General features: G+C 67.5%; 55 protein-coding genes (1 of these 55 running past the window's edge). 31 read left to right on the forward strand and 24 right to left on the reverse strand.

All coding sequences use genetic code 11. The features are described 5' to 3' along the window. Positions 1–416 precede the first annotated feature (416 nt). From Psi02_RS26820 to Psi02_RS26905, 18 genes are all read left to right on the forward strand, one after another. Complete coding sequence (locus Psi02_RS26820; RefSeq protein WP_203978437.1) at positions 417–623, forward strand: hypothetical protein; 207 nt, start codon at positions 417–419, stop codon at positions 621–623. A 115-nt stretch (positions 624–738) separates the two neighbouring features. Next, a complete protein-coding gene (locus Psi02_RS26825; protein WP_203978438.1) occupies positions 739–2199 on the forward strand; it encodes a M14 family zinc carboxypeptidase in 1461 nt (486 codons plus the stop codon). 172 nt (positions 2200–2371) lie between these two features. Further along, on the forward strand, positions 2372–3262 hold the full coding sequence (locus tag Psi02_RS26830; RefSeq protein WP_203978439.1) for a MurR/RpiR family transcriptional regulator: 891 nt from the start codon (positions 2372–2374) through the stop codon (positions 3260–3262). Between the two features lie 609 nt (positions 3263–3871). After that, entirely contained in the window at positions 3872–4870 is a 999-nt protein-coding gene (locus Psi02_RS26835) for a cupin domain-containing protein (RefSeq protein WP_203978440.1), read from the forward strand. A 662-nt stretch (positions 4871–5532) separates the two neighbouring features. Continuing rightward, positions 5533–5742 (forward strand): hypothetical protein, encoded by a 210-nt coding sequence (locus tag Psi02_RS26840; RefSeq protein WP_203978441.1) that lies wholly within the window; start codon positions 5533–5535, stop codon positions 5740–5742. Positions 5743–6121: 379 nt separating this feature from the next. Further along, positions 6122–7405 (forward strand): NAD(P)/FAD-dependent oxidoreductase, encoded by a 1284-nt coding sequence (locus tag Psi02_RS26845; RefSeq protein ID WP_203978442.1) that lies wholly within the window; start codon positions 6122–6124, stop codon positions 7403–7405. A gap of 120 nt (positions 7406–7525) precedes the next feature. Further along, positions 7526–7840, forward strand: coding sequence for a 2Fe-2S iron-sulfur cluster-binding protein (locus tag Psi02_RS26850; RefSeq protein ID WP_239095196.1), 315 nt, complete (start codon positions 7526–7528; stop codon positions 7838–7840). Positions 7841–7948: 108 nt separating this feature from the next. Further along, entirely contained in the window at positions 7949–9235 is a 1287-nt protein-coding gene (locus Psi02_RS26855; protein WP_203978444.1) for an aromatic ring-hydroxylating dioxygenase subunit alpha, read from the forward strand. 16 nt (positions 9236–9251) lie between these two features. Further along, the gene (locus tag Psi02_RS26860; protein WP_203978445.1) at positions 9252–9740 is read left to right on the forward strand and encodes a hypothetical protein; all 489 of its coding nucleotides are present in this window, start codon (positions 9252–9254) and stop codon (positions 9738–9740) included. A 52-nt stretch (positions 9741–9792) separates the two neighbouring features. Beyond that, complete coding sequence (locus Psi02_RS26865; protein WP_203978446.1) at positions 9793–10650, forward strand: 3-methyl-2-oxobutanoate hydroxymethyltransferase; 858 nt, start codon at positions 9793–9795, stop codon at positions 10648–10650. Between the two features lie 81 nt (positions 10651–10731). Continuing rightward, positions 10732–11580 carry an alpha/beta fold hydrolase gene (locus Psi02_RS26870; RefSeq protein WP_203978447.1) on the forward strand — a complete coding sequence of 283 codons (849 nt, stop codon included), beginning with the start codon at positions 10732–10734 and terminating at the stop codon, positions 11578–11580. A gap of 117 nt (positions 11581–11697) precedes the next feature. Further along, a complete protein-coding gene (locus Psi02_RS26875) occupies positions 11698–12816 on the forward strand; it encodes a zinc-dependent alcohol dehydrogenase (RefSeq protein WP_203978448.1) in 1119 nt (372 codons plus the stop codon). Further along, complete coding sequence (locus Psi02_RS26880) at positions 12813–13502, forward strand: 4-carboxy-4-hydroxy-2-oxoadipate aldolase/oxaloacetate decarboxylase (RefSeq protein ID WP_239095182.1); 690 nt, start codon at positions 12813–12815, stop codon at positions 13500–13502. The genes Psi02_RS26875 and Psi02_RS26880 overlap by 4 nt, the downstream gene beginning before the upstream one ends. 37 nt (positions 13503–13539) lie before the next feature. Next, entirely contained in the window at positions 13540–14562 is a 1023-nt protein-coding gene (locus Psi02_RS26885) for an amidohydrolase family protein (protein WP_203978449.1), read from the forward strand. A gap of 3 nt (positions 14563–14565) precedes the next feature. Continuing rightward, the gene (locus Psi02_RS26890; RefSeq protein ID WP_203978450.1) at positions 14566–15558 is read left to right on the forward strand and encodes a substrate-binding domain-containing protein; all 993 of its coding nucleotides are present in this window, start codon (positions 14566–14568) and stop codon (positions 15556–15558) included. Positions 15559–15589: 31 nt separating this feature from the next. Continuing rightward, positions 15590–16387 (forward strand): phosphoglyceromutase, encoded by a 798-nt coding sequence (locus Psi02_RS26895; RefSeq protein ID WP_203978451.1) that lies wholly within the window; start codon positions 15590–15592, stop codon positions 16385–16387. A 75-nt stretch (positions 16388–16462) separates the two neighbouring features. Then, positions 16463–17578 carry a cupin domain-containing protein gene (locus Psi02_RS26900; protein ID WP_203978452.1) on the forward strand — a complete coding sequence of 372 codons (1116 nt, stop codon included), beginning with the start codon at positions 16463–16465 and terminating at the stop codon, positions 17576–17578. Between the two features lie 45 nt (positions 17579–17623). After that, positions 17624–19261 carry an ethanolamine ammonia-lyase reactivating factor EutA gene (locus Psi02_RS26905; protein WP_203978453.1) on the forward strand — a complete coding sequence of 546 codons (1638 nt, stop codon included), beginning with the start codon at positions 17624–17626 and terminating at the stop codon, positions 19259–19261. Between the two features lie 70 nt (positions 19262–19331). Here Psi02_RS26905 and Psi02_RS26910 read toward each other — a convergent pair whose 3' ends face one another. Beyond that, positions 19332–20159 (reverse strand): FadR/GntR family transcriptional regulator, encoded by an 828-nt coding sequence (locus Psi02_RS26910; RefSeq protein ID WP_308442274.1) that lies wholly within the window; start codon positions 20157–20159, stop codon positions 19332–19334. Positions 20160–20540: 381 nt separating this feature from the next. On the opposite strand from Psi02_RS26910, the gene Psi02_RS26915 reads away from it, so the two are divergent. Both Psi02_RS26915 and Psi02_RS26920 read left to right on the forward strand, forming a co-directional pair. Further along, the gene (locus Psi02_RS26915) at positions 20541–21353 is read left to right on the forward strand and encodes a substrate-binding domain-containing protein (RefSeq protein ID WP_203978455.1); all 813 of its coding nucleotides are present in this window, start codon (positions 20541–20543) and stop codon (positions 21351–21353) included. Positions 21354–21438: 85 nt separating this feature from the next. Then, entirely contained in the window at positions 21439–21894 is a 456-nt protein-coding gene (locus tag Psi02_RS26920; protein ID WP_203978456.1) for an RpiB/LacA/LacB family sugar-phosphate isomerase, read from the forward strand. A gap of 4 nt (positions 21895–21898) precedes the next feature. Here the strand turns inward: Psi02_RS26920 and Psi02_RS26925 are convergent, their stop codons facing one another. From Psi02_RS26925 to Psi02_RS26950, 6 genes are all read right to left on the reverse strand, one after another. Further along, the gene (locus tag Psi02_RS26925) at positions 21899–23182 is read right to left on the reverse strand and encodes an MFS transporter (RefSeq protein WP_203978457.1); all 1284 of its coding nucleotides are present in this window, start codon (positions 23180–23182) and stop codon (positions 21899–21901) included. A 90-nt stretch (positions 23183–23272) separates the two neighbouring features. Then, entirely contained in the window at positions 23273–24421 is a 1149-nt protein-coding gene (locus tag Psi02_RS26930) for an ABC transporter ATP-binding protein (protein WP_239095183.1), read from the reverse strand. A 27-nt stretch (positions 24422–24448) separates the two neighbouring features. Beyond that, on the reverse strand, positions 24449–26176 hold the full coding sequence (locus Psi02_RS26935) for an ABC transporter permease (protein WP_203978458.1): 1728 nt from the start codon (positions 26174–26176) through the stop codon (positions 24449–24451). A gap of 85 nt (positions 26177–26261) precedes the next feature. Continuing rightward, positions 26262–27335 (reverse strand): ABC transporter substrate-binding protein, encoded by a 1074-nt coding sequence (locus Psi02_RS26940; RefSeq protein ID WP_203978459.1) that lies wholly within the window; start codon positions 27333–27335, stop codon positions 26262–26264. A 74-nt stretch (positions 27336–27409) separates the two neighbouring features. Then, complete coding sequence (locus Psi02_RS26945) at positions 27410–28531, reverse strand: ABC transporter substrate-binding protein (protein ID WP_203978460.1); 1122 nt, start codon at positions 28529–28531, stop codon at positions 27410–27412. 83 nt (positions 28532–28614) lie between these two features. Further along, complete coding sequence (locus Psi02_RS26950; protein WP_203978461.1) at positions 28615–28848, reverse strand: hypothetical protein; 234 nt, start codon at positions 28846–28848, stop codon at positions 28615–28617. Between the two features lie 316 nt (positions 28849–29164). Here Psi02_RS26950 and Psi02_RS26955 point away from each other — a divergent pair, with 316 nt between their 5' ends. Continuing rightward, complete coding sequence (locus Psi02_RS26955) at positions 29165–30418, forward strand: MFS transporter (RefSeq protein ID WP_203978462.1); 1254 nt, start codon at positions 29165–29167, stop codon at positions 30416–30418. Between the two features lie 61 nt (positions 30419–30479). Here the strand turns inward: Psi02_RS26955 and phtC are convergent, their stop codons facing one another. Then, positions 30480–31226, reverse strand: a complete 747-nt coding sequence (phtC, locus tag Psi02_RS26960) for a 3,4-dihydroxyphthalate decarboxylase (RefSeq protein ID WP_239095184.1) — start codon at positions 31224–31226, stop codon at positions 30480–30482. A gap of 240 nt (positions 31227–31466) precedes the next feature. On the opposite strand from phtC, the gene Psi02_RS26965 reads away from it, so the two are divergent. Then, positions 31467–32234: a FadR/GntR family transcriptional regulator gene (locus Psi02_RS26965; RefSeq protein ID WP_203978464.1), complete on the forward strand. Its 768-nt coding sequence runs from the start codon at positions 31467–31469 to the stop codon at positions 32232–32234. 365 nt (positions 32235–32599) lie between these two features. Beyond that, a complete protein-coding gene (locus tag Psi02_RS26970; protein WP_203978465.1) occupies positions 32600–33001 on the forward strand; it encodes a YkvA family protein in 402 nt (133 codons plus the stop codon). Positions 33002–33224: 223 nt separating this feature from the next. On the opposite strand, the gene Psi02_RS26975 is transcribed toward Psi02_RS26970, so the two are convergent. Beyond that, positions 33225–35612 (reverse strand): WD40/YVTN/BNR-like repeat-containing protein, encoded by a 2388-nt coding sequence (locus Psi02_RS26975; protein ID WP_203978466.1) that lies wholly within the window; start codon positions 35610–35612, stop codon positions 33225–33227. A 257-nt stretch (positions 35613–35869) separates the two neighbouring features. Continuing rightward, positions 35870–36358, reverse strand: coding sequence for a hypothetical protein (locus Psi02_RS26980; RefSeq protein WP_203978467.1), 489 nt, complete (start codon positions 36356–36358; stop codon positions 35870–35872). Positions 36359–36395: 37 nt separating this feature from the next. Here Psi02_RS26980 and Psi02_RS26985 point away from each other — a divergent pair, with 37 nt between their 5' ends. Further along, positions 36396–37706: an ABC transporter substrate-binding protein gene (locus tag Psi02_RS26985; protein ID WP_203978468.1), complete on the forward strand. Its 1311-nt coding sequence runs from the start codon at positions 36396–36398 to the stop codon at positions 37704–37706. Between the two features lie 50 nt (positions 37707–37756). On the opposite strand, the gene Psi02_RS26990 is transcribed toward Psi02_RS26985, so the two are convergent. The 4 genes from Psi02_RS26990 to Psi02_RS27005 form a co-directional block, all read right to left on the reverse strand. Further along, positions 37757–38485: an ABC transporter ATP-binding protein gene (locus Psi02_RS26990; RefSeq protein WP_239095185.1), complete on the reverse strand. Its 729-nt coding sequence runs from the start codon at positions 38483–38485 to the stop codon at positions 37757–37759. Positions 38486–38504: 19 nt separating this feature from the next. After that, positions 38505–40235 (reverse strand): branched-chain amino acid ABC transporter ATP-binding protein/permease, encoded by a 1731-nt coding sequence (locus tag Psi02_RS26995; protein ID WP_203978470.1) that lies wholly within the window; start codon positions 40233–40235, stop codon positions 38505–38507. Next, on the reverse strand, positions 40232–41188 hold the full coding sequence (locus Psi02_RS27000) for a branched-chain amino acid ABC transporter permease (protein ID WP_203978471.1): 957 nt from the start codon (positions 41186–41188) through the stop codon (positions 40232–40234). The genes Psi02_RS26995 and Psi02_RS27000 overlap by 4 nt, the downstream gene beginning before the upstream one ends. A 348-nt stretch (positions 41189–41536) precedes the next feature. Beyond that, positions 41537–42523: an NAD(P)-dependent alcohol dehydrogenase gene (locus tag Psi02_RS27005; protein WP_203978472.1), complete on the reverse strand. Its 987-nt coding sequence runs from the start codon at positions 42521–42523 to the stop codon at positions 41537–41539. Between the two features lie 184 nt (positions 42524–42707). On the opposite strand from Psi02_RS27005, the gene Psi02_RS27010 reads away from it, so the two are divergent. Then, positions 42708–43412: a DUF2306 domain-containing protein gene (locus Psi02_RS27010; RefSeq protein ID WP_203978473.1), complete on the forward strand. Its 705-nt coding sequence runs from the start codon at positions 42708–42710 to the stop codon at positions 43410–43412. On the opposite strand, the gene Psi02_RS27015 is transcribed toward Psi02_RS27010, so the two are convergent. Then, positions 43409–44059 carry a response regulator gene (locus Psi02_RS27015; protein WP_203978474.1) on the reverse strand — a complete coding sequence of 217 codons (651 nt, stop codon included), beginning with the start codon at positions 44057–44059 and terminating at the stop codon, positions 43409–43411. The genes Psi02_RS27010 and Psi02_RS27015 overlap by 4 nt on opposite strands. Further along, the gene (locus Psi02_RS27020) at positions 44056–45186 is read right to left on the reverse strand and encodes a sensor histidine kinase (protein ID WP_239095186.1); all 1131 of its coding nucleotides are present in this window, start codon (positions 45184–45186) and stop codon (positions 44056–44058) included. Before Psi02_RS27020 ends, Psi02_RS27015 begins: the two co-directional genes overlap by 4 nt. A 40-nt stretch (positions 45187–45226) precedes the next feature. Here Psi02_RS27020 and Psi02_RS27025 point away from each other — a divergent pair, with 40 nt between their 5' ends. Together Psi02_RS27025 and Psi02_RS27030 are read left to right on the forward strand one after the other, a co-directional pair. Next, positions 45227–45448, forward strand: coding sequence for a hypothetical protein (locus tag Psi02_RS27025; protein WP_203978565.1), 222 nt, complete (start codon positions 45227–45229; stop codon positions 45446–45448). A gap of 259 nt (positions 45449–45707) precedes the next feature. Further along, positions 45708–46139, forward strand: a complete 432-nt coding sequence (locus Psi02_RS27030) for a hypothetical protein (protein WP_203978476.1) — start codon at positions 45708–45710, stop codon at positions 46137–46139. A 381-nt stretch (positions 46140–46520) separates the two neighbouring features. Here the strand turns inward: Psi02_RS27030 and Psi02_RS27035 are convergent, their stop codons facing one another. From Psi02_RS27035 to Psi02_RS27045, 3 genes are all read right to left on the reverse strand, one after another. Then, positions 46521–46964, reverse strand: coding sequence for an ester cyclase (locus Psi02_RS27035; protein WP_203978477.1), 444 nt, complete (start codon positions 46962–46964; stop codon positions 46521–46523). 442 nt (positions 46965–47406) lie between these two features. After that, positions 47407–48027 (reverse strand): alpha/beta hydrolase, encoded by a 621-nt coding sequence (locus Psi02_RS27040; RefSeq protein WP_203978478.1) that lies wholly within the window; start codon positions 48025–48027, stop codon positions 47407–47409. 760 nt (positions 48028–48787) lie between these two features. Then, the gene (locus Psi02_RS27045; protein ID WP_239095187.1) at positions 48788–49246 is read right to left on the reverse strand and encodes a hypothetical protein; all 459 of its coding nucleotides are present in this window, start codon (positions 49244–49246) and stop codon (positions 48788–48790) included. Positions 49247–49570: 324 nt separating this feature from the next. Here Psi02_RS27045 and Psi02_RS27050 point away from each other — a divergent pair, with 324 nt between their 5' ends. Beyond that, the gene (locus Psi02_RS27050; RefSeq protein WP_203978479.1) at positions 49571–50143 is read left to right on the forward strand and encodes a TetR/AcrR family transcriptional regulator; all 573 of its coding nucleotides are present in this window, start codon (positions 49571–49573) and stop codon (positions 50141–50143) included. Between the two features lie 303 nt (positions 50144–50446). Here Psi02_RS27050 and Psi02_RS27055 read toward each other — a convergent pair whose 3' ends face one another. Continuing rightward, the gene (locus tag Psi02_RS27055) at positions 50447–51040 is read right to left on the reverse strand and encodes a TetR/AcrR family transcriptional regulator (RefSeq protein ID WP_203978480.1); all 594 of its coding nucleotides are present in this window, start codon (positions 51038–51040) and stop codon (positions 50447–50449) included. Positions 51041–51134: 94 nt separating this feature from the next. Here Psi02_RS27055 and Psi02_RS27060 point away from each other — a divergent pair, with 94 nt between their 5' ends. Beyond that, positions 51135–52130, forward strand: coding sequence for an alpha/beta hydrolase family protein (locus tag Psi02_RS27060; protein ID WP_203978481.1), 996 nt, complete (start codon positions 51135–51137; stop codon positions 52128–52130). 140 nt (positions 52131–52270) lie between these two features. Here Psi02_RS27060 and Psi02_RS27065 read toward each other — a convergent pair whose 3' ends face one another. Both Psi02_RS27065 and Psi02_RS27070 read right to left on the reverse strand, forming a co-directional pair. Beyond that, on the reverse strand, positions 52271–52555 hold the full coding sequence (locus tag Psi02_RS27065) for a VOC family protein (RefSeq protein ID WP_203978482.1): 285 nt from the start codon (positions 52553–52555) through the stop codon (positions 52271–52273). A gap of 176 nt (positions 52556–52731) precedes the next feature. Then, a complete protein-coding gene (locus Psi02_RS27070) occupies positions 52732–53790 on the reverse strand; it encodes an aldo/keto reductase (protein ID WP_203978483.1) in 1059 nt (352 codons plus the stop codon). Positions 53791–53865: 75 nt separating this feature from the next. Between Psi02_RS27070 and Psi02_RS27075 the strand changes: the two genes are divergently transcribed. Further along, the gene (locus Psi02_RS27075; protein ID WP_203978484.1) at positions 53866–54408 is read left to right on the forward strand and encodes a TetR/AcrR family transcriptional regulator; all 543 of its coding nucleotides are present in this window, start codon (positions 53866–53868) and stop codon (positions 54406–54408) included. Between the two features lie 571 nt (positions 54409–54979). On the opposite strand, the gene Psi02_RS27080 is transcribed toward Psi02_RS27075, so the two are convergent. Continuing rightward, complete coding sequence (locus tag Psi02_RS27080; RefSeq protein ID WP_203978485.1) at positions 54980–55492, reverse strand: DUF3592 domain-containing protein; 513 nt, start codon at positions 55490–55492, stop codon at positions 54980–54982. Between the two features lie 44 nt (positions 55493–55536). Further along, positions 55537–56178 carry a relaxase/mobilization nuclease domain-containing protein gene (locus Psi02_RS41130; RefSeq protein ID WP_373317686.1) on the reverse strand — a complete coding sequence of 214 codons (642 nt, stop codon included), beginning with the start codon at positions 56176–56178 and terminating at the stop codon, positions 55537–55539. Positions 56179–56335: 157 nt separating this feature from the next. Between Psi02_RS41130 and Psi02_RS27085 the strand changes: the two genes are divergently transcribed. After that, a protein-coding gene (locus tag Psi02_RS27085) for a hypothetical protein (protein ID WP_203978486.1) crosses the window boundary here: on the forward strand, positions 56336–56564 show its start. It continues 284 nt past the right edge of the window; only the first 229 of its 513 coding nucleotides appear in the window; it begins with the start codon at positions 56336–56338; the stop codon falls past the right edge of the window.

Below are 56564 nucleotides of genomic sequence, written 5' to 3' on the forward strand. Positions count from 1 at the left end.
TGACCACGATCCCCAAATCGTCCGCATCCTCGACGGCTGCGACGGCCACCGACTCCCCGCCCGCTGCCTCCCCGGCAGCCCCGTAGTGAACGAGTAACCCACAAAGCGCCCGCCCATAAAGGGCGGGCGCTTTTCTCGTTCCACCGGCTGGAGCCCAGTCTGGTTCGGACATCCCAGCCCCGAAACATGGCGGCAGCATGTGGGCTCCGGAATCTGCATGAATGGCAACCCGTCTGCACCCCGATGCAGGCTCCTGAGAGCCGACGGTTTACAGAGCCCTGTCTGCTTAGATCTCCCATCACTACTGACGTGCCAAAACGCCATGGGGACGGGTACCGAAGTTCATCGCGGCGACGTGCATACGACGCGGGGCTCGGCAGTCAAAACATCCCGGTACCGCGAGCCTGATCCCTTCGATGCGAACCCCGGATGTCTTCGTCTCCACCGACCCGATCGCCGGCGAGAAGCACGGCTACTTCGACGGCTGGATGCCCGACGGCCTGTTCCACCGTGTTTACGTGGCGGAGTTGTTTCCGGAAAAGCACCTGTCCCATTCCGCGTACGTGCGGAGAGAGGCCGGCGGCGATGGGGTTGACAGGTTCACATTCACCCAATCAGACTAACTGAAACTTTGCAGTCAGCGGCTGTTCGGGGGGTGTCGCGTACTGCCGAAAAACTGCCCGGAGAAAAGGACGCGTTTCTGTTTCCTGTTCTTCCGTGGCTGAGAAAGGTTTCAGTATGCCCTCAAGAGGCACGTCCCCCCTCCTTGCCTCTCTCGCCAAGAAACGCGCTCTCACGCTGGCGTTGAGCGTCGTTTTACTGGGAGGTCTCGGCATTCCGGCCGCCGGCGCCAGCGTCTCCGGTACGGCGGACACCCAGGCGGTCGTCCAGCAGCAGGTGGTGAGCCTGCCCAGCGGGCGGACCACCTACCGGACGATCACGGACTACAACAACGAGATGCTGGCGCTGAGCACCCAGCACCCCGGCCTCGTCAAGCACATCACACTGCCGCACAAGACCCGCCAGGGGCGGGAGGTGTACGGCATCGAGGTCACCCACGACGTCGACGCCGCCGACGGCAAGCCGGTCCTGTTCATGATGGGTGTCCACCACGGCAACGAGTGGCCCTCCGGTGAGCACACGCTGGAGTTCGCCTACGACCTGATCAACAACGACGGCAAGGACCGGCAGGTCACGCGCCTGCTCGACCAGGCTCGGGTCATCTTCGTCCCGGTCGTCAACGTCGACGGGTTCGTCATCAACCGGCGTACGAGCTGCGGCCTGTCCCCGACGTGCGCCGGCAACGCCGGTGTGGACATCAACCGCAACTACCCCTTCGGCTGGGGCAGCAACGCCGGTTCCAACGCGACGAATCGCGGGCCGGGGCCCGGCTCCGAGCCCGAAGTGCAGAACATCATGGACCTGACCAAGAACAACCAGGTCACGGTCTTGATCACGAACCACACCTCCGGTCACACCGTGCTTCGCCCGCCGCTGGAGATCCGCGCGGGCGACACCCCCGACGAGGCCGTGTACGCCGCCCTGACCGACGCGATCACGGCCAAGAACGGCTACACGGGCATGAAGTCGGGCTTCGACTACGAGACGACCGGTGAGACCCCGGACTGGTCGTACTACGCGACCCGCGGTCTCGGGTTCACCTACGAAATCATGAAGACCCAGTCCACCAACAACACCTACTCCGAGGTGATCGAGGACTATACGGGCACCGGTCGCTACGAGGGCAAGTCGAACCGCGAGGCGTTCATGGTGGCCCTGGAGTACGCGGCCGACCCGGCCGGGCACTCCGTGATCACAGGCAAGGCACCGAAGGGCGCGGTCCTGAAGATCACCAAGGACTTCGACCTGTGGACCGCGCCGATCCAGCAGGCGAACAACGTCCTGGACCCGCCCCAGAAGGTCCCCACCCACCTGGAGTCGACGCTGATCGCCCCGACGAACGGCAAGTTCGCTTGGCACGTCAACCCGTCCGTACGGCCTACCCCGGCGTACACCGCGACCGGCGTCGTCGCCACGGGGCCGGGCAATTTCATCAAGGAGAGCTGGACGCTCACCTGCGCCCGTCCGACCGGTGAGGTCCTCGAGACCGTGCACGTCACCGTCGACCGGGGCGAGCAGGTCGACGTGAGACTGCAGGAGTGCAAGAAACGGTTCAACGGCAACGGCCCGAAGAACTGAACCCCTCATCCCACAGGTAGCGAGCCGGGCGGTCCCCACGGGGGCCGCCCGGCGGCGTTACACCCGTCACGCGCTTCGCGATTCATGAAGTAAGGCGGCCCGAACCCGGCGGCGCCGGAGTGGTGAGTCATCACCGGCTCTGTCACTCCACGGAGAAGGGAAGTGTTCCAGGATGAGGCACGTCCCAGAAAGCGGCCGGCCGCTCGCGGTGCTGAACGCGTCCCGCATCGTCGCAAACCTGCGCGCGCTCTTCGACGGCCATCGGCTTTCGCCTTCACAACGCCGGATCGCGCGCTACCTGCTGGAGAACGCGCAGGAGGCCGTCTTCTTCACCAGCGCGGACCTCGCCGAGCGCGTCGGCGTCAGCCAGCCGTCGGTCACCCGTTTCGCCGCCGCGCTCGGGTTCGGCGGGTTCCCGGAGTTCCGGGACGCGCTGCGTACGTCGGTGTTCGGCGATCCGCGGCCGGTGGCGCGCGACGACCGTTTCAACGAGATCCAGGACCTGGTCAACTCCGAGATCCGCGACCTGGAGCGGCTGCGGGACGGCTTGGGCGACCCCAGCCAGCTTCGACGCGTGGCCGGCCGGTTGGCCGCGTCGCGTCCGCTCGTCGTCGTGGGTCTGCGGATCTCCGCGCCGCTGGCGCACCTGTTCGGCTACCTCGCCGAGAAGGTCCTCCCGGACGTACGCGTACTGGACGTCCCAGGCTCGATCCTGGAGGACCGGCTGAGCAGGGCGGCCGAATCAGGAGCCGAGTGGGTGCTCGCCATCGGCCTGCCGCGCTACCCGCGCGAGCTGGCGCAGGGGCTCCTCTGGGCGCGGCGCGCCGGACTGAGGGTCGCCCTCGTCACAGACCAGCCGGTGAGCCCGCTCACCGACCTCGCGGACGAGGTCATGCTCGCCCCGGTCAGCTCAGACTTCGCGTTCGACTCCCACGCCGGCCCCACAGTCCTGTGCACCGCGCTGCTGCACACCATGCTGGACACCCTCTCCCCCGACGGTCAGGCTCAGCTGGAGTCCTTCGACGACAGGGCGAGGGAACGTCAGGTCTTCTTCTCCAACTGACCGGTGAGAGCGTCGAGCAGTCCTCATCCGGCAGGTGGGCGACACAAAGACGCCAACAGCCGGGAACGACCTTCTGTAGGCCTTCAAGTCCACCGCGACACCACTTCAACGTGCGTCCGCATGCGGCCGTCCGCGAGCTCCGGGCGGATGGGGCCCCACGGTCGGCCATCACCCGGTAGCCGTCCGGCAGCAGCAAGCGAAGCGGCGGGGTGAGCCGGATCCCCTCGGCGGACAACTGCGACCCCCACCGTTGCGGCTGATGGTACGAAGGTAATACCATTGACCTACCAGGGTCGGAGCCCTTTGAGGGGAGCACATGAACACGCAGCCCCGGCACGCGTTGGAGGTCGCCGGCCCGATCATCGGCGCCGGCCCCATGAAAGTGCCCCGTCGACTGCACACACGAAGGTGACAGGAAGCTCCACCCCAACCCGCAGGAGTGCATCGAGCGCGGCGCATGCCACCCGGTCTGGCCGATCACGCGATCGTCGGTGACAAGAAACCGGCGAGCTGCCCGAAAAGGCGCGGGAGCACGACAGGACAACGTGCCCCGGGTACCGGTGGCGCACCGGCGCCCGAGCAGGACGATGACCGAGAATCGGAGGACCAATGGGCAAGAGCGGACGCGTGTTCGTGCGTGGACTGACCTCGCAGACGTACGGCCTCGGTGAGTTCCGGCGCCGCCAACTGGCGGTGGACCGGGTGCGTGACGACAGCGTCGTCGTCGACGACGCGAAGGTCGGACACTCGGGCGACAGCGCGAAGAGCCGGACCTGGTGGCGGATCGGTCCTGGCGACGAGGACTTCCTCACACAGACCGTCCAGGTTCACTTCGTGGAGTTGCCCCCCGAGTCGTCGAATCACGGCCACGGCCACCAGAACGAGGCCGCCTTCTACATCTTGGAGGGCAGGGGCTACGAGATCCACGACGACCAACGCTACGACTGGAACAAGGACGACCTCGTCTTCGTGCACACCGACTCGGTGCACCGGCATTTCAACCCGTACCAGGAGCGGGCCGTCGCCCTCGTGGTGAAGGCGAAGTGCACGTGGATGTTCATGGGGCTCATCCAGCAGGGCCGGTCAGGACCGGTTGAAGAGGAGGAGCGATTCGGATCCCGTGAGGACTGGTCCCGGATCTGGACGCCCGGAGTCCTCGACCGCAAGAAGGTGATCTCCCCCTCGGACACGACCTGGCAGGACACCCCGCTCGGACGGGTCCGCGTCATGTCCTCACCCGAGCGCACGGACGCCCGCATCTTCAGTGTGGACGCCTTCGAACTCGACATCCCCGCGGGTGGTCGCAGCGGCAAGTACTGGAAGATGGCTGACGAGGTCTACTACGTCCTCGACGGTGGCGGGTACGCGCTCCAGTGGGAGGTCGAGGCGGAGATCGCGGAGAAGTACTACGCGAGAATCGCCCTGGAGCCGAAGCGCTACGAGATCAGGCAGGGCGACACCCTCTATGTCCCGCAGAACCACGTCTGCCAGATCTTCGCGGCGGACGGGACCCCGTTGCGGCTGTTCAACGCGCAGAACCGCGTCTTCAAGCACCTCGGCTACGACACCGTCCACTACTTCGAACCCGCCTCGAACACGACGTCGTGACCACGCGGACGACGACCGGAGTCACCCGCTGCGATGCCGGAAGAGTCGGCGCGTCAGGTTCATCGAGGACGGCGGCAGAACCACCGTGACGTCGTCCATATGAAGAGCGCCTCGCTCCGGCACTCGGAGCGAGGCGGTCACGTCGGGCTGAACGGACTGCCACCGGCAGATGAAATGGTCCTGCGTTACGCGCATCACCGCTACGGCGCCAACACACTCACCTCGCTGGACGGCGCGCTGAAGAACGAGCGTCAGCCGAACAAGGTCGACAAGCATCTCGACATGTACTCCCCGAGCGGCGGTTACGACCCAGACGGCTCCGAATACTCCCCCACGTTCGTTCCGGCGCGACTACCTGCTAGCCCAGGCCGAGCGCATGCGGCGGCTCACGAAGAGCGTGCAGGCCGCCATAGACAGGGTTGCCCAAGGCGGCGGACAGTTCCCGGACGCTGAGGAGTCCTTCGTCTTCCACCCAACGCGACGATGTGGCACGACGGACGGCTCATCTCGCATACGAAGGCAAGTACCCCGTGCTGCGCGGTGATGGCACGACCCGGGGGCGAGGTCGCCCGCACCGTACGAGTCCCCAGCTGCTACGCCGAGTCGAATGGTCACGAAGGACTAAGACCTCGTCGAGGCGGGTCCCGGAGCCGCGGTGGCCGATGAGAGGCGGAGGCGCGCTTCAGATCACCTACGCCGACCGGCCCGGAAAAGCGGCAAAGTTCGCACACAAGCCGGCGAACGCCGTGCTTCTGGTGGTTTCGGCCCTCGCCGAGCTCGTCGTCGCGTGGCTCGGCGCCGCCCCGCGTACGGTCAACGCGCTTTCGTCCGCCGGTGATCCTCACATCGGCCGCGCTGGATACGTGTTCTGATCCGCGTCGCGCCGCTGCCAGGCGTCCCCCACCAGGTCGTTCGCCGGGGACTGCCGCTCACGTGCCTCACCTGCGGCCCTGCCGACATCCTGTCCCCGGAACCCCCGCTCGGCCTGATCACTCGTAAGCATGCCTTGCTGCTTGGATCCATGGCGATCGCATCGCATCGCATCAGTGACAGAGCTCCACGATCCGATGATCCGCGCCCAGCACGAAGTCGACGGGGACGTCCGTCGCCTTCAGTGGTTTAATGGTATTACCTAACCGCGGGAGAGGATTCCATGTCACGTATGGACCAGCGGTGTCGCCCATGGCGGGCTCAGAATGCCGGGCCATCTCTACGGAGGCGGCCGTTCCAACCCCACTTTCGGGGGGCCCGATGAGCAACGGGACACTGATCGTCGGCGGCAGCCAGGCCGGCCTGCAGGTGGCCGTGTCCCTCCGGCAACTCGGCGACACCTCACCGATCATCTTGGTCGGCGAGGAGGATCATCCGCCGTACCAGCGGCCGCCCCTTTCCAAGGAGTTCCTCGCCGGCACGGCGGCGCTCGACTCGCTGGCCTTCCGCACGCCCGGCTTCTACGCCGATTCCGGAATCGGCCTGGTATGCGGTGAACGGGTGAGCGAGGTGAGCCTGTCCATGTCGGGCCCGCCGGGCTCAGGAGTCGCGATGACCGCGAGCGGGCGCGAACTGCCCTTCAACCGGCTGGCGTTGACCGTGGGAGCGGGCGCCAGGCGGCTCCCCCTGCCCGGTGCCGACCTCGGCGGGATCTGCTACTTGCGCGAGTACAACGACGCCGCCAACCTGCGGACGCGGCTCTCGACCGCCACGAACGTCGTCGTCGTCGGCGGCGGATTCATCGGCCTGGAGGTGGCTTCGGCGGCCCGCACCCTTGGCCGATCCGTCACGGTGGTCGAGGCCGCGGAACGGCTGATGGCCAGGTCCGTGGGAACCGTGGTCTCCGAGTTCTATCGTCAGGCGCACGTTCGCCGCGGCATCGACGTCCGGCTCTCGTCCGCAGTGTCCGGCTTCCAGGGGGAACGTGGCAGGGTCACCGGCGTCACGTTGTCCGACGGTGCGCGTCTGCCAGCCGATCTGGTCCTGGTCGGAGTCGGCGTTCTCCCCCGCACCGAGCTCGCCGAACAACTGGGACTCGTGTGCGACCAGGGCATCGTCGTCGATGCCCACGCCCGTACCAGCGACCCCTCCGTCGTCGCCGCCGGCGACTGCACCGTGCAGCCGCACCCGATCACCGGCCAGGGACGGGTACGACTCGAGTCGGTTCAGAACGCCGTGGCTCAGGCCCAAGTGGCGGCTGCGACGCTGCTCGGCCGGCTTGACAACGTGATGTCGGTGCCGTGGTTCTGGTCCTACCAGGGCGACCTCAGGTTGCAGATCGCCGGCCTCGCCGCCGGGTACGACACCCAGGTCGTGCGCGGCGACCCGGCTGACGAGCATTTCTCCGTCCTGTACTACCGGCATGACCGGCTGCTGGCCATTGACGCCGTCAACCGCCCGGGCGACTACATGGCCGTACGCAAGACCCTCGGCCAGGGAGCGAGCATCGCTCCGGACCGCGCCGCCGATCCCGATATTTCCCTGAGGTCCCTTGTCGATGGTCCGGCCCCGACGGCGCCGGCTGTTCAGCGAGCGAAGGCGTGAGCGTGCGGGACAAGCCGCTTGTGACAGATGACCGACTCTGGTCTAATGGACATACCATAGCAACTTCATCGGCGCGCCCGGCGGAACGACCGTGAGAGGAACATGGGCACCTTGGCCAAAGTGATCTACATCGACAGCGCCGGTCGCGAGTACGCCGTGGATGCGACGGTCGGTGACACGGTCATGGCGACCGCGGTCAAGAACGGCGTCCCCGGGATCGTCGCGGAGTGCGGCGGGAACTGTTCGTGCGCCACCTGCCACGTGTGGGTGAGCGACGAGTTCGCACCTGTCGTCGGGCCTCCCAATGACATGGAGGAGGACCTGCTCGACATGGGGGTCTCGGAGCGGCGCGGCACCAGTCGTCTCTCGTGCCAGATACGCATCACAGCGGCCCTCGACGGCCTGAGGGTGGAGATCCCTCCGGAGCAGCCATGACGCCCGGACACGGACACACCGTCGGTCGCCCGGTGGGAGCGCGGACCAGCATCGCGGACCTGATACCGCCAGTCCGGCGTCGGTCCATCACATGAAAGGGAAACGGCCGTGCTAAGGCAGGACATCAACGAGCTTTTGACGCAGACCGGTCCCGGGACGCCGATGGGCGACTTGTTCCGGCAGTACTGGATTCCCGCGCTGCTCGCCGAGGAACTCCCGGAAAACGACTCACCGCCGGTGCGCGTGAAGCTCCTGTCCGAACGCTTGATCGCCTTCCGCGACAGCGAGGGGCGATATGGCCTCATCGACGAATTCTGCGCACATCGCGGCGCTTCGCTGTGGTTCGGTCGCAATGAGGGGTCCGGCCTGCGCTGCCCGTACCACGGCTGGAAATACGACGTCACCGGCCAGTGCATCGAGGTGCCGTCGGAAGCGGACAACAGCAGCTTCTGTGAGAACGTGAAGCTGCGCGCGTACCCGCTGGTCAAGGTCGGCGACGTCCTGTGGACCCACATGGGCGACCCGGCCAAGCGGCCGGCCCTGCCGGAGTTCGAGTTCGCGCACGTCCCGCCGGAGCAGACCTACACCTCCAAGCGGTGGCAGCAGTGCAACTGGCTGCAGGCGTTCGAGGGAGGCATCGACTCCAGCCACGTGACGTTCCTGCACTCCGGCGGCCTGCAGTCCGACCCGTTGTTCAAGGGCGCCAAGGGCAACGAGTACAACATGAAGGACACCAAGCCGTTCTTCGAGGTCGCCGACAGCGAGGGCGGACTCTTCGTCGGCGCCCGCCGCAACGCCGAGGAGGGCAGCTACTACTGGCGGATCACGCCGTGGGTGATGCCGGCCTTCACGATGGTGCCGCCGCGCGGTGACCACCCGGTGCACGGCCATTTCTGGGTGCCGATCGACGATGAGAACTGCTGGACGTACTCCTTCGACTACCACCCGGCCCGTCCGCTGACGGCCGCGGAACGCCAGGCCATGATCGACGGCCACGGAGTGCACAGCAAGAACATCCCGGGGACCTACCGGCCCATGGCCAACATGGACAACGACTACCTGATCGACCGCGAGGCGCAGAAGCGTGGGGAGACCTACTCCGGCGTGGCGGGCATCGCCATGCAGGACGCCTCCCTGCAGGAAAGCATGGGGCCGATCGTGGACCGTACGAAGGAGCGGCTGGTCCCGGCCGACAGCGGGATCATCAAGGCCCGTCAGAAGCTGCGCAAGGCCGCGATCGCGCTGCGGGACGAAGGCGTGACGCCTCCCGGGGTGGACACGGCGCACCACCGGGTGCGCTCGGCGGCGGTTGTGCTGCCGCAGGCCGAGTCGTTCCTGGACTCCTGCGGCGACGCGATCAAGGCCACTCCCGGCGTCCCGCACTCGTCGGTCTGAGATGTCGTCGCTGCCGATGTATGCGAGCGAAAGCGCCAAGGCGGCCTCCGCGAGCGAGTCGCGCTACCGAATCACCGTGCCGATCGCACCCGCGAGGAACGCGCGCGTCATCGCACTGGACACGAGAGCCGCGTCGGTCGCCCGGCGCATCTCCGACGGCCCCTGGGCCAACGCCCGGTTCTACACCTGCGAGACCACACCCGACCGCGGGCCGGCGGACGAGTTCCTGCTGTACAGACTCGACGGTGTGCCGGCCGCGCTGGACGACATGCTGAGGGACACCGACGTGGTGGTGATCATGGCGACCGATGACTCGGGAGCGACTCGGGCGGCCGCCATCGGCAGCGCCTGCACCGCGCGCGCCATCACCACGGCGGGGGTGGTGCTCGGCGACGGTTTCGAAGCCGACGACGCCGTCGCCGCGCTGCGGCCGCACGCCCGGGTGCTGCTGCTGTCGGCGGACGAGAGCGATGCCTTCGAGCTGCTCAGGGCCCTGAGGGTCTAGCTCGTGTCCGACACTCCCTAGCGGGCCGGCAGCCGGACCAGGCCACACGATCATGACGGAGGAAGGCGACGGCGAGATGCCGGAGAAGATCACCCTGCGTACCCTGCAGCGGATGAAGGACGACGGCCGCAAGATCGTCGGTGTCGTGGCCTGGGACTACCAGATCGCCCGCATCGTCGACCGGGCCGGCGTGGACATCGTCTCGGTGGGCGACACGGTCGGCGTGAACCTGTGGGGGCACTCCAACCCCTTCGAGGTCACGATGGACCAGATGATCCTGGTGACGCAGGCGGTCCGCCGGGGGGTGAGCAGGGCCCTGCTCAGTGCCGACTTCCCGTTCGGCCCCCTGCAGGAGGGCACGGACAGCGCCGTGCGGGCGGCGATCCGGTTCGTCAAGGAGGCCGGCGTCGACATGGTCAAACTGGACGGGGCCTCGGACTTCCTCGACTCCGTCACGGCGATCACTCGTGCGGGCGTTCCGGTGTTCGCGCAGTTCGGGATCACTCCGCAGACCGCGCTGCGCTACGGGGTCGAATACAACGCGATCCCGTCGAGCGACGACCAGGTGCCGGTGGCGATGAAGGACGCTCTGGTCGCCGAGGCCAGGCGACTGGAGGAGGCAGGCGCCGTACTGCTCAACTTCACCAACTCCGGGCCGATCGTCGGAGCCGCCGTCGCCGAGGCCGTCTCCATTCCTGTCGTCGGAGGGTTCGGCGGCGGCCCGTGGCTCGACGGCCGGATGCGCATGGCGCACGCCGCCATCGGCTATGCCGCGTCGGCCATCGACAATCCTCCGGACACCTACGCGAACGTCGCACGGACGACCCTCGACGCGATCACGGCCTATGCCGAGGACGTGCGCGCCGCACGTCAGGTCGCCGGAGGCATCCCCGTCCTACCCGCCCCCTGACCTCGTCCATCCATCCCACCCCCGGCATCGCCCGCGTCACAAACCGATGCGCCCGGCAGGCGACCAAGAGGAGCACCGTTCATGCCCACCGCCGTTGTCGACGGGATCACCACCCGCTACGAGGTGGCCGGCTCCGGCCCACCGCTGCTGATGTTCTCTCCCGGCGGTTTCGACTCCAGCCTGGAGAGCTGGCGGACGGTGGGGATCTACCGGCGCCTGCGGCTGCTCGATCACCTCAGCGAGAAGTACACCTGCATCGCCTTCGACCGGCGGGAGTCGGGCCGGTCCGGCGGCCGGCTGCAACGGATCTCATGGGCCGACTACGTGGCTCAGGGTGTGGGACTGCTCGATCATCTGGGCATCGCGCAGGCGCATCTGATCGGCGGCTGCGTCGGCTGTTCCAGCGTCGCGGCCGTCGGGGTGGCCCATCGCGAGCGCGTCCTGAGCATGGTGCTGTACTCGCCGGCGGGTGGGGTGAAATACCGCATGAAGCAGCACGCCCGGTTCGGCCGGCACCTGGCCTATGCGGGCGCACACGGCCTGGAACAGGTGGCGGGGCTCGCGAAGATCTCGGACATGGGTTTCTCCGCGGAGCCCCGGCTCGGCCCCTGGGCGAGCGTGCTCCGCGGCGATCCGGAGTTCGCCGAGATGTACGCGCGTACGGACCCGGACCGCTACCAGGTGCTGGTCAGCGGCATGGCCCGGCTGCTGTTCGACCGCGACACGGTTCCCGGACCGGAACCGGAGGACCTCCTGCGGCTCGACGTCCCCGCGCTCGTGATCCCCGGACAGGACGACTCGCACGCGACGTCGGCAGCCCGTTACCTCCAGGAGTGCCTCCCACGCGCGGAGTACTGGGACGTCCCGGTGGCCGAGCAGACGGAGGAGACGGCTCCCGCCCGGATACTGCGGTTCCTGGACGGAGAGTAGGTCGCCGGCGCGAGGCGGCACCGGCGAGAGGCTCCGGAGCCAGAGAAAAAGTCATAGGTCAGTCCGTGAGATCACCGAGCTGGGTGCGTCGGACAGGCCCGAGGATGAGGAGATGGCATGGCTGAGCAGGTGCTGGCAGCGGTCAGGACCGGGCCTGGCACAACCGAATTGCGCGAGTTCGCGATGCCGGACATCCCCGACGACGGCGCCCTGCTCAAGGTCGAGGTCGCCGGGATCTGCGGCACTGACGTGAAGATGTACGCCAAGCCGCCGTTCGCCGATCCGGTGATCATGGGCCACGAGAACGTCGGCGTCATCGCGAGGGCGGGGCGTACGTTCTCCGAGCGCAAGGGCCTGGTGGAAGGCGATCGCGTCTTCGTCGAGCACTACGTCGGCTGCTTCCGGTGCGAGTGGTGCCACCAGGGCGAGTACCGGCACTGCGAGGCGACCGACTGGCGTACCAACCCCGACGCCCGCCGCTACGGCTACACCTCCGCGAGCAACCCCTACCACCTGTGGGGTGGCTTCTCGCAGTACCTCTACCTGCCCTGGAACTCGGTGACGCACCGCGTTCCCGACGGTGTCTCCTTCGAGCTCGCGGGTCTGGTGACGCCGCTTTCCAACGGCATCGAGTGGGCGCTGGTCACCGCAGGCGTCGGCTACGCCTCGACGGTCCTCATCCAGGGCCCCGGGCAGCAGGGGCTCTCCCAGGTCGTCGCGTGCAAGCAGGCCGGCGCCTCCCGCATCATCGTCACCGGAACGACGCGGGACTCCGCGCGGCTCGCTCTGGCGAAGGAACTGGGAGCAGACGACGTCATCGACGTCACGCGGGAGGACGCCCTCCAGCGCGTACTGGAGATCACCGGCGGCAAGGGGGTCGACGTCGTGCTGGACTGCACGGCCGGCGCCGGCACCGCACCCATCCTGCTCGGCATCGACGCGCTCAAACGCCGCGAGGGCACGATGGTGGTCCAGGGCGAGCTCGCCGCCTTCCCCGACTTCCCACTCAAGAAGGTCACAGAGAAGTCCATCAGCATCAAGAGCGCCCGCGGCCACAGCTACCGTTCCTGCGAGCTCGCCCTCGAACAGCTCGCCTCCGGACGCTTCCCGCTGGAAAAACTCAGCACCCACAGCTTCGGCCTGAAGGACGTCGACCGCGCCATCCGGACCGTCGGCGGCGAAGGCGCCACGGACGTCGTCCATGTCTCCCTGCTGCCCTGGGCGGAGGAAGCGTGAGCATCGTCGTCCGCAACCCGCGCCGTACGGACTCCTCGACGGTCGACGTCCTCGGCAGGTTCGGCGTGTCCACCATCCACGAGGCGCAGGGACGCACCGGCCTGCTCGCGCCCGCCCTTCGTCCCATCTACTCCGGTGCGCACATCGCGGGCACCGCGGTGACGGTGAGCGTTCCGCCGGCGGACAACTGGATGATCCACGTGGCGGTGGAGCAGTGCCAGGACGGTGACGTCCTCGTCGTCGCGCCCACCTCTCCCTCAACGGCCGGCTACTTCGGCGAACTGCTCGCCACGTCACTCGCCGCACGCGGCGTACGGGGGCTGGTCATCGACGCCGGCTGCCGCGACGTCGCCGAACTGCAGCGGATGGGGTTCCCCGTGTGGGCGCGGCACATCTGCGCGTTCGGCACGGTGAAGGAGACCCTGGGCGACGTCAACGTCGGCGTGGTCTGCGCCGGCCAGTGGATCGAGCCGGGAGACGTGGTCGTCGCAGACGACGACGGGGTCGTGGTCGTCGAGCGTCGCCGGGCAGCACAGGTGCTGGAGGCGTCACGGGCGCGGGAAGAGCGGGAGGCGGTGCTCCGCGAACGCTACGCCCGCGGTGAACTCGGCCTCGACGTCAATTCCATGCGCGAACGGCTCGCGCGCAAGGGGCTGACCTACGTCGACCAGGCGCCGGACGAGTGAACCGGCCGTCGCGCTCTCACAGAAAGCACACGCACCGATGATCATCGATTGCCACGGGCACTACACCACGGCGCCGCAGCAACATCAGGCGTTCCGCGACGCGCAGCTCGCCCGGCTCGCCGACGCCTCCCTGGCCGCGCCGGCCCCGGCCGCGATCAGCGACGACGAGATCCGCGAGAGCGTCGAGAACAACCAGCTGAAGCTGATGCGCGAGCGCGGCGCCGACCTGATGCTCTTCTCGCCGAAGGCCTCAGGGATGGAGCACCACGTACCGGACCCGGAGACCGCACGCGTATGGGCGCGGGTGAGCAACGACCTCGTCTACCGGGTGGTCGGCCTGTTCCCGCAATACTTCGCCGGCGTGTGCCAGCTGCCCCAGACACCCGGCGGCACGCTCGACGACGCGACGGCCGAACTCCGCAGGTGCGTGGAGAGCCTCGGCTTCGTCGGGTGCAACCTCAACCCGGACCCGTCCGGCGGGTACTGGACCTCGCCGCCGCTGACCGACGAATACTGGTTCCCCCTGTACGAGGCGATGGTGGAGCTCGACGTCCCAGCGATGATCCACGTCTCGACGTCCTGCAACCCGAGCTTCCACACCCTCGGCGCGCACTACCTCAACGCCGACACCTCGGTGTTCATGCAACTCGTCCAGGCAGACCTGTTCGACCGCTTCCCCACCCTGCGGTTCGTCATCCCGCACGGCGGCGGAGCTGTGCCTTACCACTGGGGCCGCTACCGGGGCCTGGCCGTACGGATAGATCGTCCGGACCCGTCGGAGCACGTCATGAAGAACGTCTTCTTCGACACGTGCGTATACCACCAGGCCGGCATCGACCTTCTACACCGGGTCGTCCCCGCGGACAACGTCCTGTTCGCGTCTGAGATGCTGGGCGCCGTCCGCGGCGTCGACCCCGAGACCGGGATCGCCTGGGACGACACCAAGCGTTACGTCGACCGGGCCGACCTCACCGACGAGCAACGGCACCAGGTCTTCGAGGCGAACACCCGGCGCGTCTATCCCCGTCTGCACGCGCGACTGACCGCGGAGGGCAGGTAGACCATGTCCCGACTGCATCTCACCTTCGCCTGCGGCGACTACGACCGCACGCGGGCCCTCGCCGAGGAGACGATCCGACCCGACGGGATCGACCTCACCTATCTGCGGCTGCCCGTCGAGGAGACGTTCTTCCGCATGATGCGGCACCAGGAGTTCGAGGTCGCGGAGCTGTCGCTGTCCTCCTACGTCGTCTCGCTGCGTGCCGAGAACCCGCCGTTCGTGGCCCTGCCGGTCTTCACCTCCCGGATGTTCCGGCACGGGTCGCTGTACTGCCACGCCGACGCCGGCATCTCCTCGCCGGAGGATCTGCGGGGCAAGGTGGTCGGCACGCCGGAGTACCAGCTCACCGCCTGCGTGTGGATGCGCGGCATCCTCGGCGACCGGCACGACGTCCCCTTCGACTCGGTCACCTACCTCACGGGCGGGCAGGAGACGGCCGGCCGCATCGAGAAGGCGGGCCTCGACCTTCCGGAGTCGGTGCGGATCAGCCGCATCCCCGACGACAAGACGCTCTCCGCGATGCTGGCCGAGGGCGAGATCGACGCCCTGTGCACCCCGCGTGTGCCGAGCCCGTTCGTCGCCGGTGACCCCCGGGTGCGGCGGGTGTTCACCGACGTCGTCGCCAGCGAGAAGGAGTACTACGCGGCGACGGGCATCTTTCCGATCATGCACGTGGTGGTGATCCGGCGCGATGTGTACGACCGCCATCCCTGGGTCGCCCAGTCGCTCTACAAGGCCCTGCTGGCGGCCAAGGAGGAGGCGTACGCCAACCTCTACGACACCTCGGCGCTGCGGTTCATGCTTCCCTGGCTGACCCCGCAACTGGAGGAGGCACGCGCCTTCCTCGGCAGGGACTACTGGTCGTACGGGCTGGAAGGCAACCACGAGACACTGGCGACCTTCCTTCGTTACCACCACGAGCAGGGGCTGTCGAGGCGGCTGTGGAGGCCCGAGGAGCTGTTCGCTCCAGAGTCGACGGAGTCGGCGGTCATCTGATGACGCGCCGGCTCAGGATGCGTAAGACACGATGAGACTGGTCCTGCTTCGCCACGGCGAGAGCGAGTGGAACTCCAAGAACCTGTTCACCGGGTGGGTCGATGTCGACCTGACGCCGTTCGGTGAGGAGCAGGCACGGCAGGGCGGTCTCCTGCTGCGCGAGGCCGGGCTGCTGCCGACCGTGGTGCACACCTCCCTGCTCACGCGCGCGGTGCGCACCGGGAACCTCGCGCTGGAGGCCGTCGGCCGGGTCTGGATCCCGGCCGGCCGGCACTGGCGGCTCAACGAGCGGCACTACGGCGCCCTGCAGGGCAAGGAGAAAAGGGAGATCCTCCAGAAGTATGGCGAGGAGCGGTTCCGGCTGTGGCGCCGGTCGTACGACGTGCCACCGCCACCGGCCGACCCCGACGACGAATGGCAGGTGGCGAGCGACCCGCGCTACGTCGCGCTGCCCCGCGACCTCATGCCGCAGGCCGAGTCGCTCGCCGACGTCATCGCCCGTCTGCTGCCCTACTGGCACGACGCCATCGCACCCGACCTGCGTGCCGGGCATACGGTGCTGGTCGTGGCGCACAGCAACTCGCTGCGGGCGCTCGTCGCGCACCTCGACCGCCTGGACCGCGAGGAGGTCATGGCGCTGAACATCCCGACCGGCATTCCCCTGCGCTATGACCTCGACGAGGATCTGAAGCCGGTCCAGCGCGGTGGCCGCTACCTCGATCCGGAAGCGGCCGCCGTGGGCGCCCAAGCGGTGGCGGACCAGGGGCGTCAGGGGTCGGCGGGGCCGTTGACACCTGCCAGGTTTTGGACTTATGGTCATACCAAATAACCTATCCGGACCGTGACGCCGTTGCCGAGACTCGGCACGGGGAACCCACGTCCGGCCGTGAGGAAGGGCTGCTGAATGGCCAGGGACGCGCTCGTCAAAGACGAATTGGCGGCGAAGTTCGTCACCGAGAAGGACTCGCCCTACACCCGTTGGGTCGCCGCCGAAGGGCTGGACATCATCGCCGCCCACTACGTCCCGGATCTGCGCACGGTGGAGCTCAAGCCCTGGGTACGGCGAGGCGGGCGCGGCGTGTTCATCAACCATGAGGCCACCCGCACGTCGAACGACTGCTATGTCTGCGAGATCCCGGCGGGCGGCAAGCTGGCGCCGCGGCGGCAGCTGTTCGAGGAGATGATCCTCGTCCTCGATGGGCAGGGGTCGACGAAGGTCTGGAACGACGCCGGCGCCGAGGTCACCTTCGAGTGGCAGGCCGGCTCGCTGTTCGCCATCCCGCTCAACGCCCATCACCAGCACTTCAACGGGTCCGGGCAGAAGGCAGCGCGTTTCGTCTCCTCGACCAACCTGCCTCCGGTCCTCAACCTCTACGACGATGTCGATTTCGTCTTCAACACCCCAAAGGACTTCCCGAACCGCTTCGCCGGCGAGCCCGACTACTTCTCCCCCAAGAGTGAGCAGAAGGGACTGCTCCTGGACACGAACTTCGTCGCCGACGCGGTCAACCTGCCGCTGGTCGAGGCGAAGGAACGCGGCGCGGGCGGCGGGCACATCCGCTTCGCGATGGCCAAGGGCTCGATGAACAGCCACATCTCGCAGTTCCCCGTCGGGACGTACAAGAAGGGACACCGCCACGGTCCGGGCGCTCACGTCATCATCCTGTCGGGCACGGGATACAGCCTGATGTGGCCCGAAGGAGAGGAGCCGCGGCGCTACGAGTGGGGCCCAGGCGCACTGATCGTCCCGCCGAACATGTGGTTCCACCAGCACTTCAACGTCGGTTCGGAGCCCGCCCGCTACCTCGCCTTCAAGCACGAGGTGGTGTCGGTCCGCAACGCGCAGGGCGTGCCGAAGGCGTGGATCAGTCAGCGCATCGGCGGCGACCAGATCGACTACGCCGACGAGTCGCCGTACGTCCGCGAGACCTTTCGCGAAGCCCTCGCCAAGTACGGCATCGAGCCGCAGATGGACCAGGTGTACACGGCCGAGCTCGAGACACTGCCGCCGAAGCCGTAGCCCGGACCGCGAGGCCTGGTCCCGACGCACGTGAGGAGTACGACCGTGAGGCGCACCGGTGCGCACGACCACATCCGTGGTGACGGCCGTCGCGGCCACCACCACGGCGACGTGCCCGCGGTCTACTCGGCGTACGTCCCGGACCACGACCACGCGCATGACGACGAGGCGCTGAGCCCGATCGAGGACAACCCCATCTGGCAGCAGGACAACGTCACGCTGCACAGTGTGGGCATCGACATCGGATCGTCCGGCACGCAGGTCCTGTTCTCCCGGCTGCACCTGCGGCGGATCGGCGAGGACCTGACGACCCGTTACGTCGTGGTCCGCAGGCAGACACTGTACCGTTCCCCGGTCTCGCTCACCCCGTACGCGAGCGCCGAGCACATCGACGCCGAGGCTCTGGGGTCGATCATCGACCAGGCCTACGACGCGGCCGACGTCCGCCCGTCCCACGTCGACACCGGCGTCGTGATCCTGACCGGCGAGGCGCTGCGCCGTCGCAACGCCGCGACCATCGCGAGCGTCCTGGCCGAGCGCGGGGGCGAGTTGGTCAACGCGACCGCGGGCCACAACATGGAGGCGATGCTCGCCGCCTACGGCTCGGGTGCGGCGAAGGCGTCGCACGATACCGGGCTGCGCATCCTGAACATCGACATCGGCGGCGGGACGACGAAGCTCGCGGTGCTGGACCGCGGGCGGGTCGTGACTACGGCCGCGATCCAAATCGGCGGCCGGCTCCTGGTCGTCGATGATCAGGACCGCATCGTCCGCCTCGATCCGGCCGGGCGTCGTCACGCCGCCCGCGCCGGCTACGCCTGGGAGGTCGGCGACGTCGCCCGGCCGGAGCAGCTGCAGAAGGTGGCGGAGATGATGGCGGACGCGATCGTCGCGGCCCTCACCACTGATCCGCTCCCCGACGACGTCGCGGGGCTGTACCTCACCGAGCGGCTGGCGGAGGCCGGGCCGATCGAGGGGGTGATGTTCTCGGGCGGGGTAGCGGAGTACGTCTACGACCGGGAGAGCGGCACCTTCGGCGACCTCGGCCGGCCGCTCGGCCGGGCGTTGCGCCGGCGGGCCGACTCCGGGGCGCTGCCGTTCCCGCTCCTGCCACCGGGCGAATGCATTCGCGCCACAGCCCTGGGTGCGTCGGAGTACAGCGTGCAGCTCAGCGGGAACACCGGCTACATCACTGACCCCGACGCGCTGCTCCCGCGCCGCAACCTGCAGGTGATACGGCCGCACTACGAGCTCGGGGAGACGGTCGACGCGGCGGTGATCGCAGCGGCGGTGCGGCGACACCTCGTCGCCCTCAACGTCGGCCAGACCGGAGCCGACGTCGCCCTCGCCATGTCCTGGAACGGCCTGCCGAGCTACGAGCGGCTCATATCCTTCGCACGCGGCCTACGCGACGGCCTCGCGGACCGGATCACGCAGGGCCGGCCGGTGTATCTCATTCTCGACGGCGACGTGGCCATGACGCTCGGCAGATTGTTGCAGGAGGAGCTTGCGGTCACCGGCGAGCTCCTGGTCATCGACGGTCTCAACCTACGCGATTTCGACTACATCGACATCGGCCGGATACGGTTCCCGTCGAACACCGTGCCGGTCACGATCAAGTCGCTTCTTTTCCACCAGGATCCCCGGTACGACCGACCGACGTGTGACGGCGACCCACTCTGAACGCTCGCGGATCGACATTCGGGCGACGGCTTGGCAAAGTGCGCCGACGTGGCCCGCGCGACCTCGATCGCTACTCCTCACCGCCCGGATTCTCCAGACGCGGATCCGAGTAGTTCGCCAGGCGGTCGGCGGTACGCTGCAGGTGGCGGGTCATGATGCCGCGTGCTCGCTCGAGATCCCGCTGCTCGATCGCCTCGACCAGCTCGAAGTGTTCGTGCGCTCCCCGGGGACCCATCAACGGGGCGGCGACATGTGCCTGTTGCAGCGACATGAGCATGGGGCCGTGGAAGGTCTGCACCAGCATCTCGATTGCCGGATTGTGCGCTGCGGACGCGACCCGCACGTGGAACGCCGCCGACATCGCCATGGTGTAAGAGCCGCTCTCCAGCGCGCTCAGGCCCTGTTCGACGAGGGCCCGCAGGTCCGCGATGTCCTCTTCGGTGGCGCGCTCCACCACTAGCGGCAGGATGCCGAGCTCGAAGACCATACGGGCCTCGGTGACGTCGCCGGCCGTCATCGAAGCCAAGGTCATGAGTTCAGCCAACCCCTTCCCGACGCGTTCGCTGGACGGCTGGATGACGAAGGCGCCGCCTCGAGCCCCGACGCGGATCTCCACCAGCCCACTGGCCTCGAGCACCCGGAGAGCCTCGCGGACCGTCACTCTGCTGACGCCGAACTGCTCACACAGACTGCGCTCGCTGGGCAGCCGGTCGCCGGGGACGAGCTTGCCTTCTCTTATCAGGAGCCGCACCTGCTCTACGATGACCTCGGAGATGCGATCGACACTCACCGGGCTGAACAGGCCCTTCGTCCCTCCGAGGCCCGGCGTCCCATCCGATGGGCCCATTGCCATACCGGCGTCCCTCCACGATCTTGGCCGTTTCCCCGCACTCTGCATGTTACCAGGAATGGTCTGACCAATACGCTCAGCAACTATGGCCGCCTACCAAGATGCAAACGCCTGGTCACCCTGATGCGGCGCCGGACCGGGCCCTGTACACCACTAGTGGCGCACTGCCATTGGTCAAATGGTCTGTTTATTTGCTAATATCTCACCTGGCGCTGGTCGGAGTCACCGGGCAGCAATCGGCGCGCAAGCTCCGGATGCAGCCGTGTCGCGGATGTCAGTGAACGGGAGAGAACCATGCCGAGCATGCGGCTACGGACGGTGGCCCGCACCCAGGGGAACAACCGTGCTCTCAAGAACGGCATGGTCACGCCCAAGCGATTCGACCTCGCCTTCGAGGAGGTCCCGGTTCTCGTTGACGCCTTCCGCCGGATGGTCCGGGAGCTCGAATTCGACGTCTGCGAGATGGCGATGACGACCTACCTCTGCGCCAAAGCGCACGGCAAGCCGTTCACGGCACTGCCGATCTTCCTGGTGCGAGGGTTCCATCACGGAGCCATGGTGCGCGCCCCGAAGGTCGGCCTTCGAGATCCGAAGGATCTCGAAGGCCGAAAGGTCGGCGTCAATCGCGGATACACCGTGACGACCGGCGTGTGGGCGCGCGGCATCTTGCAGGACGAGTACGGTGTCGACCTCAGCAAGGTGACCTGGGTGCCCTCCGGAGACGAACACGTCGCCGAGTACCGCCCCCCCGGCAACGTCAAGCCGCTGCAGCCGGGAGGGAGCCTCGCCGACCTGGTGGCCACCGGCGAACTCGCTGCCGCGGTCGGCGTCGATTCCAGCCCTCCTGACCTCCTGCCGCTGATACCCGACGCAACGGAGGCCGGCTTCGCTGCGCTCCGCCGCCGCGGTCATTACCCCATCAACCACTTGGTGGTCGTGCGGGACGACCTGCTCGCGGCGCACCCCGGATTGGCCACGGACGTGTTCGAAGCCTTCGTCGAGGCCAAGAACCTGTACCTCGACCGGCTACGTCGCAACACGATCGAGGAACCGACACCGACGGATCTCATGCACCGGCGCGTGATGGAGATCACCGGCGCGGACCCGCTGCCCTATGGCATAGCGCCGAATCGTGCCGCCATCGACGAGCTCATCAAGCATGCGACAAGCCAACGCATCCTCGATGCGCGGCCCGACGTGGAGTCGCTGTTCGCGGACAGCACCGTGAATCTGACCGGTTGAGCATGTCGGCCAGACCTTCTGAGCACTCCGAATCTTGTAGTCGATGTAGGCAATCCGACCAGGGAACAGTTAGCGAGGCGGGCGCATGCGGATAGCCATCGTGGCGGATCACCATGGTCTGGCATTGAAGGCTCGACTGATCACCCGGCTCACCGCCCAAGGTCACGAGGTCGACGACCGCGGCGCGCACGCCGACGGGATGACGGTGGACTATCCGCCGCTCTGTGCGGACGTCTGCGGCCGGGTCGTCGACGGTCGCGCCGACCGCGCGATCGTGGTGGGTGGCAGCGGCATGGGCGAGCTGATCGCCTGCAACAAGATCCGCGGCATCCGCGCCGGGCTGTGTCACGACCTGTTCACCACAGAGATCTCCCGCGCCCACAACGACGCAAATGTGATCGTCATCGGCGCCAAGGTCCTCGGCCCGGAACTGGCGGAGGAGATCGTCGATCTGTGGTTCAACACTCGGTTCAAGGGCGGCCCGCACCAGCAGCGGTTGGACCAGATCGCCCTGCTCGAGCGTGGCGAGCCGCTGACCTGACGGGTCATGCCCCTGGCAGGGGACGCCGCTCCTCTTCGGGATTTTCGTGGGCCTCCGCGACCCCCTCGTCATCGGCCTCCACGATTCCGGCGTAGGACCGCACCACGCCGCCCCGCAGCCATGACCACCCGGCGACGACCATCGGACCCAGCCCCCCGATGGTGAGTGCTCCCACGGGTCCGATCGCGCCGGCCACCGCCCCGACGACGACGTCCCCGATCGCGGGACCTCCCCGCGAGGACATCTGGTAAAAGGCGGTGACTCGGCCGCGGATCTCGTCGGGAGTGTCGATCTGGACCGCGGCATGCCGGATCGTGGTCGACATGGCGTCGAAGGCGCCGAGGAGCAGGGCGGCGAGAACGGCAAGGACGAAGACCGGCGAGTGCGCCAGGAGGATGGCGGAAATGCCGTAGAGGACCGTCGAGACCAGCAGGACCCGGCCTTGCCGTTGGCTGCGCTGCACGGTACGGAAGACCGCGTACGTCGCGATCAGCGCACCGGCGGACGGGGCGCCGGACAGCACTCCGTATCCGGTCGCACCGACGTGGAGTACATCCAGTGCGAGCGCCGGCAGCAGGACGCGATAGGCGCTGAACACGGTCGCCGACAAGTCGAGCAACATGAGGTTGTAGACGAGCGGCCGGTGGGCGATGTATTTGGCGCCCTCGGCGATCGACCCGAGTATCGAACGGCGTTCCCCGGACGACTCCAGCTTGGAGATCCGGAGCGTGGCGAGCACTCCGACCAGCACCGCGTAGGACACCGCGTCGACGACGTACATCAGTCCGGGCCCGGCCAGGCTGATGAGCACGCCGGACAGAAGCGGACCCACCAGGACGGCGAGCTCCCGCGACGGGTTGAGCAGCGCGACCGCCTGCCCGATCTGGCTCCTGGGCACCAGAGCGGGGATCAGCGCCTGCCGGGCCGGCTGGTCGAAGGTCGCCGCAGCGGTGGTGAGCACCACGGAGAGCACCACATGCCATGCTTGGGCCTGACCGGCCAGCGTCAGCCAGGAGAGCGCCGCGGCGACGACCAACGCGACGCCCTGCGCGGCCTGGAGCAGACGACGCCGGTCCAGGCGGTCAGCGAGCGCTCCGCCCAGCGGGCTGAGGAGAAGCAGCGCGACCGCCTGCGCGGCGCCGACCAGCCCGGTGTAGGCGACCGAGTCGGTGAGCTCGTAAACCTGGTAGAAATTCGCCGCCACAGTGCCGCGGGTGCCGATCTGTGACAGAACGACCCCTGCCCAATAGAGCGTGAAGTCGCGGTTGCGCAGGATCGCGGGTGTCACGCGGTGTCTTACCTTCCTGGTTGCGCACTCCTGCTTACGCCGAAGGCCCAGGACACTGCCGAGCCCGACGATTCATGGCCGGATGTGCGGTCAGTCGACGGGCACGAGTACGAGCTTGGCGGGATCCATCCGCAGATAGACCGTGGTCCCGGGCTCGATCGAGGTCGAGGGGTTTCCGCGGGTCCTGAGCTCGTGCTTGCCCAGTCCCACCACGTGGTCGAGGCTGTCTCCGAGGTAGGCGCGGGTCAGGACCGTACCCTTCCACTCGTTGGGCACCTCGCCCGCCCGGGATGTGGTGCTGACCTCCACGGCTTCCGGCCTCACGGACACGATCACGTCGGTGCCTATGGGAAGGGTCGCGGCCGAGTCCAGTACGAGCTGCCCGTCGACCGTGTTGACGGTGTATCGATCATCGTCCTTCGACACCACGTTGCCGGACAGGAAGTTGGACGTGCCGATGAACTCGGCGACGAACCGGCAGTTGGGGTTCTCGTATATCTCGCGGGGGCGGCCGAGCTGCACGATGTTTCCGTTCCGCATCACCGCGATCGAGTTGCTGAGGGCCAGGGCCTCGACCTGGTCATGCGTGACGTACACCGAGGTGATGCCGAGCTCACGCTGCACCCTCTTGAGCTCGTAGCGCAGTGATTCCCGCAGTTTCGCGTCGAGGTTGGACAGCGGCTCGTCGAGCAGCAGGAGCGGGGGTTCGATGACGAGTGCCCGGGCGAGGGCGAGCCGCTGCTGCTGGCCGCCGGACAGTTTGGTCGCCTGGCGGTCGGCGAAGTTGGCGAGCTCCATCGTCTCGAGCACGCGCATCACCCGCTCGGAGATCTCCTTACGGCTCACCCGGTCGCCGCGTCTTTTCACCTGTAAGGGGAAGGCCACGTTGTCGAAAACCGACATGTGCGGCCAGATGGCATAGGACTGGAAAACCATGCCCAGCCCCCGCTCGTTCGCGGGGACGTTCACCGGCTTCTTCCCCTCGTTGGTGGAGAAAAGGACGCGACCGCCGACTTCGATGGTCCCCGAGTCAGGGCGTTCCAGCCCGGCGATCGAGCGGAGCGTCGTCGTCTTGCCGCAGCCCGAGGGGCCGAGCAGGGTGAACAGCTGACCGTTCTCGACGTTGAAGCTGACGTCGTTGACCGCGAACACCCGGGCCTCCTCGGGCGTCGCCGCATGCGAGTGACGCCGTCGGCGCTCTCCGTCGAAGGTCTTGACGAGGTTGTTGATGCGGAGCACCTGGTCCTCCTGATAAGGGCCCGTTGTTCAGTCCTGGCGGAGGCCGACCTTGGCCCCGAGCTTGTACGCGATGACGACGAGTACGGCGAGAGTCAGCACCATGACGACACCGAGTGCCGCAAGGACGGTGAACTGGCCGTTCTCGTACTGCTCGAAGATGAGAATGGAAAGTACTTCGTTGCCGGGGCTGTAGAGCAGGATCGAGCTCGACAACTCACGGAACGAGACCACGAGGATGTAGATCCAGCCGGCCAGGAGGCCGGGGGACAGCAGCGGCAGGAGCACCCTGCGGAACGTCTGCCACCAGCTGGCCCCGCTGACCTGGGCGGACTCCTCGAGTTCCGAGGAGATCTGGTGCATCGACGTGACCGCATAGCGCATGCCGTACGGCATGTACCTCGTGCAGTAGGCGATCAGCAGGATGAAGATCGTGCCGTAGATGGGGACGGGGCTGCGCAGGTACACGAAGGACAGCGCGAGCCCGAGCACCAGGCCGGGGACCACGAGCGGGGTGAACGAGAAGTAGTCCACGAGCTGCCGCCCGGGAATCCGCGAGCGCACGACCATCCAGGCGCCCACCGCCATCAGGGCCATGACGAGCGTGGCCGAACCGACCCCCAGCAAGAGTGAGTTCTTCAGCGCCGTCGTCGCAGCCGATATGTGGAACAGCTCACTGTAGTTGTCCAGCGACATCGAGGCGAAGGCCTCGGTCGAGGGCGCCTGGTAGAACTTCAGCAATGACGTGTAGAGGAGCACGAGTAGCGGCCCGACAACGGTGAGGAAGAAGTACACCACGATGGCGCCGCCCATGACCGGCCGCCACTTGCCCAGTTCCATCGGGCGGGGCCGAAATCCCTTGCCGGTCACGGTCTGGTAGTTCTTGCTCGACCTGCCGACGAGGTTGGAGATCGCGACCCCGATCACCGCGAGCACCAGAAGACCCACCGCCAGCGCTCCCGCGGCGGCGAGGTCCGGCGGGTAGGTGCGCAGGACGAAGTAGATGCGGCTGGTGAAGACGTAGATCCCGTTCTGCAGGCCGAGCAGGGCAGGAACCTCGAAACTCTCCAGACTGCGCACGACCATGATGAGCACCGCCGCGACGATCGCCGGGCGCGTCAGCGGCATGGTGACCCTGCGGAAGACCTGCCACCTGCTGGCACCGCTCATCAGAGCGGACTCCTCCAGCGAGGGGTCCATCGACCGGAAGGCGGCGACCATGAGGAGGAAGACGATGGGAGAAAGGTGCAGGCCCTCGACCCAGACCATCCCCCACACGGTGAAGACGTCGAAGAACCCTGGGCCAAAGATCGGTTCGATCACCTTGTTGAGCAGGCCGATGTCCGGGCTCGCCAGGAAGATCCACGCGATGGTGTACAGAATCCCCGGGATGATCAATGGAATGATCGAGGCAGCGAAGAACAGCCCCTTGAACGGGACGTCCGTCCGGACGTTGAGATAGGCCAGCGCGGTGCCGACGGCCAACGAGAGCACGGCCGCTCCGATCGCGAACCACAACGAGTTCCCGATCATGCCACCGACGCGCGGATCGCCGTAGGCACGGGCGAACCCGCCCATGGTGAAGCCGTTGGCGTCGAAGAAGGTGCCCCATATCAGGTAGTACAGGGGCACGAGTGCGAGATAGCCGATCAATCCGGCGACCACGACGATGATCAACGTCTTGGGGGTCGCCACCCGGCGCAGCCATCCGGGCATGGCTCTCTCGCGGGCAGGTGCGGTGGGAGATGCCGTGATCATGCCCTCACCTCTTTCTGAACCAGTCCTGCAGTGATCGCGGGCGCGGCGGCACCGCCGATACCGATGCCGCCGCGCGCTTGGTGACTCAATTCCCGTCGACCTGCTCACCGTTGGAGATGACCTGGTCGTATCGCTTGTTCCACTCGTCGCCGTTCTTCGTCAGCTCCTCGACATCGATGGGGATGATCTCCACATCCTTGAGGGGATCGTCTCCCTCGACGATGGCGGGGGTGAGCCCCTGCTTCACGAGAAGCGCCTGCCCCTCCTGAAGCAGCCAGTCCGTGAACAGCATCGCCGCGGCGGGATGCTTGGCCGTCTTCATCAGCCCGATACCGTTGGGACGGGCGATGACCGGCTCGACGTAGGGCAGGTAGTCGACGGGCGCGCCCTTGGCCTTGGCCTGCCCGACGATGTAGGAGTAGTTGGAGGCGGCGACCGCGAACTGGCCGGCGGACAACAACTGGCCCTGCACGGTGTGGCCCTTGACGACCTTGGCACCCTTGGCCATGCCCTCGAAGATCTTGTTGATCTCGTCGTCGGTCTTACCCTGCTTCTTCCAGTACCCGTAGAGGGTCAGGTACCAGTCGGAGTCGCTGAGCTCCATGGACAGCTTGCCGTCCCACTTGGGATCGGCGAGGTCCTCCCAGGTCTTCGGCGCCTGCTCAGGGGTGACAAGCTTGGTGTTCCAGCTCGGCGCGAACAGATTGAACCGCGTCGCCGTCCATCCCTCCTGCCGACCGGCCTCCGGAACCATGCGGCGCCGCTCACCGTCGTACGTTGCGAGAACGCCCTCGGTGTTCAGGTCGAACAGCTCGGTCGCGTTGGTCTCCACCACGTCGTTGCCCTGGTAGTGGGCCTTCTGCTCCTGCACGACGCGCTGGAGCACCGTCTCCGACCCGGCGCGGTACAAGTTCACCGTGACGTTGTACTGGTCTTCGAACGCCTTGATGACCACGTCCACGACATCGCTCGTCATGGAGGTGTAGAGGTCGAGTGTGCCTTCCTTCTCAGCGAGCGGGACGAGCTTGTCGCGGCGCTGCTGACCGGTCATGCCGTTGACCTCGGCGTAGAGCTTCTCTGCCGCGGTAGGCCCGCCGGCGGTCGTGGCTTGCGGTGCGGTGGCCGTGGGGGAGCCTCCGCACCCGGCGAGCAGGAGCACTAGTGCGGATCCTGTGGCTACCGCGCGCTTCGCAGGTCCGCCGGCACGGCGGGCCAACAGGGGGGGTGCGGTGTTCACTTGACCTCCTGGCCTGACTGGACGATTTCTTCATAGAGCGCGTCCCACTTCTTGGGATCGTCGAGCATTTCCTTCTCGGGCACGGAGATCGCCGTGAGTCCGGCCAGAGGATCGTTCGCCGTGGGGACCGAGCCGACCCGGAAAGACTCGTGGAGGATCTTCTGACCCTCGGTGAGCTCGTAGTCGACGAACAGCATCGCCGCCGCCGGGTGGGTCGCCGTCTTCATCAGGGCCACGCCGTTGGGGCGTATCACGATGGGCTGGATCGGAGTTCCCGAGGCCGGATGCCAGCTCACCGGGGCGCCCTGGTCGGCGGCCTTGTCGATGGTGTGGCTGTAGGAGGAGGCGGTCACCGCGAACTGCCCCGCAGAGAGCAGCTCGCCCTGCGCCGTGTGGCCCTTGGCGATCTTCGCGTTAGCGGCGACCCGCTTGAACAGGTCGCGGACCTCGGTGTCGGTCTTGCCCTGGTCGAGGTAGTGCTTGTACATGGCGGCGAACCAGTCCACGTCGCCGATCTCCAGCGAGATGCGCCCCTTCCACTTCGGGTCGGCGAGCTCCTCGAACGACTTCGGCTCCTCGCCGGGCTTCACCTTGGTGGTGTTCCAGCCGATCACGAACACGTTGAACCGGGTGGCGGTCCAGCCGTCGGCCTGGCCCTCCTTGCGTACGGCGTCACGCAGCGCGCCTTCGTACGGATAGAGCATCTTCTGGTCGTTCATGACGTTGAGCTCGCCGGCGTTCGTCTCGACGAGATCGTTGCCGTCGTAGTTCGCCTGCTGCTCTTGCAGTACGCGCTGAAGCACCGACTCAGAGTTTCCGCGGTAGACCTTCACATCGATCGGGTAGGCCTTCTTGAACCCGTCGATGACCTTGTCCAGGTCGGTGTTGGAGGTATAGATCGAAACCGTGCCCTCTTTCTTCGCGAGATCAAGGAGGGTCTTGGTCCGTTCGTCACCGGTGAGCCGGTTGATGCGGTCGTAAATCGCCTGGGCTTTGGTGCTGGAATTGTTGGCTCCGTCGACCGCAGGGCCTCCCGCGGTCGGCGAGGCGCCACAGGCCCCAAGGAAGAGGATTACGGCGGCCGCAGCCACCGCTCCGAGGATTCTCTGGTGTTGCATTGATGCTCTCCCGCGAGCTCGGCGAGTCGGTGCGAGCCCCGACCCGGCGGATGCACGTTTCTCCCCCCCGCGAGAAATCCTGTTTAAATCACGCCCGTGTCGGTCTGGGCCAGGTTGAAGTGCCGGTGCCACGCCAAGCGCGGGGGCGCGATGCCACGCCAGGGGCGTTCCGGCAACTCCGTCTTCCGTAGGTCGCATAGGAGCACGAGCCCCTTGATCGGAGCATGCTCCCCGTTGAACTCGTCACGAGCGGCGATCTCCGACGCGTCCCGGTTCCGCTCGTTGGCCGCTACTCCGGGCAGATCGTCATCGCGCATTTTGCCTCCCTTTGGCGAGTGACCCCGAGTAGACACCTCAGCGGACTAAAGGTCTAACCCTTGAGCCATACTTTTACCGGACCGTTACATCGCGGACAAGCCCCCGGCCAGGCCCCCTGATAGACGCCCGGCCGTCTCCCCACACCTAGATCAGATAGGGCCCCGTCGGCCGTCCGGCGACCTCACCGCCGACACACGCGAGGACGTGGCGAGGACGGGCCCGCCCGCCGACAAGAGTCGGAAGAGGTGACCCCGGACCCCTTCCATGAACGAGGAACGGTAATACCATTAGCCTCATTTGGGGAGGAGGCTCTCGGTGGGCTCAGCAGGTGACACGTTCCTCGTCCGATCCCGCACAGCCCATCGGCGTGTCTTCCGCTCACTCACCGTGCCCAACTACCGACGTTTCTTCGCCGGTCACGCGGTCAGCGTGATCGGAACCTGGATGCAGCGGGTGGCGCAGGACTGGCTGGTGCTCGAACTGACGGACTCCCCCGTCGCGCTCGGAATCTCGACCGCGCTGCAGTTCCTGCCCACCCTCTTGTTCGGCCTGTGGGGAGGCGTCCTCGTCGACCGGCTCGACCGGCGCCGCACGATCATGGCGACGCAGGCGGTCAGCGCCGTCCTCGCGGCCGCTCTCGCGATGCTCGTGCTGAGCGACGTCGTGCAGCTCTGGATGGTCTACGCGCTCACCCTCGGGCTCGGTTTCGTCACCGTGCTCGACACGCCCGCGCGACAGGCCTTCGTCACTGAGATGGTCAGTCCGGAGAACTACGTGAACGCGCAGGCCCTGAACTCGACGGTGCACAATGCCGGCCGCCTCGTCGGCCCGGCGATCGCCGGGGTCCTGATCGCGACCGTCGACATCGGTGCGGCATTCGCGGTCAACGCGCTCTCGTTCGCGGCGGTCCTGCTCGGGCTCGCGCGCATGAACCCCAAGGAACTGCACCGGGTTCCGGCCCTTCCCCCAGCGAAGGGTCAGGCCAGGCAGGGCCTGCGATATGTCTGGGAGCACACGGAGCTACGCGCGTGCCTGTTCCTCGTCGCCGTGGTGGCGCTGCTCGGGCAGAACTTCCGCGTCGTGTTCCCTCTACTCGCCCGCGAGACCTTCGGCGGAGGCGCAGAGGTCTACGGCTGGCTTACGTCCGCTCTCGGAGTCGGCGCAGTGCTGGGTGCCCTCGCGAGCGCCGCGCGCGTGGACGCCACCGCGTGGTCTCTGCTGCTGTGGACGTTCGCCTTCGCCGGCGTGAACGTCGCCGCCGCGGCCGCTCCCGCCCTTGCCCTGGCGATGGCGGCGATCGTCGCACTCGGTATCGCGAACATCTGCTTCAACACGCTCGCCCGCACGCTGTTACAGATAAGGACGGATCCCACCTTGCAGGGACGGGTGATCGCCCTGCACAGCCTGGTCTTTCTCGGCAGCACTCCCCTGGGCGCCCCGGTCACGGGGTGGGTGTGCGAGCAGTGGGGACCTCGTGCCGGACTCTTGCTGGCCGGGATCTCGGCGGGGCTCGCAGCCCTCGCGGTGTTGCCGTGGTTGCGGAAGGTGCGCGCCCGGCGCGAGGAATGACCGCCGGTCAGTCGATCGCGAGCCGGACATGGCCGGGCCCAAGGCGCGAGTGACGGACAGGTCAGTCGAGGGACAGGCCGGCCAGCCGCAGCCTGGCGACATGGTGACGCCAGATGTTCACGTCGTTGAACGACGAGCCGAGGTCGGGAAGCTCCGCGATGTCCTCAGCGGAGAGGTCCGCGGCCCGGTCACCGAGCCGGGCCCGCTCGACGCTGACGCGAGCCAGCGCGTCCAGGCTCAACGCCCGCGAGACAGCCTGTTCCACCGCGTGCTCGCCCGACCCGACCGTGGTGATCCCGTGCCCCCGCATGACGCACACGGCCGACTCGCCCATGGCCTCGGCCAACTCTCGTCCGAGCTCCGGGCGCCGGACGAGGACGGCCCTGGCGTAGACGGGGACGCCGTCCAGGGCCATCCGTGCCGCGGGGATGTTGTAGGCGCCGAAGACCGGCCGCAACGGGATCTCCTCCACGCCCGCGACCAGGATCGAGGGAGGGTGGCAATGGAGCACCGCATCGACGTCGGGGCGGGCGCGCAACACCTCTGCGTGGATGGGCAACTCGTTCGGGACCGCCCAGGGGCCGAGATCGCCGCCTTTGCCCCCGAAGTCGACCAGCCGCACGTCCTCCTCGAGGGTGAACAGCAGTCCCTCTTCCTGTGGGCCACGGCAGCGCACCAGCATCGCGTCGGGTCCGACACGCACGCTCACGTGACCCAGAATGTCCTCCGCGAGCCCAGCGTTTGCCAGGATGCGGCAGGCCAGCACGATCTTGCGACGCAGAGGGGTGAGGTCGTCAGGGAGCGTCACGGTGCTTCTCCGTTGGGCGGATGCCGACATGGGTGGCCCCCGGATCCGTCCTGTCGCCGGCGACGCGCAACGCGTCGTGCGCCGCTTGCAAGAGGAACCGGTGCGTGCTCAACCACTCGAGCGGGCGTCGCTCGGCTTGGGTGATCTCGATGAGGGCTATTGGTAGGACCATATTGCCGGTCAGGCCTTAGAGTGTCAACGAAGACGTAATCAGACCACCTGATGCTGGAGTATGGACGCATGACCGTCGAACAGCGCAAGACCAAGTCGGGCAGAGCGGGTTCGGGGACAGGGGTGGGCCTGTTCAGCCCGGTTAGTGCGGTGCGAGTCTCCCAGGTCATCGTCGATCAGATCCGCCTGCTCATCCAGCAGGGCCGCCTCAAGACCGACGACAGGCTTCCGAGCGAACGGGATCTGTGTGAACAGTTCGGCGTGAGCCGTGTTACGGTCCGCGAGGCGCTGCGGGTCCTGGAATCCGGCGGCCTGATCGAGATCCGGGTCGGGGCGCGCGGCGGAGCGTTCGTGTCCACGCCATCGAGCGCACGTGTCGGTGAGGGGTTGGCCACCCTGCTCAAGCTCAGTCCGCTTACGGCGGCGGAGGTGACGGAGGCCCGCATGGTCTTCGAGCTCGGGATCGTCCCCATCGTGGTCGACCGCGCGACCCCCGAGGACATCGCTGCGCTCAAGGAGATTTGTGAAAGGCAGCAGGACGCCCTGAAGGACGAGTCCTACTCGATGACGTTGTCCGCCGAGTTCCACGTGCAGGTCGCGGCATGCACGCACAATGCGGCAATCGAGATGCTGGTCAAGAGCTTCCACGGACCACTGCTGATGTCACTCGAAGAGGCGAAGGTCGCCGCTCCCGTGATGGGCCTGCTCGGCAGCACCGAACATCGTGAGTTCGTTGACGCCATCGAGCGCCACGACGCCGACCAGGCCGCAGCGATCATGCGTGCCCATCTCCAGCGCACCGCCGACCGGGTCGCTCCGAACACTCCCGCATGCTGACGCGTCCGTTGGGCCGGGGACGGCAGGCCTCCTGACTAATGTGCGTCCGTTGCGAGTGCACTTCGCACGCGGGGAAGGAGTCGGGGCGAGTCGCAGCACGTCACTGTCTTCCTAATGGTCTGTTTCCTGGCGAAGTCTGGAAATGCGCGCGATCAAGGTGGAGGGACATCCCGCGTGGCTCGGCCGGGCTGGAGGGGTGATCGGCGCGGCGACGACCGTGGGGCCATTGGTCTGCTGTTTCCGGTACGACTTGTTCCCGGGGGTGTTGCTCTACGGGTTACTGGTCTCGGTGATCGTGCCGTTGTGGGGCATCGCCTCGGGGATCACAATGTGGCGTCGGGGAAAAACTGCCTCATTCTGAAGGTATGAGTAACTGGCTCACCGGACTCGGCATCGCCATCGGTTGCATGCTCGCGAGCTGGGCCGTGCTGGTGATGCTCGCTCGCCGCCTGCCGCCCGGAATCCTGCGCGATCTGGCTGCCTTCATTCCCGACTGCGTGACCACGGTGCAGCGACTGCGGAAAGATCCGCAGGTGCCACGAAGAGCGAAGATTGCCATCGTGTTCGCGGGGTTGTGGGTCGCCAGCCCCATTGATCTGATCCCCGAGTTCCTGCCGGTGATCGGACCGCTCGATGACATCGTCGTTGTCGCGCTGGCCTTACGCTACGCCGGTCGCCAGGTCCCGCGCGAGGTCCTCATTGAGGCATGGCCTGGAGAGACTCGTCTGTTGGAACGGCTTCTTGGTCCAGCGCGGCCAGCGTCATGATTCGCGATGTGGTGGAACCCGCCGCTGGTCGTACGGGCTCACCAGACCGCCTTCCGCCTGGATGGCCGGCGCCACGGCGAGGGCGGGGAATCGCGGATGTCGTCGACGCCCGGCTTAAAGGCCAAACCCCACGCACCGACCCGCCGGGCTGGACGACCAAAACGCAGGGAGGACGGGCCCGTTGTGCGCCCGCCCTCCCCGACCGTCAGTGGGTGACTCGCTACTACTGCGGAAGCGCGATCTTCCAGACGCTGCGGCCGAACGTCGCCGCGTAGAGCGTCTTGCCGTCACCGGTGATCTTGATGTCGAGCACCGGCGTGTTGGGCAGGCCGTCGCCGAACCGCTTCCAGTTCTTCTTGCCGTTCTTGTCGTAGAAGACGCCGAAGTCGGTCGCCGCGTAGAGCTGGTCGTTCTGCTGGTCGTAGGCGAGCATCTCGACCGGCGCGTTCGGCAGCTTTCCGCTGATGTTGTTCCAGCTCGCTCCGCCGTTGGTCGTCTCCCAGACGTTCGCCGCGTAGTCGCCCTCCCGGTAGCCCGAGTAGGCCACGTACACGTGGTCGGCGTCGGCCGGGTCGACCACGATCGAGTTCACCCACCGGACGGGCAGGCCCTTGCCGGTGAACTCGGTCCAGTTGGCGCCGAGGTCGGTCGTCTTCCAGAGCCGGCCGGTGTCGGTACCGACGTAGATCGTGTTGCCGTCCGTCTTCGCCACACCCACCGTGGTGATCGTGGAGTAGAGGCCGCCGTAGGAACCCTGGTCGTCCTGTTCCGGCGGAACCGGGCCGGTCAGGTAGTCCCCGGGCGGGCTGATCTGCGTCCAGGTCGTGCCCCGGTCGGTCGACCGGTCGAGAACGTTGCCGCCGAAGTACACGATCGAGGGGTCGCTCGGGTCGAGGACGACCGGGGCGTCCGTCGTGATCCGCGAGGAGTGCCGCGTTCCGAACCGGATGTTGCGGGTGGTGCCGTTCGCGTCCTCGTGGCGGGTGCAGTTTCCGACCTGGGAGCACTCGTAGTAGATGTTGTGGTCGCTCGGGTCGATCACGACGAAGTGGCCGTCACCGCCGCCGTAGGAGTTCCACTGCGTCAGGTCCGAAGGCCCGGCGGCGGCGGTCCAGGTACGGTTGCTGCCGTTGTCCTGCAGGCCGGACGCGAGCCGGCTCGGGTCGTCCATGGCCACCGCGAGGTGGTACGACTGGTTGAACGGCTCGTACGTCGCGTGGATCCACGAACGGGTGGCGCCGTTGGCGTCGGAGCGGTAGACGCCGCCGTCGTCCCCGAGGTAGACCCGGTTCGGGACGTTGGGGTCCCACTGCACGATGTGCTGGTCGGAGTGGGGTCCGCTGGAGGTGGCCCACGTCGCGCCGCCGTCCTTGGACTCGCGCAGGTTCACATCGGCGTTGAACAGGTGGTTCTCGTCCTTCGGGTCGACCCACAGGCGCCCGAACCACCACTCGAAGCCGCTCGAACCGCCCGCACGACCGCCCGGCACGAATGAGTCGCCGCCGTCGTTCGAGACGTAGAAACCCTTGTCAGGACCGTAGGTGTTCCCGGAGATCACGTACACCCGGTTCGGGTCGTTCGGCGCGATCGCGACTCCGATGCGGCCGAGGCTCGCGTCGCTCGTCAGGCCGGTGCCCGAGGTGTCCGAGACATGCTTGCCGGTCACGTTCTCCAGCCGCTTCCACGTGTCCCCGCCGTCGTCGGACCGGTACAGACCGGAGCCGACACCGCCGTAGAGGCGTGCGCCGCTGTTGCGCTGGTGGTCCCACAGCGACGCGAAGATCCGCTTGGGGTTCGTCGGGTCGATCGCCAGGTCGACGCCGCCGGTGGTGGCGTTCGGCGTCGGCAGGACGAGCTTCCAGTCCTTGCCGTGGTTCGTCAGCCGGTAGATGCCGCGCTCACTCGCCGACCCGGACAGGTTCCCCGCGGCCGCGACGAAGACCGTCTGCGGGTCCGTGGGGTCGACGACGATCCTGCCGATCGCCGCGCTGCCGGTGAGGCCCCACTGCTGCCAGTGCTTGCCGCCGTCGGTCGACCGGTAGACGCCGTCGCCGAAGTAGGTCAGACCGCCGCCGGACGGGTTCGCCTCGCCGGTACCGGCCCACAGCGTGCCGTCGGGGCCCATCGCCAGCGCGCCGACCGTCTGCGTGTAGTCGTCCGGCCAGGCCGGCTCGAAGGTGTTACCGGCGTCCGTGCTCTTCCAGACGCCGCCGCCCGATGCCGCGACGTACAACGTGTCGGGGTGGGCGGGGTCGACGGCCAGGTCGGTGACACGGCCTCCGATGTTCGAGGGACCGACGAGATCCCAGGTGCCGTCGCCGGGTTTGAGCGCCTTGGCCTGCTGGACCGATTGCTTGATCTGCGCGGCCGTCACCTCCTGGCCGGAGGTGAACTTCTGCGTGAGGTACTTCGCCGGTTCGGCGGGACCACCGTCCTCCTCCTCGCCGGGAAGCTGGAGAGAGGCGCTCGTCTGGCTTCCCGCGGACAGGACCGCCTGACCAGAGAACGCGGGCCCCTGGAATGTCAAGGCCGACACGGCGAACGCGAGCACGCCCGCCGTACCGATCGCGGGCAGGGCACGCCTCATCCGACCCTTACGTCTCTTGACCATTCCGTCTCCCAATAACCCGTCCACAGTTGGACATCTGGGGCAAAAGGTAAAGAGAGCGGAAGTATTGAGTCAATAGACGTTTGTCGAAGGTTAACTACTTCCGGGACGTTGCGGGCGTGCCCGCTCGATGCCGCACCGCGCGTCGGCGTCGTACGGGGGCCGGCCCGTGCACCGCCTCCAGCAGCACGAAACCCGTTGGCGGAGCCGCCAGGGTCTCGTGCGACAAATGTAGGAAGCCACGGGCCGGCGTTCGTCTCCTACGACAACGTGTACTTGACCCGGACCTTTCCTTCGCACAGCTGGATCACCTGAATGGCCACGTCGTGAGGTCCAGACAGGTGCGCTTCGGCCTCCGAGCCTTCTTCCTGGTCCTTGCGCTCGATCTTGTACCCGGCCTTGGCGAGCACGTCCGCGGCCTCGTCGCGAACACTGTCGAGCTTGGTGGGATCCGCGTCCTTCGCGACGAAGAACAGCTCGGTCTTGCCGAAGGGCCCCTTGGACATGTAGACCTGCCCGCCGGGCGGCATCGGCAGGTCCGCGGGCGGCTGCCGGTCCGGCTTGCCGGTCAGGTCGCCGGCCTGCGAGCAGGGGATGCCGTTGCCCGCCGCCTCAGGGCTCGCCGCCGCCGTAGTCGCGCTCACGGGGCTTCCCTGAGCAGCGCCGTTCGAAGTCTCCCCGCAACCGGCGAGCGACGCCACAGCCGCGACGGCGATGCTCGCCGCAGCGATCAGTCGTGTGATGTTCATGAAATTGTTCCTCAGGGGGTGAGATAAGGTCCTGCGCATGATCGGGCAGGAATCCCTCAAAACGGGCGGATACGCCCGCGGGCGGCGACGCTACCAGGTTCGCCGGCGTGGCCACAGACGACGGATGGTGCCGATGTGGGTCGCCGCCCTCATCGTGCTGATCTCCGCCTGCTCGGGCGGCGGGTCACAGGGGGCGTCCACCGACGACCTACTGGTGGTGGTCAGCGCGCCCATGTCCACAGAGCCGTGGATCGACGCATTCCTCGAACGAGGGGCGCGGCTCGCGATCGACGAGCTCAACGCGCACGGCGGGGTCACCACCTCGTCCGGATCACGCCGGGTCAGGCTGACTGTGCTCGACAACGCCGGGTCACCGGCCAAGGCCGCGGCGAACGCCCGCAAGGCGGTCGACGACCACGCGGCCGTTCTGCTCACTGACGGGACCGGCGCGGCCTCCGTCGCGCCGATCACCGACGCCGCGCACCTGCCGGTCTTCATCTGCTTCGAAGGCGGCGAGGCGCTGATCGACCCGTCCCGCTGGCCGAGCCTTTTCCGCATGGCGCCGGCCAACAAGCCGATGGCGCGCCGGCTCGCCGACTACATCGCGAACAGCCGCCCCAAAGTCGGCGTGATCAGTGACGACTCGACGTACGGAGAGCAGGGCCGGGAGGCGCTGCTGCAGGCCTTCAAGATCGACGAGGTGGAGGTGGCGGCGGATCAGAAGGCGCCGGCACGCTCCCCCGACCTGACGACGCAGGTGCTGGCCGCGCGGCAGGCGGGCGCCGACAAACTCGTGGTGTGGGCGAGCGCGAGCGACGTGATCGCGGTCATCCAGGCCGTCCACGCGCTGGGCTGGAAGGTGCCCGTCTACACCGGGCCCACCGGTGAGGACCCGCTGGTCCGTCAGCGCCTCGCCGAGCATCCGGAATGGCTCGACCAGGTCACCTTCGTCTCATTCCGGATGACCAGCGAGGTCGGGCCGGGGCCGTTCGAGCAGTTCCGCGCAGGCTACGAGGCGAAGATGGGCGTCGATCTGGTCGGTGTCCGCCAGGACGGCAAGCAGGTCGTGCAGCCGCCGGACTGGCCGATGCTCTCCTACGACGCGGTTCACCTGGTCGCCGCATCGCTCAGCGAGAGCGGCGCGCCGGGCGAGCCGCTCATGGAGGCCCTGAACAAGATCAGCATCACCGGCGCCAACGGCGACTACCGCGGCTACGCGGCCGACCAGCACGAGGGGGTGAACCCCAGCGACATGTACTTCGCCCGGTTCCACGGATTCGTCTTCGAACCCGTCGGCGACGACCCGCTCTCCGACACCATCCCCTCGGTGAACCAACTGCAGGACTGACGCCCTTCACCACGGGGACGCATATCGGGGCCTCCGGGAAAGGGAGCGGGTCACTTCAGGGGGTTGCCGTCGCCGAAGTACATCCGGCCGATCCGCGGGTCGGCCGCCACCGCCGTCGTGGACCCGCTGAGGATCACGTGACCTTCCTGCAGCACGACGAGCCGATCGGCGAGCCGCAAAGCCAGCTGAAGGTGTTGCTCGATGAGCAGAACGGCTGTGCCCGCGGCCCGGATGGCGGCGATGTCCTCGGCGAGCGCGGCGATCGACGCAGGAGCCAGACCAGCCGACGGTTCGTCGAGGACCAGCAGTGAGGGGTCCGACATGAGACCGCGGCCGATGACGAGCATCTGCTGCTCTCCGCCGGACAGGCTGCCGGCGCGCTGCGCGCGCCGCTCCGCCAGCCGCGGAAAGGTCCGGTAGACGCCCTCTCGGCGCTCGGCGACGACGTTCTTCCTGCGGCCGTCGAGATAGCCGCCGAGGGTCAGGTTCTCCTCGACGGTGAGACTGGGGAAGACGCGCCTGCCGTCGGGCACGTGACTCAGTCCCCCCTGGACGATCCGCCGAGGGTCACACCGGGTGATGTCCCGGCCGTCGAACATCACCTCGCCCGAACTCGGCCGATGCAGGCCCGACACCGCACGGGCGACGGTCGTCTTGCCCGCGCCGTTGCCGCCGAGCAACGCGACGATCTCGCCGCGCTCGACGTGAAAGGACACGTCGTCCAGCACCGGTGCAACGCCGTGGCGGGCGCACAGTCCGCGAATGTCGAGCAGCGCCACGCGGTCTCCTCTCAATACGTCAGGCGCGGGTGGACGACGGATCGGCATCGCCGAGGTAGATCCGGCGTACCGCGGGATCGGCGGCCGTCGACTCGGGGGTTCCGCTCGCCAGCACCCGGCCGCGGTCCAGAACGGTGATCCTGTCGGCGACGCCGTACACCAGCGCCAGGTCATGTTCGACCAGCAGGACGGCCACGCCGCCTGCCGCGAGGCGACGCAGGACACGGGCCAGGGCGGCTCGTTCCGGCCCGGTCATGCCGACGGCCGGTTCGTCGAGCAGGAGTACGTGCGACCCGGTCGCGACGGCCCGGGCCACCTGCAGGAGACGCAGTTCGCCGGCGCCGAGCGCCCCCGGGCGGTCGAACGCGCGCTGGGCGAGTTCCGTCACACGCAGCGCCCTCCATGCCTCGCGGTCGGCGATGTCGGCGTAGTCCTGCATCGACGTGCTTCCGAAAAGATGCCGGACGGCGGCGAACGGCACCGGTGTTCCTCCGCGCACCCCGAGCAGCACCTGACGGTGAGGACAGAGCCGCTCCAGACCGACGGTGCGCTGGAACGTCCGGGTCACTCCCCTCCGGACCATCTCGAACTGGCCGGCCCCGGTGACGTCGGTCTCCTCCAGCAGAATCCGGCCGCCCTTGGGACGCAGAGCGCCGGCGAGGGCGCGTAAGGCCGTCGTCTTGCCGCTGCCGTTGGGGCCGATGAGCGCGTGGACCTCTCCGGCTCGCACCTCCAAGTCCACTCCCGTGAGGATGTCCGTCTCCCCGATACCGACATCCAGCCCCTGGGCGGCCAACATCACCCCCTTCCGGGAAGCGGTGGGGGTGGCGGATTCCCCGGAATGTTCCACCGGTTCACGCGGGCGCTCCGCCCGCTCGGGCCACCGGGCCGCCAGCCGTTCGATCGGCTCGCGGAGGAACGGAACCGCGACCAGCGCCAAGGCGGTGAGCACGCCACCGGCTGCCTCGGCCGGCAGACCCACCGCGCCGGCGAGTGCGTCGCCCAGCGGTGGAATCCCGGCGATCACGAGCAGGCCGAGCACCGGCCCCCACAGCCGTGCCGTACCCCCGATCAGCGCCGCCACGAACAACTGGAGGGACAACAATGGCGAGACGTCGGATGGGGCCGCCACCCCGAGCAGCACGGTGATGCCCGCGCCGGACACCGCCGCGATGGCCGCGGTCGTGGCGAAAAGAGCGGCCCTGCGGCGAAGCACCGGCACCCCGAGGGACGTGGCCAGCGCGGGAGCCTCGCGAAGGGCCGCCCAGTCCAGGCCGGCCGGCCCACGGGTCAGCCGGGCCACGGCGGCCAGCGACAGCAGGCACAACGTTCCCGCCACGGCGACGTGCACCCACGGGGTGAGAGTGACGGTCACGCCGAAGAACGGTGAGTTCAGGCGGGCCGGTGTCGGGCGAACCAGCCCCTGGCTCCCACCGGACACCGCGGGAAACGCATGGAGCAACGTGTACACGAGCCAGGCGAACGCCCATGTCGACAACGCGACCGCCGCGCCGCGCAGACGAGCCGTGAGCAGGCCGACCAGGTAGCCGGCGCACGCCGCGATCGCGGCGGCGGCGAGCACGGCCGCCGCGAGCGGCAATCCGGCGCGTTCCAGATGCACGACACCGAAACCGCCCACGGCCAGGAACGCGCCTTGGCACAGGACGGGTTGCCCTCCGTACGAGACGGACAGCGCGAGCCCCAGCACAGCGATCAACAGGTACAGATAGTGCGCCAGCTCGACCGTCATTCCGGGTCCTCACGCAGCGCCGATCGCAGGCCCCGCCGTCCGAGGGCGAGCACGATCAGCAGGATGGTCAGCGGCACCACGTCGGCGTAGTGGGGGCCGAGAACGCTCGATGCGACGACGAACGACTCGATCACGCCGAGCGCCAGCCCTCCGGCCAGCGCGCCACGCACCGATCCCAGGCCGCCCACCAGCGCGGCCGCCATCGCCTTGAGGCCGAGGACGACGCCGTCGTCGACACCGAGCGAACGGTCTGGGGAGATCAGAAGCCCCGCCAGACCCGCCAGCGCGCCGGCCACCACGAAAGCGACGAGCACCAGCCGCCGCACCGGGAGCCCGAGCAGCGCGGCGGCAGTGGGGTCCTCACTGACCGCCTTCATCGCCGTGCCGACCGGGGTGAGCACGAGCAGCCGCTCGACCAGGATCCCCACGGCCAACCCGATGCCTATGACCCCGAGAGCGCGCACCGACACCGTTTCTCCCCCGGGCAGTTGCAGCACCCCTGAAGGCGTCAGGCTGCCCAGGCGCAACGGATCCGGGACCGCATACGCGTCCTGCGTGAGCACCAGCCCGAGAACCTCCCGGATCAGCAGGCCGGCGGCCAGGCCACCCGCCACCCAGCCCAAGACGTCCCCGCGGGTGGACCGGTGCCCGACTCCCGGCAGGAAGGGCCGTACGGCGACGAAGTAGACGCCCGCCGACAGTGCCGCTCCCGCGGCGACGATCAGCACCGCCAGCCCGACGGAGTGCACCACGTCCAGTGCCGCCGCCACCGGCGTGGACCCGAGCACCACCAGCACACCGATGAACACGCCGCCGACCACGAAATCACCGTGCGCGAAGGAGATCACGCCGGTGAGCCGGTAGACGAGGCTGAACCCCATCGCGATCAAGCCGTAGGCCGTACCCAGGGCCAACCCGCTCAGGAACGCCTGCAGCGCCACCCCTCCGCTCACCGAGCGCCATCCTCAGTGATCGGCGAGCCAGATGAGTGATAACAGGAGATGTCGACGCACCCTTCGTCAGTCTTTGGAGGGGGATCTTATAGCCCGGTGACCGGTGCTCCGGGAACCGCAGTCGCAGTCGCATGCACGGCCGCGCCGGCTTCGCTCTGCTCCGCCAGCGCGTCCTGCTCGCCCAGATCACCGACCGTCGTCACCGAATTCGTGCCAGAGCCGTTCAATGGACAGACCCGCATCGTTGGCGCCGGCGGGGCCTGCCCAGGTCGGCCTGACGTCTGGTGACTCGCAGGCCCGTGTCGCGGGCGCACAGCCGGCTGTCGCGGCACGGGGCTATGAACGCTCTCAGACGGTGATGACGACCTTTCCCTGTGCGTGTCCTTCCTCCTGATATCTGATGGCCGCCGGGATCTCCTCGAACGGATAGCAGCGGTCGATGACCGGGGTGACCTTGCCGTCCTCGATGAGCTCGGTCAGCGCCATCAGGTTCCGCCTGTTCTCCGTGCAGGCGACCACGTCCGCCACGGCCATCCGCTGAGACACGAACGGGGACATCGCGACCGCCGAGAACACGCGGACGGCCGGCTGGAACCATCGGCTCGCGGGTCCGCCGACGGCGACGTAGGTCCCCTTCGGCTTCAGCACCCGGCGGCATGCGGACCCCGGGCGGCTTCCCGCGTTGTCGAGCAGCAGGTCGTACCCCCGCCGGTCCCGCGTGAAGTCCTCCTTGGTGTAGTCGATGACGTCGTCCGCGCCTATCGACCGGACCATGCCGACGTTCCGCGGCCCGCAGACACCGGTGACCTCCGCGCCGAACGCCTTGGCGATCTGCACGGCGAACGTGCCGACACCGCCGGAGGCTCCGTTGACGAGGACCTTCTGGCCCGGCTGGATCCGCCCCACGTCACGCAGGCCGATCAGGGCGGTGTTGGCCGCGAGCGGCACCGCCGCCGCCTGCTCGAACGACAGATTCCTCGGCTTCGGCGCCAGTTCGCCCGCCTGGACGCAGACGTACTCGGCGAAGCCTCCCTGCTTGAGCTGCGCGAACACCTCGTCGCCTCGGCGGAACCCCGTCACGCGCCCGCCGACGGCCTCCACCTGCCCCGCCACGTCCGCGCCCAATATGTCCAACTTCGGCCTGCGCGGCCCGAGGCTGCCGCCCATCAGGCGCGCGATGTACGGCTCGCCTCTCATGTGGTGCCAGTCGTAGGGCTGGACGGAGGTGGCGCGCACCCGGACGAGCACCTCGTCCTCGCCGGGCACGGGCCGGTCGATCTCGGTCAGGTCCAGGACGTCGGGGGAACCGTACGAGCGCAGAACGAACGCCTTCATCACTTCTCCTCATCCACTGCGGGCGGGGACGGCGACGAGCGGGTCTCGAGCCGGAAATTCACTGTAAAAGTCCAGGAGAAAGGGCTCATCGGCCGAAAGTACGCCCGTTTGGCGGACGATAGGCCGACCCGGATCAGGCCCATCGCCCGATGAACCGGCGTCGCCCGCCGATCACGATCGGGGCATGACCGACGAGAACACGGTGGAAAATCCGACATCGCCTCGAGGCGGCCCTCCGGCGGGCGCCCCCGACAAGGCGGGGACGTCCGCCACGGCCTCCTGGCTCGCCCCCGCGGCGCTGATCATGCTCAGCGCCGTTCCCGTGATCGCCGGAGCGGCCCGCCTGACTCAGCTGGGCGGGGGCGCGGCGATCACGCCGGAGAACGCGCGCTTCTTCGCCGTGCCCCTTCCCGTGGTGCTGCACATAATCGGCGCCAGTCTCTACAGCGTGCTCGGCGCCTTCCAGTTCGCGCGCGGCCTCCGCCGCCGACACCCCCGCCTGCATCGCGCGGCCGGGCGACTGCTCGTTCCCTGTGGAATCGCCGCGGGGCTCACGGGCCTGTGGATGACCCTGTTCTATCCCCGCCCCGAAGGCGACGGCGATCTCCTCGCGGGTTTCCGGCTCCTGTTCGGCACCGCGATGGTCGTGTTCATCGGCCTGGGGCTGGCCGCTATCCGGCGGCGGGACGTCGCCCGGCACCGCGCATGGATGACCCGGGGTTATGCCATCGGGGTCGGCGCGGGGACGCAGGCGCTGATCCACTTGCCCTGGGTCCTGATCTTCGGCATGCCCAGCGGGACGTCCAGGGCGCTGCTCGTGGCCGCCGGCTGGCTGATCAATCTCGCCGTGGCCGAATGGGTCGTCCGCAGCCGGCCCGCGTCCTTCTAGACGCGGTTGGTCTCGTAGGCCCACATGGCGATCTCGACGCGGTTTCTGGCGCCGAGCTTGGCCATCAGGCTGGCGATGTGGGACTTGACCGTGCTGAGGGAGATGTGGAGCTCCTCGGAGATCTCGCTGTTGGTCCGCCCGCGCGCCACGGTGGCGAGGATCTGCTCCTCCCGCTCCGTGAGGGCCTCGACGGGCCGCACCGGGGCCGAGCCGGTCACGGGCCGGGCGAAGGTCCTGAGCAGCCGCGCGGTGACGCTCGGGGCGATGAGTGCGTCGCCGTCGGCGGCGGCGTGGACGGCCTGCGAGAGCAGTTCCGTGCCCGCGTCCTTGAGCAGGAAGCCCCGGGCGCCGGCTCTCAGCGCGGCGTAGACGTACTCGTCGAGGTCGAACGTGGTGATGACGACGACGGCGAGAGGGTCGGCGACGCCCGGCCCGGCGAGGGATCGGGTGGCCTGGATGCCGTCGACGCCCGGCATGCGGATGTCGAACAGGCACACGTCGGGGCGCAGGCGCCGGGCGAGCTCGATGGCCCGCCGTCCGTCGGCGGCCTCGCCGACGACGTCGATGTCCGGCTGGGCGTTGAGGATCATGGTGAGCCCGGTGCGCACGATCTCCTGGTCGTCGGCGACGAGCACCCGGATGCTCATGTCTCCGGCCCCGTCCGAGGCAGCACGGCGGTCACGGTCCAGCCTCCGTCGGGATCAGGGCCGGCCATGCAGGTGCCGCCGAGCAGGTCGGCGCGCTCGATCATTCCGAGGATCCCGTATCCCGCTGATGCGGTCGGGCGGATGAGGCTGCTTTCGCCGTCGTCGTTCACGCGCAGGTGCACCGAGGTCTCGTCGGCGGTGACGCGTATCTCGACGCGAGTGGCGTGACGCGCATGCCGCAGGGCGTTGGTGACGGACTCCTGGGCGAGCCGGTATACCGCGGACCCCACCGCTGGGGAGAGGTCGCCGAGATCGCCCGAGACCTCCACGTCGACGGACGGGCCGGAGCCGCTCCGTCGCGTGAGCTTCTCGAGGTCGCCGATGCCCCGGCCGGGTGTCAGGTCCGCGGGTTGGCCGCGACGCAGGACGCGGACCATGGCGCGCATCTCGGCGAGCGCGCGTGACGCCTCGGCCTCGATCACGCGGAGCGCCTCGGTGGCGGCGTCAGGTCCCGACGCCGACGTGGCGAGGCCCGCCTGGGCGCGTATCGCCATCGCCGAGACGTGATGCGCCACGGTGTCGTGCAGGTCGCGGGCCAGCCGTTCGCGTTCGAGTAGCTTCACCTGATCCAGCTCGCGCATCCTCTCCCCGGCCCGGTACCTGAACGCGCCGCCCAGGCCGATGGTCGCGAACATGACGGCCAGCGCGCCGACCAGGTCGCCGGGCGCGGAGATCGTCGAGACGCCGACCGAGATGAGCATGACGGCGAACCCGATCACGGCTTCGCGGCCCGACCCCCATCGGAACAACGCGTACGGAAGGATCAGCAGATACGCCGCCGTGTACTCGTCGGAGGACGGCCCGCCCAGCAACGCGGGGATCAGACTCGTGGCGACGAAGCAGATCGTGAGCATCGACAGCGGCCTGGTCCTGCGCCACAACAAGGTGGGCACCAGCCCGATGGCGACGGTCACCGAGTAGGCCCGCCACGGAAGATCCGGCCGCAGGACCCCTTCGAGCGCCGCCGCCGGTATGAGCAGCGCCACGAGCACCCAGTCTCGCCAGACGCGGGCAGGCACGGGGGACGGGCGCGGCTCGTCCCAGACCGAGCGAAGAAGGGCGAGCACGTCCACATCGTAGGAAAGCCACGCCCGTTCGAACAGATGCATGTTCAGCCGGCACGCCGAAGGGCTCGAAGGCGGAACCGAACTGGCGGACCACGGCCTGCTGGACGGCGTAGTGGCCACCGGCCGTGGTGGCGTGCAGTCCCTCCTGGGCCAACAGTCCCGCGCAGGCGAATCTGACGGCGTCGAGACCAAGCGCATCAGGCGCCAGATGCACGGCCGGGCCAGCTTCGCGTTGCTCCGCCACCGCATCCTCCTGGCCTAACCCTCCGTCACCACCGAAAGAGAGAGGTGAATCTGCGACAGAGCCGTTCAATGGACAGACCCACCTGTTTGGCGACGTGCGCGTTGTTCGGCTACGCGCATGACGTGTGGCCCCCATGAGGTCCGCGTGGACGCCTCCGCCTGCTCACCTGATTACTCGGTCGCTCAGGTCCTAGCGCAGACGCTACGCTCCCGGGGATCCACCACGGTGCAGCTCTGGTTCCGATACCTCAGGGACATGGGCGGAGCAGGAGAGATTCATGGCGATGCCCAAGAAGGGCTCTCGGCTCATCACCGTGGCCGACGTGGTATTCCGGTGGCGCATCCGTCACCGGCCCACCTACTGCGAAGGCAACGGCTGGACTCCCCTCTCGTTCTCGGTGGAACACGCCGCACAACCCGCCAACGTCCTCAAGGTCACCCTCCCCTGTGCCCGGCCCGACAACTGGCTCGGAGAGCGAGCCATCGCTGTACGCCCGGTCCTGGTGGAATCGACCATCCGACGTGCACTCGACGAGGGATGGGCGCCAGACCGCAGGGGCAGGCCCTTCTCCCTCGACATCACCGAAGATGAACTCCCGGACCTTCTCGGCGAGCCACCCAACTACGTCATCCCATTCCTATGGGGCATGATTCCCCTCGGCGGCGGAATCAAGGACCTTCCGCGCGCCCGCCAGATCTGGCCGCAGTAGCTGATGCGCATTGGCCCGCCATCCTGCCTTCGCCAGGAGCGTTGCTTTGCTGCGGGAGTGGGGTGTGAAGGTCATTTTCGACCTGGAGCATCTTCCGGCCCCGAACTCCGGCGCGCCTGGAGCAGCATCGTTCCCCTGGGACGAACTGCACAAGCAGATACAAGGATTGCGACCCGACTCCCGCGTATAGCCGGTCGATCGGCAAGTCACCGCTCCACCAGCATCACCGCAGCCAGCGGCGGAGGCAGAGTCTTCACAACGTCTGAGTCATGCCATGATCCTGGCGGAGGCGACTCAGCGTCACCACCGCATTCGTGCCAGAACCTTTCGTCTTACAGTCCCAACTCGGACGCCGGCGAGACGGAGTCGACTACGCCTCACCTACATGGAGAGGACATCAAGCTTCGTCAAGCCGAAACCTAGCTGGGCGTAGAGCTCTAACTGATCAAAGTATTCCCGATGAGTGGCGATCTTTTGGTTCTCCACGAAGACAGAGCATGAGGCACGGAGGGTGATGGGGCGGCCGGTTCCTTCCAATTCACGACCGTCCGGCAGGAGGAAACGTCCCGTGTGAGTACCGGTGACCGTCCATTCCGTGACCGCGGGGTTCTCACAGTCAGCGGCCTCGAACCACGCCGTCAGGTGATAGTCCGGGAAGCCCTTGAACAACTGCTCGTAGAGCCAGGCGATCTGCTCATGTCCTTCTGCTATGCCTGCCGGTGACACGTACACGGCGCCCGGGCTGTAATAGTCGAGCACTCGGCGCAGGTCGTGAGCGTTGATCGCTTCGGTCAGGCGGTGTTTGATGTCCCAGGAGGAAGCCATACTACGGGCCTTCGTGATGTTGGGCCGCCGAGATGGCCAGGCGGCAGCGCTGAGAACCGATCAAGGCTAGTCCGTACATCGGTCTCGCTTAAACGCTATCCACTGGGCGGTCAATCGCTGCTCACGATTGCGTCAAGTGCGTCTCACCGAACGCGAGGCGGCTTCCCGGCTGGCCCATGTCAATGCCAACACGGCAACAGACCCGCGCTTCCTTTCAGTCCGCATCAATTGCGCGATCGGTGATGGCGTCTCACCACCAGATCGACTCCCGCTTGTTAGTCGTGCTACCGACGCGGACTTTGGGCTCCGACCGTCCGCTTTCAGGCGGAGCATTCACTCTGATGGACTCCTCTTGCACGATGTCAAAGGGCGCTACATGGCCGTCGGGCGTGTGCTTGTGGTGAGCCGACGTTGTCGTCAGGGTTGTCGTCCGGTACGGGTGTCAGCGCGCCGGGTGCACGGCAGTCGATCCGCGTGCAAACGCCCACGCCACCATCAGCGGGAACTCGCCTTGCCACAGCGCGGCGCCGTGTGACGCGACCCGCTCGCTCATGACGACGTCCGCACCTGCATCGCGCAGCGCGGCCGCCCACCGGTTCGCGTTGTCGAGGAAGAACGGCTCCAGCGTGCCGGCGACGAGGTACACGCGCGGAATCGAACCCGGCATCACGCCAGGCGGTTTGTAACCCGCGCCCGGCGAACCTGAGAAGACCGCACCGTAGATGCCGGGATGCCGGAGCCCAAGGGCGAGCGCGAGTTCGCCACCCGCCGAGACACCGAACACCGCAGTACGTTCGAGGGGCAGCGCGACTCCGAAACGCGAGCGCACCCACCGGCGGACGTCCTTGACGAAGAACTTCTCGTGTGCCGCGAACCGTTCCGCATCAAAGACCGGCGAGTACTCATGAAGCCGCGACGTCTCATCGGCCGGCCCATGTACACCGACGATCATCGTGGACGGGACGCCGGCCGCCTCGAGGCACCCGCCCCACTGTGAGATCCCCTTACCGTCACCGGCGAAGACGACCACCTCCGGGGTATCCGGCGGGACGTACACCGTCACCTGCCGGCCTCCGTCGTAAGCGAGCGTCTCCGTGACGAGCCCTCCCGCCATCGGGCCGGAGCGCGCCGGTTCCGGCGGTGGTCCGGGACCGCCTCCGCCCGCGGCTGCCTGGTCATCCATGTTCGAACCTCATCCTTGGGAGTCGGCGCGGCCTGGCGAGTTGAGCACACGTGCCGTCCACTCTCAGTGTGAAAGGCCAGGTCATTCCGTACGGGTGCCTGGCCTTCGTGACCTCAGCACAAGGACGACTGCTCGCTTCCGTCCTCGCCAAGGCGGTGGAGACAAGCGCCAGAGCCATATCACGCCACCGATGACGACGATGCTGGCAGTAACGACCTCGGGGAGGGAGCTCTTCCATTCGGTCGGGCCCTGGGCGTATGCCCGCCCCTCGACGTAGATAGCGACATGCTCGCCCGACCAGCGCTTTGTGCTTGAGATCATCCGTCTCAACGTCGGCGACTCTCTGTCGGCCGTCGGTGGAGACGAAGTCACCACCCCAAATACAGTCGGCCCCATCACAGGAGCGCATCTTGATCATCAGCGAGTCAACGGGAGAGGTTGAGATCTGTATTGCCTGGTCGGGGCACTACTCGACGTGATGGGCGCAGGTCAGGAAAGGGCAGGTGCGAGTTCGAGCTCTACTACGACGTTCTCTCAGGGAGTTCAGCCCCGCGGTCACGTCCAGCAGGGTGGTGGAGGAAGAAGGCTTCGGCGCGGTGCTGAAGGGATTGACGGATCGTAGTAAGTGGTGCCGCCCATGTCAGTTTCCCTTCGCGGCGCGGCCGAGACGGAAGGCCGAGATGAGGAAGAAGATGCCGCCGGGGATGGCATAGCCGGCCGCGTTGGTCAGCGTCGGGTTGTCCGCGGTGGCACCAACGATGAACGACGCACCGGCGAGTACGGAGATGCCGCCGCTGATGATCATCGGCCACTGGCCGCCCATCTTGCGGCGGGTGACACCCACAATCAGCTGGACCAGGCCGGCCACGACCGCCCAAACGCCCCACACGCGCAGCACCGCCGGGATACCGGACGCGCAGGCGATGGCCACGCCGATGGCGGTGATCAGGCTGACCGCGATGTTCACGTACAGCAGGGCAGGTGATCCGGTGGTACGCGACGCGCGGGCGTCGACGATGGCGGCGGCCACGTCGAACAGCGGGTAGAGCACGAGCAGAGTGACCGCGACCGGACCCAGTTTCGAGGCGGTCGTGAACATCACAAGGGCCCAGACGATGGCGAACGCGAACCGGACGAAGTACAGCCGCCGCAGTGCGGACGCGGTCCTGGAAATACCGGGTGAAGCAGCGATAGTGCTCACGATGATCCTTTCGGTGGATGAGTGATGAGGAGAGCGGTTCAGCGCGTCCCGTGGTCGGCCTTTTCGATCAGGTAGGCGACCAGGCCGGCGTGGCTGACCACTTGAAGACGACGAGCCACTGGAACAACTCTCCTGCAAGACAGAACGTTCTATCGCGGCACAGCATGGCAATCCACGACGCACGCTGTCAAGACCGAACGTTCTACCCACTAAGGTGGTGGCATGCGCAGGCAATCCGAAGGCCGGCCATCCGAAGCGCGATCCCGGCTGCTCAACACGGCTACCCGACTCTTCTACGCAGAGGGCATCCACGTCGTCGGCATCGATCGCATCGTCGCGGAAGCGCAGGTGACGCGGGCCACCCTCTACCGGCACTTCCCCGGCAAGGAAGACCTCGTCCTCGCCTACCTGAACGAGGTCGACCGAGCCATGCGCAGCCAGGCGGACGAGGCCATTACCGTCGGACTACCGGCCGCCGACACCATCCGGGCCCTCAGCAAGTCCATCACCCAGGGCATCCAGTCCCCCGGCTTCCGGGGATGCGCCTTCCTCAACGCCGCCGCCGAATATCCCGACCCCGAGTCCCCGGCGCACAAGGCCGTGCTCGCCCACCGCCAATGGTTCCTGGAAACGGTCACGGAACTGCTGGCCAAGATCCGGGAGACAACCGCCGAGACCGCCGCCCGCCACTTCGTGATGATGCGCGACGGCGCCATGGCCGCCGGCTGCCTGTTCGACCCGGTACTGATCTGCGAGACCTTCCTGCGCGGAGTCGACAAGCTCCTGCAGGAATAGTGCTCGGCCTGCCAGATGACTTCGCCCACCACGTCAGCCCCGTGCCCGGCAGGGCAAAGCCGGCAGGCATCGCGGTGATTTCCACCAGACCCATCGCATCCGGCACGCTAAGCGACCTTCGAGCGAGCCGAGCTGCAGAGTGGTACCAAATCTCGTTCTCCGACCAGCCTCTCAAGATCTCCAACTGGCATCCGAACTCACGCGAAACCGGCCCCCGAACTCAGTCGCCAAGCCAGGAGGGCGGCGGTCGAGGCGTCGGTGGTCAATCGCGGGTACGGCGGTGACGCTCAGCGTGTAGTCCTTCTAGCCCCGTTGCGTCGCCGGGTCCTGCCGCAGTCCGGTGAGCAATAGCGTGATCATGCGCCGGGTGTAGTCGATGTGCGACGGGCCGGGCGTGCACAGGTGCGCGACCGCGCGGAGGAGATCCATCGCGCTCGCCCCGCCCTCCATCGCCCCCGCGACTCGCGCGCCCTGCAAAAGCTCGTCAAGTGTCGGCTCCAGCTGTTCCAGCAGTTGTGCGCCGAGTCCGGCGAAGGTCGCTTCGCCCGACTGCAGCGCCGCTGCGAGACCATGTTTTGTGAGGACGAACGCACAATAACGGTCGAGCCACAGTGTGAGGGCATCCATCGGCGTGTGCGCCGCGGCGAGCTCCTGGGCCGTTTCGACGCACTCGTCGACGTCATGCTGCAGTACTGCGAGTACGAGATCGGTCCGCTTGGGGAAGTGGCGGTACAGGGTCGCGACTCCGACTCCGGCCTCCAGGGCTATGTCCTTCACGTGCGCGTCGACGCCGTCGCGGGCGAATACGGTGCGGGCGCCCTCGATGAGCGCCTCGACGTTGCGACGGGCGTCCGCACGAAGGGGCGTCTGCGGCACCGCCTCGTTCCTGCTGGTCATGGGCACCTCTTTTTGCCAAACGGAATCTGATTCCATATAGTAGCGAAGGTGGCAAACGGAACTAGATTCCATTTAGTCGACGAGGGGACAGCAAATGACTGACGACACCACCGCGCACGACGACCTCTGGGATGGCGCCGACGCGTTCCTCGGCCGGGCACGCACGATTCCGGTCGCCGACTCGACGCCCTTCCTGTCGGTGAGCACGGTCGTGCTCCCGGCACCCGGACGCCCCACCCCGCTGCAGGTCCGCGTCTCCGCACCCACCTCGGGAGACCGGTTGCCGATCGTGCTGCTCTCCCACGGCGGAGGGTTCACGAACTACGTCTCCTCGAACCGCGGACTTGCGCCGCTGTCGGACTTCTGGGCGGCCCACGGGTTCGTGGTCGTGCAGCCCACCCACCTCAGCTCGAAGTCCCTGGGGCTGCCGCGGACCGCGCCCGACGCACGCGCGTACTGGGAGTCGCGCGTACAGGACCTCACCGCCATCCTGGACCACTTCGACCTCGTCGAGGCCGCCGTACCGGAGCTCGCCGGGCGCGTCGACCCCGGCCGGGTCGCCGTCGCCGGGCACTCGATGGGCGGGCAGACGGCGAGCATGCTCCTCGGCGCACGCGTGGTGGAGGACGGCGACACCGTCCGCGCGTTCGACGACCGGGTCAAAGCGGGCGTCCTCCTCGCACCGACAGGCGCCGGGGACGATCACCTCACGGACATGGCGAAGCGGTTCACCGCACTGCGGACGGCCGGGTTCGAGGAAATGACGACGCCCACGCTCGTGATCGTCGGCGACCAGGACGACTCGCCCGAGCTCACCGACCGCGGGCCGGACTACCACGCCGACGCCTACCACCAGGCACCCGGACCGAAGTCGCTGCTCACCCTGCACGGGGGCGAGCACATGCTCGGCGGCGTCACCGGCTACGACACCGTCGAGACCACCGACGAGGACCCGGAACGCGTGGCCGTGATCCAGCGGATGAGCTGGGCATTCCTGCGCGACGCCCTCACGTCCGACACCTCGGCGTGGCCGGCGGCAACGGCCGCGTTCGCGCGCCTCGACGCGATCGGTCGGCTGGAGAGCAAGTGACCACCGCACCCGTTCCGGACTGGTTCACTAAAGCGCTGGACGCGCTGAGCCGCGGCGACACGGCCGCGCGGGCAGCGGTACTTCGGCTCCCGGTCCCGGGGTTCGGGTCGATGTGGATCCCTCACAGCAAGTCCTTGTGATCAGCGGCGATTCCAGCGCCAGGCGCGTAGACAGAAGGGGTGGCCGGCCGGGTCGCGTAGGACGCGTGAGCGTTCTGGGCTGGGCTGATGGTGTTCCCTGGTGGCGCCGAGTCGGACCGACTCGTGTTCGGCGGTGTCGAGGTCGTCGACGGTGAGGTCGAGGTGGATCTGCTGTGAGCGGTCATGGGATGGCCAGGTCGGTGGCTGGTAGTCCTCGACCCGGATTGCGCCGAGGTGGAGCGTCCCGATCTTGACTGCGCAGAAGTCCGGTGTCTCGACTGCCATCTCGCCGCCGAGCAGGTGTGCCCAGAGCGGGCCAGGGAGACGGGGTCAGGGCATTCGAGGTTGATGGCGGCAATGTGGGCGAGGGCCATGAGTACTCCAGGCGGCATGAGCGGTGGACGGAGAGGGCCGGCTCGGGCATGAGGCGGGATCAGCCGTGGCGGGCGGGTGGGCCGGTGTCAGATCACCGGGATGAGCGGGTCGTCGAGGAGACTCCGGTCCCCGTCGACGCCGTGGGCCAGCGCGCCGGCCACGTCTTCGTACGGTGCACCGAACCTGATCGCGCTGACCTCGTCCAGCCTCTGGTAGTGGTGAGGGTCGAGTTCGACGTTCAGGGCGTCGAGGTATCCCGCCAGGTGAGCCGGGGTGCGGGGCCCCACGATGGGGATCATCGAGGTCCGGGCGCGGGCGGCGCGTTGACGCAGCCAGGCCAGTGCGACCTGGACCGGGCCGGTACCCATCTCATCGGCCACGGCGAGGACGGCGTCGAGCACGGCGGTGCGCTGCGCACCGCCCTCGCCGGCGGTGCTGTCGGCCGCGGCCCGTGCGCTGAGTCGCCCCTGCTCGCCGTGACGGTACTTCCCGGTCAGCAGGCCACCGGCCAGCGGGGAATAGAGGACGACGCCCAGTCCGTGTGCTTGGGCCATCGGGAAGAATTCTCGTTCCGCGGAGCGTTCGGCCAGGCTGTATTCGGTCTGGATGCCGACCAGCGGCATGCGCCCACTCAGTTCCGACCTGACGGCGGCGCCCGCCACCCGCCAGGCCGGGAAATTGGACAGTCCGCCGTAGCGGATCTTGCCCGCCCTGATCAGGTCCTCGAAGCCGGCCAGGATCTCCGGCAACGGGGTCACGCCGTCGGGGATGTGCGGCATGAAGACATCGACGTAGTCGGTTCTCAACCGCCGCAGGCTCTCCTCCAGAGACCGGATCATGGTCTTGCGGCTGTTGCCCGTGGTGCCCGGGCGGACTTGGGCGCTCCTGCTCCCGGAGTACTTGGTGATCACGACATAGTCGTCGCGCTCGCGTCCCAGCAGATCGCCCAGAACGGTCTCGGCCTCACCGTCCTGGTAGATGTTCGAGACGTCGATGGTGGTCCCGCCGGCGGCCACGAACGACTCGAAGATCGCCCTGGAGCCTTCCAGGCCCGCCGCGGCCGGGGCCGAGCCGAAGTTGGCCGTGCCCAGCACATACTCCGAGACCCGCAGGCCGCTGTGTCGTCCGAAGGTCTGGTAACGCATGGGGGTCTCCTCAGAGGTAGACGGAGTTGCGGTAAGGTCGACGACGTTAACATGTAAAACGAATGGTCGCTCTCTATGCCAAAGGTCAGCCAAGCCCACCTCGACGCCCGCCGTCAGCAGATCATCGACGCCGCCCGCGCCCGCTTCGCCGCTCACGGCTTCGCTCGGACGTCCATGACCGACATCGTCGAAGCCTCCGGGCTCTCCACCGGGGCGATCTACCGGTACTTCACGAGCAAGGACGAGATCGTCGCCGCCATCTGTGAACAAGCGGGCCACGCGTTGCCCGCGGAGCTGACCGCCGAGTCCATCCACGACTTCCTTCAGCACATTCGCACCCTGGCGCGCCAGGAGGACCACGCCCGGCTGGTCGCCCAGATCTACGCCGAGGCCGCCGTCACCCCGAGCCTCGCCACCCTGGTCCACCGCCAACTCCAGGAGCTGCGCGAAGCGGTCGCCGCTCTCCTGCCCGACCACGAGCCCGCGCACGCGGCCCGGATCGCCGAAGCCTTCGTGGCCCTCTGCCACGGCTACACTCAGCAGCTCGCCGTACGAGGTGATCTCGAACCCGCCCCCTTCACCGCGGCCCTCGTCGCGATCGCGATCACCGAGTCGTGACCGAGCACCGCCCAGCCACCACCACGGGTCAAGGCACCAACACCGGTCAGGATCCGCAAGGTCCACGATGAGCAGGTCGCTGCTGCGGTTGCTGAGCTCTCAGCAACGGAGTGATCGAGGCATGCCCGGGCTTTCAGCCTGCCGGATGGCAGACGACAGCAGTGCAATGTCCAGGCTCGACAACGGCGATCTGTACATAGCTGCCTTGCCGACCAGCTTCTGAAAGCTGGCCGCCTTGTCCATCAGACGCTGAAGCGGCGTGCTGAGTCCCTGCGTCGCCTTGAGCCACGGCGGCACGGAGGCGTTGACACTCCTCAGTAGATTCTCTGTGCTCTTCGAGATGGGGGGCTGCGGTGGCCTGCGGCTCTTGGGGCGCCGCCGTTCCTCGGGGGCGCGTCGGCGGCCTCGTGGGGCTCATCAGAGTCGTTGTGAGGCTCCTCGGCCCCAATATCCTCAGCGTCGTCGCTCATAGCCCTAAATGATGTCGAGTATGCGAGGGAGAGGGATTCTATTTTTCGGGGTCACGATGGGGGTTCCAAGCCCTGATCCGGTGCCCTGGCCACTGGGACTTTCACAACTTCTGGGATATGAAATCCCAGGCGATGATCCAAGTGGTGGCCAGCCCGAGAATGCCCACGACCAACCTGGGTCCCCCAGCTGATCCGCTGCCTTGGCCACTGGTGATTTTCACAACTTTCGGTGCACCGGGGTCGTAGAGGATCGGTACGGTGCTCCCCACGACGAACGGCTCCGTGCTTTCGCGTGGGCTGCGCGCACGGACCACCTGCCCGTCCTCGGTACTGAACTCGATCACCGGGCTATGTCTCACCGTGTTCTCGTCGTCGTCGTACCGCCTGCGCGGGAACGAGCTGGTGGAGTTGCTGGCCGTGCCTGCACGCAGGAAGGCTCGCCACCCAGCCCTCGAGAGGTTTTTCACGACGATACCGGTGGCGGATCGGCCTACCCGGTCGAGATGATGGGATCGCCGCAGGAGCCTGATCCCGCTGCCCACTGAAAACAGTGCTATTCCGCTACAGCCGGCGAAGATGAACAACGGCGGTAACGGCACTGACTCAAACCCCATATCGGCGAGGGTACGGGGCAGTCGGTGACGTCAATAGCCATCCGTCAGGGATTCTTTTGTAGATCACACGGAGCGGGTGCGCGTGGATTTGTTCGGCAGTTGACATGCCGACGTAGCGTGATTCTCGGCACCTCAGCCCATCGCCGCTGCCGCGCATGCTCGGTCTCACTTCTCGTCGGCCTCCGCGCGGCCGTTCGATCTCCAGGAGCCGTCACTTTCAGACCGTAGTGGAGCTCGACCGCCTGGCAGGCTTCCCGCACCCGGTAGAAGTCGTTCCAGGTCTTCGGCTTGGTTCCGTCCTGGCGCGCGAGCGTGGCCACGATATGGATGTGGTCATCGGCATGCCGCACTGCGACCCAGCGCACCGCATCGTCATCCCCGTCGGCGGCAAGACCAGTCCGGTTCATGATCTCGTGGGCGACCCGAGCCCACTCATCATCGTCCAGAACCCGATCGTCGCGAGCAGTTCGGGCGACGCAATGCCACACCGGCTCGTCGCGCCGCCATCCGATCCGCAGGTGCCGGCCGCGAGAACTTCCGCAACCTGCCGACACCCTCACTCTCGCTCTGTGAGAACTGCCTCGGCCCTGCGGGATGGCCAGCGGTTTGCGTGTAGAGGTCAGGCCGCTGAAAGCACTTTGCAAGCGGCCCGGCCTATCACTGGTGATGCAAGCCCCGACCGACACAGCTCCCAGCTACGCGAAGCCATCGAACACCCCAATACGGCCATCTCCCTGGAGCCCAACCGGCTGCACTGGCACATGAGCACGCGGTGGCCTTCCTCAACGCACCGAACGCTTCGGAATTCTCCGCCATCACACCCCTATGAAAAGGATTGAAACCATGGATGTCTTCAGGAAGTTCACGCACGCTGCGATTCTCGCCGGCGCCCTGGCATTGGTCGCGGCTTGCGGAGGCGGCGGTGGCTTGGATGGTTCCAGCCCGGTGGGCATTCCCGGTGCGGAAGCCCCCGCAGGGGAAGGCTCCGGTAACAGCGACAGCAGCTGCAAGTTCCTTACCAACAACGAGGTCACCGAGGCGATCGGCCCGAATGACGGCGGCCAGCACGACT

Origin of the sequence: Planotetraspora silvatica, assembly GCF_016863315.1 — a bacterium.
Taxonomy (GTDB): domain Bacteria; phylum Actinomycetota; class Actinomycetes; order Streptosporangiales; family Streptosporangiaceae; genus Planotetraspora; species Planotetraspora silvatica.

Bases quoted from the DNA above. Each gene is read 5' to 3' on its own strand.
- Psi02_RS26820 (WP_203978437.1), top strand. From the start codon at position 417: ATGCGAACCCCGGATGTCTTCGTCTCCACCGACCCGATCGCCGGCGAG.
- Psi02_RS26825 (WP_203978438.1), top strand. From the start codon at position 739: ATGCCCTCAAGAGGCACGTCCCCCCTCCTTGCCTCTCTCGCCAAGAAA.
- Psi02_RS26830 (WP_203978439.1), top strand. From the start codon at position 2,372: ATGAGGCACGTCCCAGAAAGCGGCCGGCCGCTCGCGGTGCTGAACGCG.
- Psi02_RS26835 (WP_203978440.1), top strand. From the start codon at position 3,872: ATGGGCAAGAGCGGACGCGTGTTCGTGCGTGGACTGACCTCGCAGACG.
- Psi02_RS26840 (WP_203978441.1), top strand. From the start codon at position 5,533: ATGAGAGGCGGAGGCGCGCTTCAGATCACCTACGCCGACCGGCCCGGA.
- Psi02_RS26845 (WP_203978442.1), top strand. From the start codon at position 6,122: ATGAGCAACGGGACACTGATCGTCGGCGGCAGCCAGGCCGGCCTGCAG.
- Psi02_RS26860 (WP_203978445.1), top strand. From the start codon at position 9,252: ATGTATGCGAGCGAAAGCGCCAAGGCGGCCTCCGCGAGCGAGTCGCGC.
- Psi02_RS26865 (WP_203978446.1), top strand. From the start codon at position 9,793: ATGACGGAGGAAGGCGACGGCGAGATGCCGGAGAAGATCACCCTGCGT.
- Psi02_RS26870 (WP_203978447.1), top strand. From the start codon at position 10,732: ATGCCCACCGCCGTTGTCGACGGGATCACCACCCGCTACGAGGTGGCC.
- Psi02_RS26875 (WP_203978448.1), top strand. From the start codon at position 11,698: ATGGCTGAGCAGGTGCTGGCAGCGGTCAGGACCGGGCCTGGCACAACC.
- Psi02_RS26885 (WP_203978449.1), top strand. From the start codon at position 13,540: ATGATCATCGATTGCCACGGGCACTACACCACGGCGCCGCAGCAACAT.
- Psi02_RS26890 (WP_203978450.1), top strand. From the start codon at position 14,566: ATGTCCCGACTGCATCTCACCTTCGCCTGCGGCGACTACGACCGCACG.
- Psi02_RS26895 (WP_203978451.1), top strand. From the start codon at position 15,590: ATGAGACTGGTCCTGCTTCGCCACGGCGAGAGCGAGTGGAACTCCAAG.
- Psi02_RS26900 (WP_203978452.1), top strand. From the start codon at position 16,463: ATGGCCAGGGACGCGCTCGTCAAAGACGAATTGGCGGCGAAGTTCGTC.
- Psi02_RS26910 (WP_308442274.1), bottom strand. From the start codon at position 20,159: ATGCAGAGTGCGGGGAAACGGCCAAGATCGTGGAGGGACGCCGGTATG.
- Psi02_RS26915 (WP_203978455.1), top strand. From the start codon at position 20,541: ATGGTCCGGGAGCTCGAATTCGACGTCTGCGAGATGGCGATGACGACC.
- Psi02_RS26920 (WP_203978456.1), top strand. From the start codon at position 21,439: ATGCGGATAGCCATCGTGGCGGATCACCATGGTCTGGCATTGAAGGCT.
- Psi02_RS26935 (WP_203978458.1), bottom strand. From the start codon at position 26,176: ATGATCACGGCATCTCCCACCGCACCTGCCCGCGAGAGAGCCATGCCC.
- Psi02_RS26945 (WP_203978460.1), bottom strand. From the start codon at position 28,531: ATGCAACACCAGAGAATCCTCGGAGCGGTGGCTGCGGCCGCCGTAATC.
- Psi02_RS26950 (WP_203978461.1), bottom strand. From the start codon at position 28,848: ATGCGCGATGACGATCTGCCCGGAGTAGCGGCCAACGAGCGGAACCGG.
- Psi02_RS26965 (WP_203978464.1), top strand. From the start codon at position 31,467: ATGACCGTCGAACAGCGCAAGACCAAGTCGGGCAGAGCGGGTTCGGGG.
- Psi02_RS26970 (WP_203978465.1), top strand. From the start codon at position 32,600: ATGAGTAACTGGCTCACCGGACTCGGCATCGCCATCGGTTGCATGCTC.
- Psi02_RS26975 (WP_203978466.1), bottom strand. From the start codon at position 35,612: ATGGTCAAGAGACGTAAGGGTCGGATGAGGCGTGCCCTGCCCGCGATC.
- Psi02_RS26980 (WP_203978467.1), bottom strand. From the start codon at position 36,358: ATGAACATCACACGACTGATCGCTGCGGCGAGCATCGCCGTCGCGGCT.
- Psi02_RS26985 (WP_203978468.1), top strand. From the start codon at position 36,396: ATGATCGGGCAGGAATCCCTCAAAACGGGCGGATACGCCCGCGGGCGG.
- Psi02_RS26995 (WP_203978470.1), bottom strand. From the start codon at position 40,235: ATGACGGTCGAGCTGGCGCACTATCTGTACCTGTTGATCGCTGTGCTG.
- Psi02_RS27005 (WP_203978472.1), bottom strand. From the start codon at position 42,523: ATGAAGGCGTTCGTTCTGCGCTCGTACGGTTCCCCCGACGTCCTGGAC.
- Psi02_RS27010 (WP_203978473.1), top strand. From the start codon at position 42,708: ATGACCGACGAGAACACGGTGGAAAATCCGACATCGCCTCGAGGCGGC.
- Psi02_RS27015 (WP_203978474.1), bottom strand. From the start codon at position 44,059: ATGAGCATCCGGGTGCTCGTCGCCGACGACCAGGAGATCGTGCGCACC.
- Psi02_RS27025 (WP_203978565.1), top strand. From the start codon at position 45,227: ATGTTCAGCCGGCACGCCGAAGGGCTCGAAGGCGGAACCGAACTGGCG.
- Psi02_RS27030 (WP_203978476.1), top strand. From the start codon at position 45,708: ATGGCGATGCCCAAGAAGGGCTCTCGGCTCATCACCGTGGCCGACGTG.
- Psi02_RS27035 (WP_203978477.1), bottom strand. From the start codon at position 46,964: ATGGCTTCCTCCTGGGACATCAAACACCGCCTGACCGAAGCGATCAAC.
- Psi02_RS27045 (WP_239095187.1), bottom strand. From the start codon at position 49,246: ATGTTCACGACCGCCTCGAAACTGGGTCCGGTCGCGGTCACTCTGCTC.
- Psi02_RS27050 (WP_203978479.1), top strand. From the start codon at position 49,571: ATGCGCAGGCAATCCGAAGGCCGGCCATCCGAAGCGCGATCCCGGCTG.
- Psi02_RS27055 (WP_203978480.1), bottom strand. From the start codon at position 51,040: ATGACCAGCAGGAACGAGGCGGTGCCGCAGACGCCCCTTCGTGCGGAC.
- Psi02_RS27060 (WP_203978481.1), top strand. From the start codon at position 51,135: ATGACTGACGACACCACCGCGCACGACGACCTCTGGGATGGCGCCGAC.
- Psi02_RS27065 (WP_203978482.1), bottom strand. From the start codon at position 52,555: ATGGCAGTCGAGACACCGGACTTCTGCGCAGTCAAGATCGGGACGCTC.
- Psi02_RS27070 (WP_203978483.1), bottom strand. From the start codon at position 53,790: ATGCGTTACCAGACCTTCGGACGACACAGCGGCCTGCGGGTCTCGGAG.
- Psi02_RS27075 (WP_203978484.1), top strand. From the start codon at position 53,866: ATGCCAAAGGTCAGCCAAGCCCACCTCGACGCCCGCCGTCAGCAGATC.
- Psi02_RS27080 (WP_203978485.1), bottom strand. From the start codon at position 55,492: ATGGGGTTTGAGTCAGTGCCGTTACCGCCGTTGTTCATCTTCGCCGGC.